Origin of the sequence: Aromatoleum toluclasticum ATCC 700605 (genome assembly GCF_000378245.1) — a bacterium.
In the GTDB taxonomy this organism is placed as follows: domain Bacteria; phylum Pseudomonadota; class Gammaproteobacteria; order Burkholderiales; family Rhodocyclaceae; genus Aromatoleum; species Aromatoleum toluclasticum.
In genome coordinates this window covers 1-47,409 of the sequence record NZ_KB899517.1, presented here as the reverse complement: position 1 = coordinate 47,409, position 47,409 = coordinate 1, and the positions used below count along the sequence as shown (strand labels likewise).

Here is a 47,409-nt window from a genome sequence, read left to right as displayed (position 1 = left end):
TCGTTGATGTTCTCGGGTTCCTTGTCGGGCTTGTGCTTGCAGACGAACTCCTTGACGTGGCGCAGGATCTCGCCCGCCTGCTCGAGATACTTCAGCGCGAGCCCCATGGACTCGGAAATCTCCCCAACGCCGTCGACGCGCTCGAGACGCAAGCGGCAGCCGTTCAGATAGTTGACCGCGGACACCAGCGGCTGCCCCATCTGGTGCGCCAGCGCCGCCGCCATTTCGGCCATGGAGTTGATCCGGCCCAGGCGCGTGAGCTCCGCGTGGCGCAGCCGTTCGAGCTCTTCGATGCGCTTGCGGTAGGTGATGTCGGTGAAGGCGGCGACGACGAAGCGCTCGTCCTTGCGCTCGATCAGCGACGAGCTGACACTCAGCCAGCGCAGCTTGCGCCCCTTCTCGTCGCGCATGCCGATTTCGATGTTGTCGATCGAATCCTTCTGGAAGTCGCGGATCTGCCAGGGCAGGCGATCCCTCGGGATCTCCGTGCCGTCGTGCAGATAGAAGCGCAGCGGCAGTTTGCGCCAATTTTCGGGCGACGCGCGCCGCAGGCCGGCCATTTCGGCGAACTGGCAATTGGCCTCGAGGATGCCGCCCTGCGTATCGGTGATCGAAATGCCGATCGGCAGCATGTGAAAGAGCTTCTGGTATTTCTCGCGGTTCTCGTTCGCGGCCTCCTCGGCGCGCTGGCGCGTCGCGACTTCCTCCTCTAGACTCGCGACGTGCCGGCTGAGCTCCACGGTCCGCTGTTGCACGACGAATTCGAGCTTCTCGACGTCGGCCTTCAATTCGTCCTCGATCCGCTTGTGCTCGGAGATGTCCTGCACCACCCAGATGCTGCCGAGCTTGGGGTTGGCTGGATCGAGCAAGGTGCCGGTGACGATGCACCAGATCAGCGTGCCGTCCTTGCGCACGAACGGCCGCTCGTCCTTGAAGGTGTGATGGGACTCGAAGAAGTGGCCGAATTTGCGGCCGATGGTCGAAAACGAGTTTTCGCTCGGGTAATGCACGCCGACCGACTGGTTGTCGAGTTCGCCGGGTTCGTACCCGAACAATTCCTCGTATCGCCGGTTACAGCGCCTGATCCTGCGGTTGAACAGGTGGCAGATCGCCACGGGCGTGTTGCGAAAGAGCGCTTCATAGCCGACCGAGGCATCCTCACCCTGCTCGTCGTCCGGTTCCACGTCGAACGCGTCATCCCGCATGAGCACTGCCTCCTTATTGAGGTAGCGCACCGCCTCTGAGCGTCGTAATGTTATTGGGGATGTCATGTATATGCCCCCTTCGTGGTTTGGTGGACCTGCACTTGCAACTACATGCCGACGCCAGATTCAAGCAGAATATGTGCCAGCGTCGGGTCGGCAGAATTTCGTTGTTTATAAGAATTCCCCGAACCTACAGACAGGCGAAATGCGGGGACATCTTGCTGCAGACGCTGCAAGGACCGAATCTCGCGGGGCACTGCCGATATTCGATGATTTGAGCGGATCGACCGCGAGGACTTTTTCATCAAATGATCGAATACCCAGGCGTTTCCTCGAACAAAGTTCGCTAGCCAGGCTCGTTATTAGTTATTATTTGACTAGAAACAATCGCCCAATCCGGCCGGTTCGCACGATGCGCGGCGGCGAGTTCCCGTGCCAGCAACCGCGGCGGCTGCGATCGAGGAAATCATGGCGAAAAGGCATCCCCAGGGACCCGAGCCCGACTCACCCGCGCACACTCATCAAGAGCTCCACGCGACTTCCAAGGGAATTCGGGTGCCGGCGTTCCATGACCTCGCCAAGCGCCTGCGTTTCGCACCCGACCAAGGCCGCATCTGGCTTGACGATCAGCGGATGATGCTGATGCATGTCAGCTCGCTTGGCTCCCTGCGGCAGGAGCTGATCGAGAGCCTCGACAAGGAAACGGCACGCGGGCTGATCACCCGCATCGGCTACCAGGCCGGCACGCGAGACGCGGCAATGGCGCGCAAGGTCCGCGCCGGCCTGAATACCTATGACGACTTCCTGGCCGGTCCGCAACTCGTGTCGCTGGAGGGCATGGTGCATTGCGAGCCGGTGGCGCTGGATATCGACGTCCAGCGTGGCCGCTACTTCGGCGAGTTCTATCTCGTCGACAGCTCCGAGGCGGAGGCCCACATCGCCAGCTACGGTATCGGCAACGAACCGGTGTGCTGGATGCTGATCGGCTATGCGTGCGGCTACACCAGCGCCTTCATGGGCCGCCCCATCCTGTGGCGGGAAACCGAATGCCGCGGGATGGGGCACGCGAAATGCCGCGTGGTGGGCAAGCCGGTGGAGGAATGGGAAGACGCCCAGGATGACCTGCGCTTCCTGCGGATCGGCGATTTCGTCAAATGGGCGCCACAAGCCGAGGAGCAATTACCCGCCACGAGCCGCATCGCCGCCGGGCTCACCAGCGCACCCGAGAACAGCTTCGGCGTGGTCGGCATCTCCGCCGGCTTCAACACGGTCTGCCACATGGTCAACAAGGTGGCGCCCACCAACGCTACCGTGCTGTTCCTGGGTGAGAGCGGCGTCGGCAAGGAAGTCTTCGCCAACAACCTGCATCGCCTGAGCAAACGCGCAGATGGCCCCTACGTCGCGGTGAACTGCGCGTCCATTCCGGAACACCTGATGGAGTCGGAACTGTTTGGCGTCGAGCGAGGCGGATTTACGGGTGCTACGACGTCTCGCGCCGGACGCTTCGAGCGAGCCGACCACGGCACGCTCTTTCTCGACGAGATCGCCACACTGAGCTTCACTGCGCAGGGCAAGCTGCTGCGCGCGCTGCAGCAGGGCGAGATCGAGCGCGTGGGCGATACGCGCACGCGCCAGGTGGACGTCAGGGTGGTAGCCGCCACGAACGTGAACCTGCGCGAAGCCGTCAAGGCCGGACAGTTCCGCGAGGATCTCTTTTTCCGCCTCAACGTCTTCCCGATCGAGGTGCCGCCGTTGCGCGAGCGCCGCGACGACATCCCGCTGATGATGAACTGGTTCCTCCAGCGCATGGGCCGCAGGCACGACAAACATATCACTGGCTTCCGCGAAAGCGCGGTCGATGCGATGTTCGCCTACGACTGGCCGGGCAACGTGAGAGAGCTGGAGAACATGATAGAACGTGCGGTCATCCTGGCCGAGGATGGCGGCGCGCTCGACTTATGTCATCTGTTCACCGGCGGCGAGGAAGTCGATACCACCGCTTTCATGTTGAAGCGCAGCGGCAGCATCGGACGTGTCGGCAAACTGGGGGGAACGGAATCGCTGTCGGCCGCGGCCCTCGGACACTCGGGACTGGCGGAAACGGAGGTGGCGATGTTGCGGGCTGCCGTCGCAGAGGCTAACGGCAACCTGTCGCAGGCCGCCCGGGTACTGGGCATCAGCCGCGCGAAACTGGTGTACAGGCTTCGCAAATACGACGTCATGCCTGAAGCACGTTGATGGATGCTCCCGGGCGCGGCGCCCTGGGGGGCTTGATCTGTCAGAAGCGCCTGCGATATGCCACGACGGAGAGCCGGACGGCGAGCGGTACTACTGTAATCGGCTGACTGGCATTCTCTGTGGTCTTGGACAACACCGCCGACAAACCAACGTCAATCGCGGCCTCCAGACCGCAGTGAGCTTGTCCGACGGCCGAAACGCCACAACAAAGGAATACGCAACAGGAGCACCCGGGAGAACTGGTCTAGGCCCGTCTGCATGCCCAGCAGGAAGCTGCTGCACGTGTCTCGACGGCGCCCGCGTCGAGACTACGTTGGAAGACGAAATTCGTGGGGCAGCTCACCGTCGCCTGCGAGGCGATCTCGGACTGCCGCATCACGCTACCCGGCACGCCGCCGATCGAGCAGTTCTCTCACACCGTGACCACGACCTTGCCCAGTTGCTGATTCCCCTCGAGGTAACGGTGGGCCGCGACGATGTCGTCGAGCGGAAACGTCCGGTCGACCGTCGGCTTGAGGGCGCCGGTTTGCAGCCCCTCGCGGATGAAGGACTCGGCGCGTGCGCGGCGGGCCGGGTCGTGGATGACCTCGAACACGAGGTAACCGCGCAGGCTCAGCCCCCGGCCGACCGCGAGACCGAACGGGAAAGGTGTCTGGTCGGCTTCGCCGCCGAGGTTGCCGTACAGCACGAGTGTGCCCCGGGGCGCCAGCGCGGACGCGAGGGCGACGACGCCGGGCCCGCCGACCGGGTCGAACGCCATGCGCGCCCCGCGTCCTTCAGTGAGTCGCATCACCTCGTCGGCAATGTCCTGATCGGCGCTCACGACGACGTGCGCCGCACCAGCCGCGAGCAGCGCCCCTCGCTTGGCCCGGGTACGCGTGACGGCGATCGGGACGGCGCCGATGCTGTTGGCGATCTGGATTGCGGCAAGCCCGACACTGCTCGAAGCGGCGGTGATCACGACGACCTCGGCCTTGCCGACACCGACCGCATCGATCAGAGCGCCGTAAGCCGTCAGATACGGCATCCAGACCGCGGCCGCCTCGACCGTAGTCAGGCCGGCCGGGCGTCTGACGACCGCCGCGGCGGGTACGATCGCCCGTTCGGCGTAAACGCCATAGGAGTTCATCGAGAACCCGGGGATGACGCACACGGCCTCGCCGACTTCGATGCCGCTAACCCCCGAGCCCAGGGCCTCCACAACGCCCGCGGCCTCGTAGCCCAGACGCGCCGGCAGCTTGGCCTTTTCGATGTAGTGCCCGGACCGAAAGCCGGCTTCCGCCCTGTTCAGGCCGATCGCCTCGATCCGGACCCGCAGCTCGCCGGCAGCCGGCTCGCCGACCTCGAGCTCTTCGATCCTGAGCACTTCGGGACCGCCGTACTCGTGAAACCTGACGACTCGTGTCATCGACCGACTCCTGCGCGATCTGACGTGCATGACGGAGTAGCGCTCACGCCCCCGCGGGCTGCCGCAAGTACCGTGGAGGCCATGCGGGAGAGCGCGTCGGCCGACACCGATTTCGTACCCTCCTTCGCCGGCAGGACCGTGACCGGGCGACATTGCAGCAGCACGACGTTTCGGGCGGCGGGCAGGTCGCTGTCGATGGCGAACTCGATGTCCTGCGGCCCCCCGTTGAGACGTTCCAGGCGTTTGCCCAACTGCGCCAGCGTCATCACTTCGTCATCGCTCAGACACAGCCTCGCGCGCCGTTCCGCGTCGACCGGGGTGGCGACCTGGCCGCCGACGTATTCGATGTGCTTGTCGCCGATCACGCGGTCGATCACGCACCCTTCGATCTTCGCGATGACGTAGCGGTCGGGCGTCACGTCGCCGCCGACCACGCCGAGGCCGAGCCCGTATGACGCTTCGATCTGGATGCGTGAGCGGTCGCCCGTGAGCGGGCTCACCGTAAACATGACGCCGGCGGCACGCGCATTCACCGTCTTCTGCACGACCACCGCCATATCCACGTCGAGCGGCTCGATACCGTTCTTCCACGCGTAGCTGAGCGCACGGGCGGTGAATGCGCTCGCCCAGCACAGGCGTAGGTGCAGCTCGACCTGGGCCATGCCGCGCAGGCCAACGAAGGTCTCGTATTCGCCGGCGAAGCTCGCGCCGGCGGAGTCCTCCGCGGTCGCGCTGGAGCGTACCGCGACCGACACGTCGGAGACGCCGACGGATGCGCACAGGCGGTCGTAGGCGGACGCGAGTGCCTCGTGTGCTCCAGGAGGCAGGGGCGTATCGAGAAACCAGGCGTGGATGGTTCGCGCCAGCTCGTCGAGCGCGTCGATGGAGGCGCGATCGACGAGGCCGAGGGCCGACTCCAGCCGATGCTTCAGGCCGGTCGACACGAGGTAATCCCGATACGTCCGGGTCAGCACGGTGAAGCCGGGCGACACCGGAATGCCGGCCCTCGTCATCATCGCCAAGCCGTAACCCTTGCCGCCTACGAGCTTGTGATCAGTCGCCAGCGGGTCGTCGAAATCGAATGTCAGCATGTTGTCTGTTCCTCGCGATCTAAAGGGGGACGACGGTGCCTTTGCGGCCGTCGATGCGTACGCGCATCCCGGTCTTCAGGCGTGTCGTGGCGAACCCGGTGCTGACCACCGCCGGCATGCCGTACTCGCGGCAGATGATGGCGGCGTGGCTCATCATCCCGCCGATGTCGGTCACGACCCCGGAAACGACCGAGAACGCGGACGCCCACGACGGGGCGGTGATCTGCGCGACGAGGATCTCTCCCGTCTGCAACTGGCTCAGCTCGTCTTCGTGCCGGATGACCCGCACCTTGCCTTCGACGACGCCTGGCGACACGGGAATGCCCTTGATCTGGCCGTTGTCGCCGCCGGCCGTCTGGTCGAGCCAATCGGCCACGCGTTCGGTGGTCACGCCGTAGTTCATGATCGCGAACGGGTCGGTCACCTCCGTGGGCGGAATGCCATACGCGGGCGCGGGCGCTGCGGCGCGCAGCGCGGCCATGATGCGGCGCCGGTCGGCGATTTCGGTGCGCCAGTGCTGCACGCCGCGGGCGGGCACGCCGATGCCCCAGGATTCGACCAGGTCGAACAGCGCCTGATCGAGCTCGAAACGGTTCAGGTAATAGAGGTCGCCGGCTTCCTGGAAGAAGCCCGCATCGACGAACACCTGGGCGAGATCGCGCACCTTCTCCCAGAACACCGCGTGCGACCAGTGCTCGACGTAGATGTTGTGCTCCTCGATGAACGGGAACACGGCCCGCGACAACCCCAGCGCCTCGTCGAAGCGCTGCGCCTCCTCGGGCGTCAGCAGCGCGCGGTACTCCGCGGCGATCTCGTCCTGCTCGGCCTGCAACCGGGCCACCGGCCGATCGATATCCTTGCCCGCCTGCAGCAGGCTCACGTAGCGGGCGATGCCCTGCAGCGGAATTTCCAGGTTGCCGTTCCAGGTTTGCTGGTCATGCAGGAAACCGTATTCGGCGAAGTAGTCGAACCAGGGGTCGCGCGTGGCCTCGAACGCGGCGATCCAGCGCTCGCCGTCGCTGCGGCGCCCGAGCGCTGCAAAGATTTCCTCAGGACTGTCCTTCGCGTCGAAGGCATCCGCGAGCCCCAGCTCCACCGCCAGCTTGGCGAGCCGGCGCAGCTCGTCGTCGGGCCGGAACGCGATACCCTCGACGCCCGCGACCATACGCGCGATGGTCTGATCCTCGATCTCGGGGAAGGCCTGCTTGCAGAAGCCGAAGAACACGAGATACGCGCCGTAGCCGAGGCCCAGCATCTCGAAGTGGTACTGCCAGACGAGGAAGAAGTCGTTGATCAGGCGGTGGTAGTTCTCCACCAGATCCCAGGAGGTCGAGCGGCCCTTGCCTTCCGTGACCACCTCGAGCGGCTCGAACTCCGGCAACGGCTCGAACTTCAGCGCCTTCATGCGCTTGACTGCTACCCGCATCTTCTCCTGCCAGCGGGCGTACAGGTCGTCCCAGTTCTTGTAGTAGAAACCTGCGCGCTCCTGGAACAGCGCCAGGCGCTTCTCGACCTCCGCGGAGTCGGTTACCGGCAGCGGGCAAATATAGACGTAGCCGTTGACGACGCGCACATCCAGCCCGAGCGCCGAAGGCAACGCGATGCCGCGCGTGCTGTTCACCCCGCAGCCGTAATACACCGCCTCGGCGCCGATGCTGTCGAACGGATGCACGGCGCGCGACCAGTGCATCGAATCCGCGAACCAGAATCGGGAGTCCTCCGCCGCGCGCCCTTCGGGCTGCGAGACGAGGAAATACGGATACATGCGCTGCCAGCCCTCGGCACCGGCAGGCGCTTTCGCTTCGTGGAAAAATTCAAACCGATCCCGTGCCTTAGTCATTGTCGTCTCCTCGAGCATCCACGGCCTCCATCAGGTCGACCAGAGCCCCCACGTCTGCGACCTGCAGGTCGGGGCGGTCCATGGGCTGAAGGCCAGAAACTTCTTCGGGCGAAGTGCCCCCGCTCATCACCAGCACACCCAGCGCGCCCATCTGGTGGGCGAGCCGCACTTCGATCGTCGCGACGTCGCCGACGACGACGATGCGGCCGCCCTCGCCGCCGAGCCGCTCGCGCAGCACCTCGCCGATCGCCGGCGACGGCTTGCCGCACACGACGGCCTCACGTCCGGTCGGCGATGCGATGGCCGCGGCGATCGCCGACGAAGCGCACACCGAGCGCTGCAACCCGCCGTAGAACCAGGGCGCATCGACCGTGACATAGAAGGCAGCGTCGTTGTCGGCGATGGCGAGGCATGCGGCGTTGAGCACCGCCGTCGTGTAGAGGTCGGCGGCGCCGACCACGACGACGTCGGCGAGCCCCTCGCCGGGCCGGGCGAGTTCCAGTTGCCGCTCGCGCAACGCGTCTTCCAGCCCGGGGCCGCCGACCGTCAGCACCCGCGCGCCGGGGTGGTGCGCCGCGATGTAGCCGGCGGCGGCCGTCGCGGCCGTCATCAGTTCGTGGTCGGCGACGTCGAGGCCGATTTCGCGCAGGTGCTTCGCGTAGTCGCGCGCCGGACGCTGCGAGGCGTTCGTACATACGACGAAGTCGCGCCCGTGCTGGCGCAGCCAACGCAGCAGCTCGACCGCCCCGCGCATCGGCTCGCCGCCCGTGCCGCCGGCCGTGGCCGTGCGCACGAGGCAGCCATCGACATCGAGCACCCAGCCGCGCGCCTCGACGACAGCCCTCAGCGCGTCGCGCGACGCTGGCCGGCTCATCATTGCCTGCGTCATGATGCCTCCCTTGCTGAACGGCCGCCGCGCAGGAAGAACGACGTATCCCCCCGGCTGAAACTCACCGACATCGGCCGCTGCGGATCGCTCAGGGCTTCGGCCAGCGCCTTCAGCGACGCGCCGTCTCCACCCGCCCTCCGGCGCTCGCGTTCGTCGACCATCGCGCCGACCTGCTCGGCAGGCATCAGCGCGCGCAGCAGCAGATCCTCGTCCGAAATGCCGCGGCCGAATCGCGCGCGCAGCTCGTCGAGCGACGGCGCCGCCGGATCCTGGTGACGGTTGCGCGCGCGCGGCGTATCGTGCGCGCGGTCGAGCAGATTGCCGTCGACCGGGCCCGGCATCGGACCCCAGTCGCCCATCAGCATGTCGACGACCTCGTCGCTGAGCTGGCGATACCGCTCGCCGCCAATCACGTTGAGCGCCGCCTGGGTAACGATGTACTGCGCGAACGGCGTCATCACGATCGGCCAGCCGAGGTCGCTGCGCACGCGCACCGACTCCTCGATGACCGCCGGCATCAGGTCCGCCTTCCCCATCTCGGCAAGCTGGCGCCGCGTCGTGGAGATCACGCCGCCGGGCAGCGTGTGGCGGTAATAGCCCTCGTCGTATTCCTGCAGCGTTCCCGAAGGCAGGCGGCGCAGCTTTGCCTCGCGGGTCAGGATCGCGGAGGCCTCTTCCATCGCGGCGAGATCGACGTCCACCCGATGGCCGCGTGCACGCAGGTTGGCCACCAGCTTCGGCGCCGATGCGTGCGACGAGCCGTTGGCGAGCGGCGGCAGCGCGCAGTGCAGCGTGCCGATGCCGAGGTCGGCGGCGCTCAGCAGGGTGATCGGCGCCAGCCCCGTGTTGCAGTGGGTGTGCAGCTCGTCGAGGCGCAGCCGCTTGAGCCGCTGGCGCATGTGCGGCACGAGGGTTTCCAGCCGCGACGGCGTGAGCAGCCCGGCCGGATCCTTGAGATAGACGGAGTCGATGGCTTCGCAGTCGTCGAGTTCGGCGACGCGATCGGCGAAATAATCGTCCGTGTGCACCGGGCTGATCGTGTAGCAGATGCCAGCGACGACGTCGTCGAAGCCCGCCCGCTTGGCCATGCGCGCGGTCTCGCGCGCCGACGCCATGTCGTGCATCGGGTCGATGATCCACATGCGGGTAACGCCGTGGCGCCGCAACAGGTCGAAGGCGAGCTGGAACAGGTTGGCCGGAGTGCGCGAAAAGCTGATGAAGCGCTTGCCGGTGGTCAGGAAGCCGAGGGTCGTATGCGGAGCGGCACGGCGCGCGGCATCGATGCGAGCCCACGGGTCCTCACGGTGAAACCGCACCGCCACCGCGACCTGCGTGCTCGACAGCAGCTCCAGCGCGTGATAGCCGACCCGACCCAGCGCCGGGCACACCCGCTCCATGGTGCGCGTCTTGACGCCGACCGCTCCCCAGAGACTCTGGTTGCCGTCGCGCAAGGACACGTCGACCAGTCGTATGTCGGTCATGCCTGCATCTCCTCCGCAAAACGATCCTCGAGCCAACGGGTGGTCACGGTGTCGTGAATGATCTCGGGGGTGTCGAGCAGCTCCCGCAGCAGGGACTGGTTCGTCGTGCAACCCTGCACCTGCAAGCCGGCAATCGCCGCCCGCGCCCGCGCGAGCGCCGCCTCCCGGTCCGGCCCGTGCGCGATGATCTTGGCCATCAGCGCGTCGTAGTACGGCGGAAAGAGATAGCCCTCGTACATGTGCGTATCCCAGCGCACGCCGCCGATTGGACTCGGCCGCCAGTGCGTGAGCCGGCCGGGCGAAGGCCGCAGTCCGTGCCCCGGGTCCTGCGCCGTAAGACGCAGTTCGACCGCGTGGCCGTCGACGCGCACGTCGTCCTGGCGCAAGCGCAACGGCTCGCCGAAGGCGACCAGCAGCTGCTCGCGCACGAGATCGACGCCGGTGATCGCCTCGGTCACCGGATGCTCCACCTGGACGCGCGGATTCACCTCGAGAAAGCAGATGTCGCCGCGCTCGACGTCGACCAGGAACTCGACCGTACCGAGGCTCACGTAGTCGAGCGCGTCGGCGATGCGCAATGCGTAGCCGTGCAGGCGCCGGCGCGCCTCGTCGGACAGCGCGACGCAGGGCGCCTCCTCGATGATCTTCTGGTAGCGGTACTGCAGCGAGCACTCGCGTTCGGCCAGGTGAATGCGGTTGCCATGGGCGTCGCCCAGGATCTGCACCTCGACGTGCTTGGCCGACTGGACGAAGCGCTCGATGAACACCGTGCCGTCGCCGAACGAGGCGGCGGCCTCAGATGACGCGAGCTCCCACGCGGCGACCAGACCGGTCTCGTCGTGGACCTGCTTCATGCCGCGCCCGCCACCGCCGAACGCGGCCTTCACCAGCACCGGGAAGCCGATCCTGCGCGCGAGCGCCAGCGCATCCGCGGCCGTCGTAGTGGGTCCGCCCGGCGACACCGGCACGCCCACCGCTTCGGCCAGCCGGCGCGCGCTGATCTTGTCGCCGAGCGCCTGGAGCTGTTCCGGGCGCGGACCGACGAAAACCAGCCCGTTCTCGGCGCACAGCCGGGCGAAATCCTCGCGCTCCGACAGGAAGCCGTAGCCCGGATGAATGGCCGTGCAACCGGTCGCGACCGCGGCATGCACGACCGCGGGGACATTGAGGTAGCTTTCCGCCGCCCGCGGGCCGCCCAGCGTCACGACCCGGCCGGCCCGCCGCGCGGGCAGACTGTCGCGGTCCGCAGCGGACACGCCCAGCACCGTTTCGAAGCCGAGGCGGTCGCACGCATCGATGATGCGCAGGGCGATCTCCCCGCGGTTGGCGACGAAGACACGTTGCGTCGCCATCAGGCATCACCCGCTACGATGCTGAACAAGGCTTGGCCGGACTCGACCAGCTGCCCGTCTTCGGCGTGGATCGCGACGACCACGCCGCTGCAGCCTGCTTCGACCGAATTCATCAGCTTCATGACTTCGACGATGCACAGCACGGTCCTGGCCTCGACCCGGTCGCCCACCCGCACGAACGGCGCCTCGCCCGGCTTCGGGCTCGCGTAGAACGTTCCCAGCAACGGGGTCCGCACGACCTCGGCGCCCTCGTGGGAAGCAGGCGCAGCGGCGGTCGGCTGGACCTTTGCAAGCTGAGCGGCCGGCGCGGACGGCAGCGCCACGGCAGGCTTGCCCAGAGCACGAACCGGAGCAGATTCGTCGTTCGTTGTCGCGGCCCCGCGGCTGATGACCAGGCGCATGTCCGCTTTTTCGTAGCGGAACTCGGTAAATTCCGCGTCCTTGAGCAAACCCACCATGGTCGCCAATTCTTCGAGATCGATATCCATCGCCTTCCCTCATGCGGCGCAATGCCGGCCGCCGCGCGGCCGTCCAATCACTGCGGTTTCAAATGTCTTGAGGGAAATATACGGGCCGGCAAAAGCAGGAAAAATCGGAAAAGCCTGATTTTCTGTAATCGGAAACCGAGCGAAGAACAGCGCTGTATCGGACGTTTCCTACCGGCCGGGGCGAACCTTGCTCGGCTGGATGTTTCCGGCCTGCGGATAAAAAACGGGGCGCCTGTGGCGCCCCGAAAATCCCGGCGGGGAGGAGACGTTGTACAGCCGGAATCTATTCGATCATCATCCGCATATGCGCTGATCCGTGCGATACGAGTCGCTGCGCGCCGCGGGCGACGATGCCCGTTCAGCGCTCGTAGAGGGTCACCACGCACGCTCCCCCCAGCCCCAGGTTGTGCTGGAGCGCGAGACGCGCGCCGTGTACCTGCCGAGGCCCCGCCTCCCCGCGCAACTGCGTGACTAGCTCGGTGCATTGCGCGAGCCCCGTCGCCCCCAACGGGTGCCCCTTGGACATGAGCCCGCCGGAAGGATTGACGACGTATTTCCCGCCGTAGGTGTTGTCGGCGTCATTGATCATGCGCTCGGCCTCCCCTTCCCCGCACAGGCCGAGCCCCTCGTAGGTAATGACCTCGTTGGACGTGAAGCAGTCGTGCAGTTCGACGACGTGGATGTCGTCGGGGCCGATGCCGGCCTGCTCGTAGACCTGGCGCGCGGCGTTGCGCGTCATGTCGGCGCCGGCCAGATCGATGGGGTTGTCCAGGCGCGCCATCCTGTCCGTCGTCATCGCCTGGGCGCGGATCTTCACGCCGCGGCCAAGTCCCCGCGCGCGGGCGAACGCTTCGCTGCAGACGACCGCCGCGGCTGCCCCGCACGACGGCGGGCAGGCCTCCAGGCGCGTCAGGTAGGGCGCGAAGATCACGGGCGACGCGAGCACCTCGGCCACGGTGATCGGCTTGTCGAAGATGGCCAGCGGATTGCGCAGCGCATGGTTGCGCGTCTTCACCGCGACCTTGGCGAAGATGTCCGGGTCGGCGCCGCTCCGGTCGATATAGGCCCGCGCCGCAGAACCGAAAAGCCGCAGCGCGTTCGGGGCTTCGGCCACGCCCGGCACCAGATCCTCGAGCACGCGCTCCAGTTCGAGCAGCGGTGCAGTCCGGTCGGTCCACTTGGGCGCGATCGCCCCGGGCTGCATTTCGTCGAAGCCGAAGGCCAGCGCGCAATCGACCACGCCGGCCATCACCGCCTGGCGCGCGAGCATCAACGCGGACGAGCCCGACGAGCAGTTGTTGTTGACGTTGACCACCGGGATGCCGGTCATGCCGACCTTGTAGAGGGCGTGCTGCCCGCACGCGCTGTCCCCGAACACGTAACTCGCATACGCCTGGCCGACGTCCGCGCAGTCGATGCCGGCATCGGCCAGCGCCGCGCGGATCGCTTTCGCGGCCATGACCTCGTAGGGCTCGTGAGCCCCCGGCTTGGCGAACTTGACCATTCCCACGCCGATCACCTGAATCTTGTCGTTTGCCACGTTCGTCACTCCCTTGCCCCCACTCGAGGATCGCGCCTATTGCAGCGCCCGGCGGCTGCGGTTCCATTCCACCTCACCGGCGACGAATTGCACGAGAACCTGCGCGAGCGCGACATAGGCCGCGCCTTCCGCCTTGCCGGCGAGGTTGTCGGCGAACTTCGGCACCCAGTTCGCCAGATGCCGCTCGAGGAAGTCGCCCGCCGCGGCAGCGTAGGTCCCGGCCGCGTCGTCGGGCGCGCCGGTTTCGAGAAAAGTCAGGTAGTGCAGGAACTGGAGCTCGGTGCCGAGGTGATCGGGCCATTCCCCGCTCGCCTTCAGGTCGTAGCCGAGCCCGAAGTGCTCGTAGAAGCGGATCAGCTCTTCCCACACCTGCTTGGTGTCGCGCTGCACATAGTCCTTCTCGTGCAGCGGCACCGCCGGACGGCCGCCGCAGTTGTCGAACAGACTGGTGTAGGCGAGCGCGACATCTTCGTCGCCGGCCTCGACGACGTCGCCGCCGCCCGCGTCACCCAGCATCGCGACAGCCGGAACGAGAAACGGCAGCCCGGCGGCTGCATCGCGCAGCGCCTCTGCGGCACCGCGCCGCACGAAATCGGACTGCGCCGCATCCGCCGGATAGTTGAAAACGCCGCTCAGGATCTTGTAAAACTGCGACCGCGCCGCGCTCGCGCGGCGGTCGTCACGGGGACACAACTCGATCGGGCTGTTCATGGCATCCACGCTCACTTGAGAATCTCGAAATCGACGAATTCGCCCGAGAACGACTTGCGCCCCGAGCGCTCGGAATTGCCGCCACTCCACACCGCGAAGGCGATCTTCGTGCTGCCGCCCGCCTCGAGCTTCACCAGCCCGTCGGCCTTGCCGAGCGAACGCCCGAGCACGAGGTTCCATTGCCCGTCGCGGTAATGCGCCGCTGCCTTGAGGTCGCTGCGGCCCGCGAGCCGCTGCACCGATGCGAAGCCCTCGGCAACGACCTCATACGGCGCGGGCGTGTTCGCCTTCCAGTACCAGGCGTTGGTCGGCTTGCCACGTGCGCCCATCGTCGCCGCCGGCGCGCCGCGCACGACCGGGAACATCACGGCCGCGCCATCGACGAAGGAGTCGAGGTCGACGATCCGATCATGCTTCGGCGCTGCCCACTGCAGCCGGATCGCCAGCATGCCGCCGTTGTGCAGCGCGGCCGCCCGCAGGCTCGTGACCGCGCCGTGATCCTGGCTCAGCGCAAGAAACGGCGACACCTCTTTCACCAACATCAGCGGCGTCGGCGCCATGCTCACACTTTCGCCCTCGGCTCCCGCCCACACCGGCGAGGCCGCATCGAGCAACGCGTCGTTGCTCGCGTCGATTCGTTTCGCTTTCATCTCTTGTCTCCCGGTGCGGTCAGGATTGCGTCAGCGGATCGTTGGTGAAGCCGCCGAAGCGGTCCGTCCACTTCTTGCTGATCAGGATGTCCATCAGCTCGGAACCCTGGCCGGCCTTCATCTTTGCCCGCTCGGTGCGCAGCACGTCGAGCACCCGCCTGACCTCCGGCCCGAACAGGCCCTCCAGCACGTCGAGCGGAATGCGGCTGCCGTCGGTGATCTCGCCATCGGAGCCGAACCCGCGTGCGCCCATCGGCGGCACGTAGAAGACGTTCGGGCCGGTGCCGTACTCGGCGTGCAGCGGCAGCGCGACCTTCCACTTGGCCACCAACTTGTGCACCTGGCTGTCGCGATCGTCGAGGTAGCCGAACGCACGCACACGGCCGGTGCATTGACGGTTGCAGGCGTTGGCGATGCCCTTGTCAATGCGCGGGAAGCAGAGGATGCATTTCTCGCTCTTCTGCGCCACGGGGTTGAAGTAGACCGCCTTGTACGGGCAGGCCTCGACGCAGTGGCGGTGGCCCTTGCAGCGGTCCTGGTCGATGAGGACGATGCCGTCCTTCTCGCGCTTGAAGATCGCCCCGGTCGGACAGGCCTCTAGACAGGCCGGCTTCGTGCAGTGGTTGCACATGCGGGCGAAGTAGAAGAAGTAGGGATTGGGCCATTGGCCCCCACCCTGGTCCTCATCCCAGTTGTAGCCCCACTCCGGCTCCTTGCCGGTCACGTTGCTGACCGGGTGCAGCCGCACGCTCTGGCCCTTGCCTTCGTAGTACACCTCGTTGTGGTTGAACTGGAAGTTGTCGCCGCTATCGATCACCGAGGGGATCTTTCCCGGCTGCGGCTCGCCGTCCCTGAATCCGCCGCCCTTCTTTTCGTAGTCGCGCGGGTAGCCCTTGCCGGGATAGGTCGTGACGTTCGCCCAACGCATGTGTTCGGTCCCCGGGCGCTTGGTCCAGAGATTCTTGCAGGCGACCGAACAGGTCTGGCAACCCAGACACTTGTTCAGGTCGATCACCGTGGCGAGTTGTCGGTCCGCCTTCCGCAGTTCTTTCTTGCTGCCGCCTGGCACGTAAGCCATGTTTGCCTCCAATGACGGTTCCGGGAACCACTACGCCTTTTCGATGCTCACGCGGACACCGCGGTCCGTGGCCGGCGCCGGGCTTCCATTGAGGTAGTAGTAGCGGAACTGCTCGTAGCCGCCCGCCAGATGCAGTGCCTTCGGGATGCCGAGCAGCAGGATGTCGTAGGGCTTCCAGTCCTTGTACTGGTACGCCTCCCAGAAATAGACGACGCACTGCTTGGGCTGGATGTTGGGCGCGGTGCGCACCATGATCTGGCACGAGGCGAAGTCGTTGAACACCTTCGCCATCTCGCCGTCCTTGATGCCGAGCGCCACCGCATCGTGGTCGTTCATGTGCATCACCGGCTGCCCGCGATGCAGCCGCGACAGGTGGGCGTTGGTCAGGTGCGCCGAATGGATACTCACGCGCGGGTGCCCGCCGGTGATCTGGAACGGATGGTCGCCGCCCATCATCGGGGGATCCTTGTGCGTCGGCAGCGCCTCGCCGGCCTCCAGGTACCAGTCGTGATCGAAATAGAACTGCGCCCGGCGCGTGTGCGTCGGATACACCTTCCGGTCATCGACGTGCCAGCGCAGCGGGAAGAAGGGCTTGTTCGGGTCGTATTCGTTGCCGCAGGCGTACTTCGCGACCGACTGGCCGAGGCTCGTGAACTTGACCTGACCTTCCTTACGCAACTTCTCGTACGTGTAGCCCTTCGGGAAGACGTCGGCGGCGACGTTGATCTGCACCATCTCCTTGACGCAGTCCTCGTTGGTCAGCAGGTGACCGTCCATGACGAACTTGCTGTACAGCTCGTCGTAGCGCCGCTTCTTGCCGTAGTGGTCGGTGAATTCCGTCAGCCCCCTCGCCTTCGCGCGCTCGCCCACCTTCTTCAGGATCAGCGCCATGCCTTCCCATTCCTCCTTGCACTCGCCCGGAGGGGCGACCGCGCGGTCGACGAAGGTGAAGAACGGGTTGCCGCTGCAGGGCGTGGTGATCTCGTGCTTCTCGTAATACCAGGCACAGGGCAGCACGATGTCCGCGTACATCGCCGACGACGACATCCGCACTTCCATCGCGAAGATCATCTTGAGCTTCGGGAACAGCACTTCCGGGTACAGCTTCGCGCCGCTGCGTTTGCGCCGGATCGGGTTGTGCGAAATCATCATATAGACCTGCGGCGTCTTGTCCGGCGCCGGCCGCAGGTGGTCCTTCGTCCACCAACCCTTGTCGATCGCTTCCTTCAGGTAGCCGCCGAAAGTCGTCTTCAGCGACGGGTCCGCCCATGCCTTGTTGTTGTAGAGCTGGTCGTAGCCGGCGTGGTTGTACAGCCACATCGCTGGCGGCACCGCGCCCATCGCAACGGTCACCGCCTTCGTGAACTCGATGTCGGCCATCTCGTCGGTGGAGGTCGGGTCTTCCTTCTTCAGTCGTTCGTGGAACGACTTCTGCATCTCGGCCATTTCGTTCATGCCGCCCTGCGCCGTCGGCTTGTTCATCACGGCGAGGAAGAACATGTTGTCCTCGGCATAGGCCCAGGAGTAGAAGCCGGTGCCCGGCTTGCCCCAATTGCCGCTCAGGGCCATCGCGAGGTACATGCTGCGTTCGAAGAGATCGCCGTGGTAGCTCTTCGCAGCGGTGAAGCCGATGTAGCTCAACGTGCGCTTTTTCGCGACCTTGCGTCCCAATTCGCGGATCAGCGAGACCGGCGCGCCGCTCTTCGCGCTGGCCTTCTCGGGGGTGAATTCCTTGTCGAGCTGATCCTTCATCAGCTGGAAGACCGGGCGCACCTCGACGGTCTTGCCGTCGTGCAGCTTCGCGCTGAAGGTCCCTTCGAGCGCCACCGGGCCGTCCTGCCGCAGCGTGCCGCGCGGCGCCTGGCGTAGCGCCCGGGTCTTCTCGTCGATGACGTAGAACTGCTTCGCGTGCCCGCCGTCGACGTCGGCGGCGCTGAGGAATTTGCCGGTGTCGCTGCGCACCAGCAGCGGCAGGTCGGTCTGTTCGCTGACGAACTGGCGGTCGATGAGTTTCTCGTCGATCATGACCTGGCACAGGCCGAGCCAGAATGCCGCATCGCGCCCCACCTTGACCGGCACGTGGATATCCGCGCCCGGGGTCGTCGGATTGAAGTCGGGCGCGACGACCACGACTTCAGCGCCCTTGTAGCGCGCCTCGGTCATGAAGTGGTAACCGGTCGGATAGGTGTACGACCAGTTGCTGCAGGTCATGAAGATGAGTTCGGAGTCGAGCAGGTTGTCCGCGCTATACCCCATGTGCATCTTGCCGAAGGTGTGGAACGCCCCCGTGTAGGTATCGCCGATGTCGACGTTGTTGTCCGGCGACACGCCGTCGAGCAGGTAGGTCATGCGGTAGCCGCCGGAGTTGGCGACCGAGCCCGCATGCACGTGCGGCGAATCGAGGATGAAGGCGTCCGACCCCTGGCTTTCCAGGCCGTCGATGATCGCGTCGGCGATGTCCGCAGTCGCCTCGTCCCAGCTCACGCGCTTCCACTTGCCCTCACCGCGTTCGCCGACGCGCTTGAGCGGATATTTGATCCGCTCGTCGCCGTAGAGGTTGTTGTTGAAGGCGGCGCCTTTCTGGCAGCCCAGCGGGTTGTAATCGACGTAGTCGGCGTTGCACGCGGCCGTCTGCGCCGCCTGCTCCTCGCGCCAGACGATGCCGTTGCGGACATAGACGTAGAACTTGCACGAACCCTGGGGCCAGCAGATGTTCAGGTGCGAGCCCCAGGTGACCTTGTCCCACTTCCATTCGTTGCGGTAGATGTCCTCCCACTTCGCGTAGGCCGGCACCTTGGTCCCCGCCAGCGCCTCGCCGACGAAGCCGGGCGCCAACGCCGTCGCGAACGACGGCAGCGACAGCGACAGGCCCAGCCCGCCGCTACCCTTGAGAAAGTTGCGCCGCCCCGCGTCGACCGTCGACGCGCCGTTCGCGGCCGCACCCGTTTTCACACGTTCATCCATTGCATCCGTCTCCTGACTGACGAAAGATCGGCCCGGGCCTCAGTGCCGCGTCCAGCCGCCGTCGACGCACAGCGTCTGGCCGGTCACGAACGCGGAATCGTCGGACGCGAGGAAGAGCAGCGGCCCGAGCAGGTCGTCCGGTACCTGCTTGCGGTGGATCGCCTGCGCATCGACGAGCATCTGCCAGGTCTCCCGGATCACCGGGGAGGCCTCGACGCTGTCGGTCTTCGTGAGCCCTGGCGCGATGCAATTCACCGTGATGCCGAACTCGCCGACCTCGCCGGCAAGCCCGCGCGTGAACCCCACCACGCCGCCCTTGCTCGCGACGTAGTGGCAGAAATTCGGCACGCCCATGAAGAAGGTCGTCGAGCTCATATTGACGATGCGCCCGCCACCCTGGCGCTTCATGTGCGGAATGACTTCCTTCGCACACAGGAAGACGCCGTCGAGATTGACGGCCATGACCTTGCGCCACTCCTCGAGGCTCATCTGCTCGATCGGCCGCGTCGGATAGATGCCGGCGTTATTGACGAGAACGTCAACGCGGCCGCAGGTGTCGAGTGCGTGCCTCACCAGACGCGCAACATCGGCGGGATCTGAGACGTCCGCGCGAACGCCGGTCGCGGTGCCTCGCGCCGCATCGACTTCGGCAAGCGTCCCGGACACGTCACCCACGTCCGCGACGACGACGCGCGCCCCCTCCGATGCCAGCCCGACACAGAACTTTCGACCAATGCCGGCGCCGCCGCCGGTCACGATCGCCACCTTTCCATCCAGACGTCCTGCCATGACACCTCCCGGTCCGTGATTTGCCGCGAACAGCGCATTCGCTGTCGGTACGAACCACTATAGGGATGAGGCCAGACGCAAAAAATCGGAAAAGGCGGATTCTTTGTAGTCGGAATTCCGACTTTCGGATCGGATAGCGCTGAAGGCCGGACTCGGAAATTTCCTATGCATCCGAAGGGCGTTCATATGCAGGCGACATTGCCGGACAAGCCGCCCGCAAATGCCGCCGCGGCGCATCTGCCGCGCGATCCAGTGCTCGGGGATGAGAAGTCCCGCGCCTCGCGAACGCCCGCGACGGCTCAGGCCGCCGCGCCGCCGTCCCGAAGCCGCCTTGCCGCCCGCTTCCGCTTCGCCGGGTGCGCCGCCTTGCGCGTGTCCGGCGGCCGCAAGGATGCAGCGGGGATTACCACCTCGAGCGTCGTGCCGGCCTTGGCCGCGGAGTCGATGCGCAACTCGGCGCCGAGAATGACCGCGCGCTCCCGTATGCCGCTCAGCCCGATCCCGCTGACCTGCACCGCTTCCGGATCGAACCCGGCACCGTCGTCGCGGATCTCGAGCCGCAGCCCCGCTCCGCATGCGGCGAACGAAATGTCGACCCGCCGCGCATGCGCATGACGCGCGACATTGGTCAGCGACTCCTGCACGATGCGGAAAATCGCCGTCGTCCTTGCGCCGTCGAGCCCGTCGCACAGATCGAGGCCGTCGAGCACGAGACGGCAGGCCGCGCCGGTCCGGTACGTGAATTCCTGTGCCAGCCACTCGATTGCCGCCGCCAGCCCCAGGTCGAGCACCTTCGGCCGCAGCGTGCTGGCGATGTCACGGACGCGGTGCAGGATGTCGTCGGTGAGGCTTTCCATGCGCTGCACCTTGGACCGAACGATCGGCGTCAGTCCGTCGCTCTCGCGCATCCACGAGAGGTCCAGCTTCAGCGCCGTCAGCAGCTGCCCGAGCTCGTCGTGAATTTCGTGCGCGATCGCCTGCTTCTCCTCTTCGCGCACGGTCGCCACACGCACGCAAAGATCGCGCAGGAACTCTTCCGACTGACGCAGCTTCTCGGCGTTGCGCCGGCTGTCGGTGACGTCGAGCATGATGCCGTCCCACAGCGTGCTGCACGTGTTCCCGCGACGCGGCGTCGCGTGCAGGATCACCCAGCGCTCGCCGCGCAGCCCGCCCGACAGGCGCCCCTCCCACGTCCAGTTCGCGAGCGTCTTGAGCGACAGGCGCATCGACTGGAAGAACGCTTCCCGGTCGTCGGGGTGGATGAGCTCGACGAACTCGCCCGGAGCGAGCGTGATGCGCTCGGGGGCGATACCGCACAGCGCGGTGGCGCCCTCGCTGACGTAATGAAACTCCACCGACCGGTCGAGCTTGCGCAGCGACAACTGGAAGACAAGGCCGGGGACGTTCGCGGCGACTGCGTTGAAACGCGCCTCGGTCTCGCCGAGCACGCTCTCCGTACCGCGGATCTCGGTGATGTCCTGCCCGGCGACCCACAGCGCCTCGACCTCACCGTCGACACGCAGCTCGGGAACGATGCGCAACCGGTAGCAGCGCACGCCGTTGCGAGTCGGCAGCGACAGCTCCTCGACGTGCTCGTGCCTTTCGTCGAGCGCTTTCTGCAACAACATGCGCCAGACGGCCGCCATATCCGGCGCGAGGCCGAGGCCGTCGAACCCGGCCTCGCGCAGCACCTCGGGGGCGACGCCGAAAGTCCGGCAGAAAGTCGGATTTGCGTAGGTGACGCGGAAATCGCATCCGAACAGCACGAAAAGGTCCTGCGAGCGCTTGATCCACCTGTCGAAGGCCTGGTCGTACTTGAAGCGCAGCGTATCGGCATCGACTGGGGCAGCGGTCTTGCCCACGGGCTCCATTTCTCAGAACGCTGCCGACATCGCCCCGTCCGTCGAATAGCGCAGCAGCTCGGCGTTGTTGTGGCAGTTGAGCTTTTGCATGATGCGGATCTTGTGCGTGCTGACCGTCTTCGGACTCAGCGCCAGCTCGTGCGCGATGCCGGTCACCGTCTTGCCCACGTGCAGCATCTGCAGCACCTGCGCCTCACGGCCGGTCAGCTGCTCCTGGACCGACTCCGTCGGCACGCGAACGTCGAAGATGATCTTTTCGGCGAGATCCGGATCGATGTATTTGAGCCCGCTCGCGACCTTGCGGATCGCCTCGGCCAGCGTGTCCGCGCCGCGGCCTTTCGTGATGTAGCCCGATGCGCCGATCTGCAGCGCCTTGGCCGCGAGCTGCGCCTCGCCGTGCATGCTCAGGACCAGGATCGATAGCTGCGGACGTTCGCTCTTGATACGCTTGATCAGTTCGATGCCCGACACGCCCGGCATCGAGATGTCGAGCAGCACGAGATTGATGTCGCGGCGCCGGATGGCGGTCAGCACCTCGCCGCCGCACGTCGCTTCGCCGGCGATGACGACCTCGCGCATGCCCGACAGCACCATTTTCAAACCCTCGCGGACGACGAAATGATCATCGGCGATCAGCAGTCTAATCACGGTCGATTCTCCTTCGGTGTGGTCTCATTATTGGCGGTCGCTTCTTCGGCTCCGCTCGTTGTGGCAATTTCTTAGCAATCCACGTGCCACACGTCTATCTCTTTGTTTCGTCGAGTTTCTGGCGCTTCAGGGATAGCCGGGCGGGATTCACCATGGATCGCCACAACCACCCATCACCCGCGACTGGCTCATTTGATCCACCCTCGTCAGGCGTGGCCGGCTAATCCGGTGCGTCCGCGCTCCGACTCTTCAGACGGTAGCGCAACTGTGCACGCGTCATTCCGAGCATGCGGGCCGCAGCACTGACATTGCCCCCCGCCCGTTCCAGAGCCGCGTCGATGAACGTCGACTCCAGTTCCTCGAGCCGCATCGCGCGCGATAACGCGTGATCGACGAATGTGCGGACGGCGTCATCCGCGCGCGACGACAACTTCCCGTGCCGATCCACGCTCGCCTCGGGCGACTCCGCAGTGGGTTGCAGAGGCGTGAGAAACAGGTTCGAGACGTCGATCCGTTCCCCGTTCTGCGCCAGCAGCACGCCGCGCTCGATCATGTTCTCGAGCTCGCGCACGTTGCCGGGCCAGGCATAGCTCATCAGCGCGTGCATGGCACGGTCGGTCAGTCCCGCAACGCGCTTGCCTTCGCGTGCCGAATACTTCTCGACGAAGCGCGCGGCCAGCAGTGGAATGTCCTGCGTACGCTCGCGCAACGGCGGAACCTGCACCGGAAGGATGTTGAGCCGGTAGAACAGATCCTTGCGGAACCGACCCTGCTCCACCGCTTCCTTCAGATCGATGTTGCTCGCAGCCACGATGCGCACATCGACCTTGCGCGCTTTCGTGTCGCCGAGACGCTCCACCTCGCCCTCCTGCAGCACGCGCAGCAGCTTGGTCTGCGCCGAAACGCTCAACTCGGAGACCTCGTCGAGGAACAGCGTTCCCCAGTGCGCCCGCTCGAAGCGCCCGGGGCGCGAGTCGTGCGCCCCGGTGTAGGCACCCTTCTCGACGCCGAAGAGCTCGGCCTCGATCAGTTGCTCGGGCAGGGCCCCGCAGTTCACCGCGACGAAGGAGCCGTTGGCGCGTCCGCTCGCCTTGTGCAGCGCCCGCGCGAACACCTCCTTGCCGACGCCCGTCTCACCCAGCAGCAGGACCGTGATCTGGCTGGCTGCCGCCCTCTGGATCAACGACCACGCGGTCATGAACGCCGGCGACGCACCGACGAGATCGCTCGTCTCGAGGCTTTCCTCGATCGAGTAGCGCAGCCCCTGCACCTGCTCCTGCAGCTGCAGGATCTGGTCGGCGATCGCATCCGGATGGAAGTACTTCAGCGACTCCTCGACTTCGGCGGGTGCCCAGTCCTTCAGCGGCTTGCCGAGTAGCCGCGAATGGTCCGCATGGACCTCGACTTCCCTGAACAGGACGAAGGTCCGCATGATGCCGCTGACGTAGCCGGTGGCGTAGCCCTGTTGCATCCAGCCCGTCGGTCCCGGCTCGACACCGAAGATCTGCCGGTGCGCTTCGCCCTCGAACGAGTTCGACCAGATGACTTCCGAGTAATACGTACCCTTCGCAATGTCGGCGTCGATGATTACAGGATCCACCTTGACGAAGCCTTCGAGCGTGTGCAGCATCGGCCCCTTGCGGACGATCTCGGGGTCCGGCACGTCGGGGTAGAGCTTGCGCACGAGCTCGGCGTCGCACATGCCTGCCGCATAGCCCATGCGCGTCAGCAGCCCACGTGCTCGCTCCACGCCGAGCGTATCGGCGAGCTCCTTGCGCAGACTGCCGAAGGCCTTCATGTGCAGGAGGATCATGCGTTCCTCGCCGAGCCAGATGTTGCCCTCGGTGAATTCGAAGCGCAGCCGCGACGCGAGATCCTCGATCCCTGATTGGGCCTCGTGTGGATCCACCGTCGTTCTTTTTGTTGTCTCCACCACCACCCCCCTGTCTTGCATTCGATCCATCTCGGCTCCCGTTGCAGATCTTATGTCAGTTGGCGGTGGCGATGGCGGTCGCGGGGCGGGCCTGCGGCGACGACGCGAAAATCATGCCGTGGCGTAATCGCGCTGCGTTCTCGCGTAGTGGACGAAGGCATCGAGCGCCCGCGGATCGGCCATGGCGTTGCGGTTGGCAGCTTGCTCGACGGGAATCCCGAGCAGGATCTTGCGGACCGGCACCTCCATTTTCTTTCCGGTCAGCGTCATCGGGATCGCCGGGACCGCGATGATGCGGTCGGGCACGTGGCGCGGCGTATATTCCCGGCGCAAACGCTCGCCGATGCGCCGCTCGACGCCGGTGTCGAGCTCGACACCGTCCGCAAGCTTCACGAACAGGGGCATGAAGAACCTGCCGCCAGGCAGGTCGAGATTGACGATCAGCGCACCGTCGATCTCCGGCAGCTGCGCGAGCGCACGATAGATTTCCGCGGTGCCGATGCGCACGCCCTGGCGGTTCAGCGTCGCATCCGAGCGCCCGAGCACGAAGCAGCCGCCGCGCGCGTTGACGCGGAAGAAGTCGCCATGCCGCCACACGCCGGGCAAGGTGTCGAAGTAGGATTCCCGATAGCGCGCGTCGCCGTCGTCGTTCCAGAAGCCGACCGGCATCGACGGCAACGGTGCGGTGATGACGAGCTCGCCGACCTCGTCGACGACGGATTCCCCCGCGTCGTTGTACGCCGCGGCTGCGACGCCGAGCGAGCGCGCCTGGATCTCCCCGGCGTACACCGGCAGCGTCGGCACCCCGCCGACGAAACCGGTGCAGCAATCGGTGCCGCCGCTGCCGGTCGCGACCCACAGATCCTTCTTGACGTTGTCGTAGAACCACGCGGTGCATTCGGGCGACACCGGCGAACCGGCCGGCATGATCGCACGCAGCGCCGACAGGTCGTATTTCGCGCCGGGCACGATGCCCGCCTTCGCCATGATGTCGACGTAGGTCGGACTGGCGCCGAAGAACGCCGCGCGCGAGTCCTGCGCCATCTTCCACAGCACATCGGGCTCGGGGTACGCGGGATTGCCGTCGTAGAGCACCGGACACGCACCGACGAGCAGCGAGCTGGCCACCACGTTCCACATCATCCAGCCTGTCGTGGTGAAGAAGAACGTCCGCTCGCCGGGGTGGATGTCCATATGGAAGTGCAGCAGCTTCATCATCTCGAGCAGGATGCCGCCGTGGCTATGGACGATCGCCTTGGGCAGCCCCGTCGTGCCCGACGAGAAGAGGATCCACAGCGGATGCCCGAAAGGCACCTGCGCGAACTCGAACCCGTCGGCCGGCACCGGCGGGTGGTCGAGCAGCACATTCCAGCGCACCGCGCGGGCATCGGCCGGCAGCGGCGCCTGTGGATCGAGGTTGGGCAGATAGACGATGTGGTTGACGCTGTCGAGCGCGCCGGCGATCTCGGCGAGTTCGCCGCGGCGGTCGAACGCCTTGCCGCCGTAGCGGTAACCGTCGACACAGAACAGCACCTTGGGCGAAAGCTGCGTGAGCCGGTCGAGCACGCCACGCGAGCCGAAATCGGGCGAGCAGCTCGCCCAGACGGCGCCGACGGCGGTCGTCGCGAGCAGTGCGACGATCGCCTGCGGGATGTTCGGCAGATAGGCCGCGACACGGTCACCGGGTCCGATGCCCCAGGCACGCAGGCGGGTCGCAAGCACGCGTACCTGACCGGCCAGGTCCTCCCAGCGCATCGCCGACAGCGGCACGGTCTCGCCGAGGAACATCAGCGCGTCGCTGCCGGGCCGCTCGCGGCGCAGCACATGCTGTGCGTAGTTGAGCCGCGCACCGGGAAACCACTCCGCACCGGGCATCGTGCGGCGGCCGAGGACGCGCGCGACGGGCGCCGACGACTCGAGCGCGAAATACTCCCACAGCGCGCCCCAGAAGCCTTCGAGATCGTCGACCGACCAGCGCCACAGCGCATCGTAATCCGCGAAATCGCGGCCGCGTGTCGCGCGCAGCCAGTTCATGAAAGCTGTGACATTCGCGTGTTCGAGCCACCCGGCATCGGGAGTCCACAGCAGATCGCCTTCTTTGACCATCATCGACCTCAGTTTCATCGTCAGGGTTGCCATTCGCGCTGGCGCGACGCCGCGCCGGTTCTAGAGCGCCGGATTCGGCACGAGCAGCGCGGACTCTTCCTCGCGCTGCGCGGCTGCCGCCGGTGCGAGCAGGAAGCACGCCAGCGCCGGCAACAGGATCAATGCGCCGAGCATGTTCCAGACGAACATGAAGGCGAGCAGGATGCCCATATCGGCCTGGAACTTGATCGGCGAGAACGTCCAGGTCGCCACCGCGAGGCCGAGCGTGATACCGGTCAGCACGACGACGCGGCCGGTGAAGAGCAGCGCCTTGTAGTACGCGGCCGACAGCGTCATGCCCTCGCGCAGCCGCGCGAGCGTCACGGTCAGCACGTACAGCGCGTAATCGACGCCGATGCCCACGCCGAGCGCGATCACCGGCAGCGTCGCGACCTTGACGCCGATGTTCAGATACACCATCAGCGCCTCGCACAATGCCGATGTCAGCATCAGCGGCAGCACCGCGCAGATCACCGCCCGCCATGAGCGGAACGTGATGAACGCGAGCACGACCACCGCGAGATAGACGAGCAGCACCATCTCGACGTTGGCGCGCTTGACGACGATGTTCGTCGCCGCCTCGATGCCGGCGTTCCCCGCCGCCGACAGGAAACGAACCTCGGCCTTGTTGTGCTGTGCGGCGAAGGTCTCGAAGGTCTGCACGACCGCGTCGAGCGTGTCGGCCTTGTGATCCTTGAGTGACACGTAGAGCGTCAGCAAGTCGCAGTTCTGGTTGAACAGTTCGCGCGGTGCCCGCATGATGATGGTGTTGAGCATGTCCTGCGAGCGCGGGATTTCGTACCACTTGAGGCTGCCTTCGTTCATGCCCACGGCGGCGCGCTTCGCCAGCGCCGCCAACGAATTCGTCGCCTCGACGCCGGGCAGCTGCTGCAGCCGCCATTCGAGCGCCGCGACCTCGAGCAGCGTGTCGTAATGGGCGCAGTGGAATTGCGGCGTCTTCACCATGATGACGTAGGTATCGCTGCTCGCCGCGTAGTTGGCGACCATGAAGGCGTTGTCGCGGTTGTAGCGCGAGTTCGGACGCAGCTCCGGCGCACCCGGATCGGTGTCGCCGATCTTGAGCTGCAGGCTCACGGCAAAGCCGGCCACCCCGAGGACCGCCGCAGCGACGATGGCGACTCCGGCCCAGCGGCGGCCGGTAAAGAGATCCAGGAAGGCCCAGAACCTGTGCTTTGCGTACCGCGTATCCCGTTCGTCAGACCTTTCGGCATTGAGGCTGCGCTGCGCGGCGGCGGCGCTCACCCCGGTGTACGACAGCAGGATCGGGATCAGCACTAGGTTCGTCAGAATCAGCGCGGCCATGCCGATGCTCGCGGTCACCGCGAGATCGCGGATGACCTGGATGTCGATGACCATCAACACGGCAAAACCGACGCCGTCGGCCATCAGCGCGGTGAACCCGGCGAGAAACAGGCGCCGGAACGTGAAACGCGCCGCGACCAGCCGGTGCGTGCCGCGCCCGATGTCCTGCATCACGCCGTTCATCTTCTGCGCGCCGTGGCTCATGCCGATGGCGAACACGAGGAAGGGCACGAGGACCGAATACGGGTCGAGTTCGAAGCCGAGCGTCGGCAGCAGTCCAAGCAGCCAGACGACGGCGACGCACGAGCATGCGACGACCAGCAGCGTGCTGCGGACGCAGCGCGTGTACCAGTACAGCACCGTCGTGCAGATCGCGACCGCGGCGGCGAAGAACAGCAGCACCTGCTGCAGGCCGTCGATCAGGTCGCCGACCACCTTGGCGAAGCCGGTGATGTGGATGCCGATCGCGTCCGACTCGTACTGCTGGCGCAGCCGTTCGAGACGCTGCGAGTAGTCGTGGTAGTCGATGCGCTGGCCGGTTTCGGCGTCGGTCTCCTGCAGCGGCACGAGGATGACGGTCGAGCGGAAGTTCGCCGCCACGAGCTGCCCGATCTCGCCCGAACGCTCTACGTTCACGCGCACCTGCTCGAGGCTCGCCGGCGAGCCGTCGTAGTCGTCCGGAATCACCGGACCGCCGTCGAGCCCCTCCTCGGTGACTCCGGTCCAGCGCGTCGCCGGCGTCCACAGCGACTTCATGTACGGGCGGTCAACGCCGGGGTAGAGAAAGAGCTCGTCGTTGATCTTGCGCAGTGTATCGAGATAGTCGGCATCGAAGACCGTGCCCGTCTTCGCCTCGACGGCGATGCGTAGCGTATTGCCGAGCCCCGCGAGCTGCCCCCGGTTCTCGAGGTAGTTGATGATGTACGGGTGCTTCGTCGGAATCATCTTCTCGAAACCGGCGTTGAGCCTGAGGCCAAGCGCCTGGTAGCCGAGCACGACGGTGACGATGACGCACAGCACGACGACCGCCACGCGGTTGTTGAACAGCACCCGTTCGGCGAGCGAACCCGACCTGCGATCGAAGTCCGCGAGGCTGCGGATGACGGGATGCTCCGCCAGGGGGGTCTCGATACTCATTTGTTTCGCTCCAGCAACGCGGTCGAAAGCGGCACGCGCGTGAGCCCGCGCGCACCGGGGAGTACGAGGCTGCCGTCGGCAGCCTGTACGACGCCGGCAAACGGCGAAGGCTGTGGCACATTCACTGGCGAAAAGCGCAGTCCTCCGTCGTCACTGCGCAGCACGCGGCCGGTCTCGTCGACCAGCACGAGAGACCCGTCGGCCAGACGGGCGCCCGCGCTCACCGTTACCGGCTGCGCGAGATCGATCTTGTGCCAGCTCGCGCCACCGTCGCCCGAGCGGTACGCGTTGCCGCGCAGCCCGAAGACGACCAGCGCGCCGTCGCCGGCACTCACTGCACCGAACAGGGTCCCGACGTAGGGCGTGCGGATCGCAGTGAAGCTCTTCGCACCGTCAGCCGAGTGGTAGAGCGCGCCCTGCTCACCCGCGATATAGAGGTCCCGCCCCGCAACGTGAATGCTGTACAAGTGCCTGCCCTTCGCGTCATCGAGCAGATGTCGCAGCGGGCGCCAGCTGTTTCCGCCGTCGCCGGTCGCGAAGATCGCCCCGTATGCGCCGACGACCAGTCCGTTGTTCTCGTCCGCGAACCAGACGTCTAGCAGTGGCTTGTCAGGCCCCTCGTCGAGCAGACGCGCGGCTTCGCGCAGGCGCCTGTTGGCGGACGCCTCGCCCTGCGCCGCCGCGGCTTTCGCAGCCTCCAGCTCGCGCTGTGCGGCCTCGCGCCCGTCGAACTGCCGGACCCAGGTTTCCCCCCCGTCGCGGCTCGCGAGCACGACGCCGCCATGGCCGACCGCCCAGCCCCTGCCCGGCGACACGAAGCAGACCTTCGTCAGCGTCACGCTGGTCGGAACCTTCGCCTGCCGCCACCGCTCGCCATCGTCGTCGGAGAGCAGAACGATCCCTTGCTCGCCCACCGCCACCAGACGGCGCCCGGCGCGCGCCGCCGCGAGCAGCACGTACTTCGCCGCGCGGCCGCTCGTCTCGGCGGGCCGGTCCAGCAAGTCCTGACTGGCGGTCGCAGCTGTGCCCCCACCTGCACCAGCGGGACAGACCGGGCCGAGCATGCAGATTGCTGCAAGGACAAGGCTTCTGTACGCGTATTTCATCATCGCCGCTCCGGGAAAATTCGGGGCCAGCGGACGAAGGACTTCCGTCCGCCCACCGGCGATGCGCCAATTGGGCGCATCGCTATCGCGCGGCGTCGGCCGCAATCGCGTCACCGGTGAAGTAGGCGTCCGGCTTGGGCGCAACCACGCGGAAATATTCGCCGTTGAGCAACTGCACGACGCTCAGCGAATTCGCCTGCAGGTTATAGACGGCGTCGGTCTTGCGGATCACCGACGGCAACGACGGCAAGGCGAAGGCGATGCCCTGGGCGGTGCGCCAGAGCTTGCCGTTGGCATCGAATCCGTCCGACATCAGGATCAGCCACGTATCCTCGTCGAGGTAATAGCGGCGCTTCGGAACCGCGTGCCGCTTGCCGGCCGCGACGTTGCCCTCGACGATCCAGACGCGGTGCAATTCCCAGCGCAGCTTGCCCGAATTCAAATGATGGCCGCTGAAGGCATCGTCGAGCGAGGCGCCGTAGAAGCGGTTGTTGTTGTACGGCACGTACATCTCTGCCTTGCCGACGAGCTTCCATTCGTGCCGGTCGATCGGCGGCGACAGCCCCTCGACCTCGTCGAAGTAGTTGGCACCCGAGGCGACGAAGTCCGGCGTGTCGCAGCACACCGTCGGTGCCCGGCGCACGCGCCGCTGGCCGACGAGGTACTGCCACACCGTGCGCGGACTCTTCGCGTCGGTGCTGTCGCGCAGCGCGAGCGCCTCGCCCGCCTTGAACGGCGGCGCCGTCTGCTGCAGACGGCCGAGGAAATACTCGCCCGACCATTTTTCGGCGCTGCCGTCTTTCGCCATGTGCGGGTACTGATTGAAGTAGTCCGCGCGCGAGGCGATCGTGCGCGACCCGTCGGCATTGACGACGACGTTGTTGAAGCCGTGTTCGGTCGATTCGGGCATCAGGCGCATCAGATGGTTCATCAGCGCTTCGCGCCCGTCTTTCGGAATCGGAAACGGCGTTCCGCCGAAACAGCCTTCGAGGCCGCCGTCATCCTTGATCCTGCACTGCGACGCGTTCCTGAACACCGCGTCGTAGACCGCCTGCGGCGCGGCCGCGGTGCGATGCGTCGGGTACACCTCGACGCGGAAGGTGTCCGGGTACTTCTTCAGCAGCGCCTGCGTACCCTCGCTGAGCTTGTCGAGGTGCTGCGCCATGTTCGCCGCGGTGATTTGCAGCGACGGCTTCTCGGCGGCGAAGAGATCGGTCGGGATGTCGCCGAGCTTCGCGCCGGCGACCGTCCCGACCCCCTTGCCGTCCCATACCGGGATCGACCCGTCCTTGTTTGCGGCTCGCTCGGCGCCGAGCGGCGTGAAAGTGGTCTTCAATTTCCCCGCCTCGTCGGCGGATACCGCGGCGCCGGCCAACTGACTGCCGGCGAGCAAGGCGGCCGCGGTGACGGCCATCCACATCGATCTGATCATGTTCTTCGCTCCTGCCGATTAGAAGGTCCGCTGAACGGACAACGCGACGAAATCGCGATCCTTGTGAAACTGGTCGAACGAGAGCCGCGCGCTCTCATCGACGATCGCCCCCGCTCTTCCGTAGAAATGCGTGTAGGTGAGGCTCGCCTGCCAGGCCTTCTGGTAGTCCGCCTTGACACCGATGCTGACGTCGCCGCCCCGCTCAGCCGAGAACCCCGTGCCGAGCACGGATGTGCGGCCGCTCAGGCCGTAGCCGACGCCGATCGGCACCTGCAGATCCACGCCCGGTACAACCTGGAAGTACTCGGGCTGGAAGATGAAGCGCAGCGCAGAGGCATCGCGCGTCGTGTTGGGATCGAGCTGGCCGGCATTCTTGTCGACGCTGAGGCGGCGGTTGAACGCCAGCTCGCCGAGGAACGAGGCACCTTCCCACAGCGCGGAGGCCGGCAGCACGCTGATCGCCGACACCTGTGCATGAAAGGTGTTGCCGACCGGATACAACGGATGGTCACGGCCGTCCGCACGCGGATCGAGCGCGACGACGACATTCCCGACCGCGGCGAGCGGCGCATCGCGCCGCATCGATACCTCCGCGGCGACGTTCGTTTCGCCCACGACCGTGCTGAGGCTCGCGCCGTATACTTTGATGTCCTGCGCATAGACCACGGCGTAGTCGCCCGACAGCGGGCGCACGTAGAACTGGGGAAACTTGTCGTGAAAGCGGGCCGCGTAGAAACCGTATTCGACGTCACCGTACTTGTAGCGGATCTGCAGACCGCCCTGTCCGGAATCGCGCGCGTCGAGATCCTCGGCGCGCGGCAAGGGTCCGAGTGGCGTGAACAGCCGCTGGCCACCGGCATCGACGAAATCGGCAAAACTGAAGTAGCTGCCGACGCCGGGCAGGCGCGCCTTGCGCCATTCATATTGGTAATAGGCGCCGAACGACAGCCGGGGCGACACCTGCAGCTGCGCGGAAATCTGGCCGACCGGCCGCAGGATCTCCTTGAACTGCGAGCTCGGCACGGACAGTAGCTTGACGATATCGGGCGAGGTCTGCGCGGCGGCGATGCCGTTGCCGCCAAAAAACAGGCTCTCGCCATACACCTGCGTGAAGCGCCCGGCTCGCAGGTTGAGCGTTGCACCGCCGGGCGTTAACCGGCCGTAAACGAAGGCATCGAGAAATTCCGCGTTGCGCCCGTGCAGGTGCCGCGTCGCGTCCGGAAACTTGTCGTGCCGCACCGAAACCGGGTTGAACGTGGCCGGCGAGTCGTTGTCGTTCGAGCGGTTATAGACTTCGTCGTACCACCCTGCACCGCTGACGCGAAACCCCAGCTTGCTCTTGTAAACGAGGTCGAATTCGGACAACAGATCGACGCGGTTCGAGATCAACCCCTTGTCGAAATTGCGGTCGCCATCGTCGACGTTCGGATTGAAGGCACTGCCCTCGACGCGCGCATCACGGTCCTTGACGCGCCAGGCCGCGCTGTATTTCAGCGTGTTATCCCACGACATTTTCACGTCGGGGTTTCCGGTGTTGAACTCGAACGCACCGACCGCTGGCGATGCCAACGCCAGTCCCAACATCGCCACCTGCCCCCACCGCCCCGCGCACCCCGGTGTCTGCTGCCGCGAAATACCGACTCCCGACTCATCCATGACGCCCCCCCTCTGCCAGATGTTCCAACTCCGCATGACGCACCCGCCCTCATGAACGAAGACGTGCCGATATCACGGTCACATCCCTGTCCTTCGTCCAATGGCAAAAAAGATACGTTTGCGGGACCGCCAGAAACATCGGACATGGTGGAATTTTTGTAGTCAGTTTCTGCCCCGCGGATCGGAGTTCGCCCAGACACGCGTAGGACATTTCCGATTCGCGGTGTCGAACTTCGGCGCGTGGGGTGCCACCGTAGGAGAGAAAACCAGGCGACGACAGCTCGCCCGGAAGCAGGCCACGGGCGGCCGGTGGTTACTCCGGCTGCCATGTCCGCATCAGAGTATCGGGCGATGTCTTCGGGCATCCCCGACGTTTGAGAAATGCGGCTCATAGCCCAAAGGTCGCAGGTTCAAATCCAGCCCCTGCAACCAAACAAAAACAAAGGCCTGCGCATTGCGCAGGCCTTTGTCTCTTGGGCTTTGGCGTAGATGCCGGAAGACTCTCCGACCGGCTGCGATACTCAAATCGCAGGTTGCGCCCTCGGCGTCGCGGCACACTTGCGGCACACCGTCTTGTGCATCTTACCCAGCACACGCAACGTCACATCGCTGCGCGGATAGACGCGGCACGCGAGTACCCGGCCTTGCGCCTCGTCGTCGGGGCTGACGTGATCGCGGCTCATCGCGCGCACTTCGAAAACGCCCGTGGTGATCTCCACCTTGCACACGCCGCAGCCTCCGCCGCAACACCCTGCGGGAATCCCCCGCCGGCCGAGGCGGACCATGCCGGCGAGGAGCGACTCGTCGGGCGCGCATTCGTAGCGTTCCGACGTGTCTTCGATGGTGACGGCGAATTTCACGACGCTCGCCGCGCCTCAGGCCACAGCCTTCAACAGCCCGCGTTCCTTCGCCATCGTCATCGCGGTGTCCTGGATCATGTCTTCCTGACCGCCGATCATCTTCTTGCGGCCCAGCTCGACCAGGATATCGCGCGCCGGCACGCCGAAGCGCTCCGCCGCCCGCTTCGAATGCAGCAGGAAGGTCGAATACACGCCCGCATAACCCAAGGTCAGCGATTCGCGATCGACGCGAACGACGTGGTCCATCATCGGCACGATGATGTCTTCGGCGACGTCCATGATCTTGAAGAGATCGACGCCGGTCACGATGCCCATGCGCTCGCACACCGCGGCGAAGACTTCGAGCGGGGTGTTGCCGGCGCCCGCGCCCAGGCCCGCGACGGAGCCGTCGATGCGCGAGGCGCCCGCCTCTATCGCCGCGATCGAGTTGGCGATACCCATGCCGAGGTTGTGATGGCCGTGGAAGCCGATTTCCGTCTCCGGCCTCAGTACTTCGCGCAAGGCGCCGACGCGCGCCTTCACGTCATCGGGCAGCATGTAGCCGGCCGAGTCGGTGACGTAGATGGTCTGCGCGCCGTAGGACTCCATCAGCTTGCCCTGCTGGGCGATGCCGGCGGCGTCGTTGAGATGCGACATCATCAGGAAGCCGGTCGTGTCCATGCCGAGTTTGCGCGCATAGGCGATGTGCTGCGGCGAGGTGTCGGCCTCGGTGCAGTGGGTCGCCACATGCACGCTGCGGGCACCGGCGTCGTACGCGGCCTGCAGTTCCTTCATCGTGCCGAGGCCCGGGATCAGCAGCACCGACACCTTGGCCTGCTTCATGCGCGAGGCCACGGCCGAGATGTATTCCTCGTTGGGGGCCATCGCGAAGCCGTGCTGCAGCGAGTTGCCGCCGAGGCCCGCGCCGTGCGTGACCTGCACGTAGGGAATGCCGGCGTCGTCGAGGGCGGTGGCGACCTTCACCATCTGCTCGACGCTGATCTGCTCGCGCTTCGCGTGCATGCCGTCGCGCAGGCACATGTCGTGCAGGATGACCTTGCGGCCCTTGAGGTTGGAAGAATTGGCTGCTTGACTCATCACACGGTCTCCACGGCTTTCAACTGGATCTTTCCGGCGAGGATCTCCTCGGCGAACATCTCGGCGGTGCGCGTCGCGGCCGCGGTCATGATGTCGAGGTTACCGGCATACTTGGGCAGGTAGTCGCCGAGACCGGCGACTTCGAGGAAGACGGACACCTTGTTGCCGTCGAAGATCGGTCCATTCACGAGCTTGTAGCCCGGCACGTACTTCTGCACCTCGACTATCATCTGCAGGATCGACTCGGTGATGCGCGCGTGATCCGGTTCGTCGTCGGTCAGGCAGTAGATCGTGTTGCGCATGATCATCGGCGGCTCGGCCGGGTTGATGATGCACAGCGCCTTGCCGCGACGTGCGCCGCCGACGACCTTGATCGCGTTCGACGTCGTATAGGTGAACTCGTCGAGGTTCGCGCGCGTGCCGGGGCCGACGGACTTCGACGCGAGGCTCGCGACGATCTCGGCGTACTCGACGCTCTGGATGCGCGACACGGCGTTCACGACCGGAATGGTCGCCTGGCCGGCGCACGAGATCATGTTCACGTTCATCTCGAGCTTGTCGGCGTGCTGGCGCAGGTTCACCGGCGGCACGCACAGCGGCCCGATCGCGGCCGGCGTCAGGTCGATCATCATCACGCCCAGCTCGTTCAGCTTGCGGCTGTTCTCCGCATGCACGTAGGCGCTGGTCGCATCGAACGCGATCTGGATGTCGTCATCCAGCACGTGCGGCAGCAGTCCGTCGACGCCTTCCGCGGTGGTCTTCAGCCCCATCTCGCGGGCCCGCGCGAGGCCTTCGGATTCCGGGTCGATACCGACCATCCACACCGGCTCGAGCACGGGGCTGCGCTTGATCTTGTAGATCAGGTCGGTGCCGATGTTGCCGGACCCGATCAGGGCGCACTTGATCTTCTTCATTGGCCTTGCTCCACGAGGGCGGCGACGCGCTGCCGTTCGGCACGCTCCGCCAGGGTTTCGCCGGCAACGTAGAACTCTTCGTTGCCGTGTTCGGTAATCAGGACGCGTACGGCTTCGGACTTCACGCCGAGCGCCTGGATGACGGCTTCGGTGACGGCGTTCGCGACCCGGCGCTTCTGCTCGGGCGTGCGTCCCTCCGCGAGATGCATTTCGATGATAGGCATGGTTCTCTCTGTATTTTTGGGATTGGGGGATCAGACGAAGCGCATCGACACGCTGCCGAGTTCCTGGAAACGCGCGACGATGCTGTCGCCCGGCTTCACGGGAATCGCCTCAGTGATGCCGCCGCTCATGACGAAGCTCCCGGCGGGCAGGTGCTCGCCCATGTCGGCGAGGATGTTCGCCAGCATCGCGATCGCCTCCGCCGGGTGGCCAAGCACGGCCGCCGAGGCGCCCATGGCGACCATCTCGCCGTTCTTTTCCATCACGACGCCGAGCGTGCGCAGATCCAGCTCCTCGACGTAACGCGCACGCCCGCCGCCGACGAAGCGCGCGGAGGAGCCGTTATCGGCGATCACGCTGGCGAGGTCGAACTTGAAGCCGGAATAGCGCGAATCGATGATTTCGACGGCCGGCAGCACGTAGTCGGTCGCGTCGAGCACGTCCTCGCGGGTGCAGCCGGGTCCGTGCAGGTCCTTCTTCATTACGAACGCAACTTCGCACTCTGCGCGCGGATGGACGAGGTCGGCCATGGAGATCGCCGAGCTCTCCGGTCGCGCCATGCGGTCGGTGAGGAAGCCGATCGACGGCACGTCCACGCCCATCTGCTGCATCTTCGCCTTCGACGTGAGTCCGGCCTTCCAGCCGACGAGCCGGTGGCCCTGCGCCAGGTAGCGGCGGCGCAGTTCGCTCTGCACCGCGTAGCCGTCGGCGATGGTCATGGCCGGGTATTCGTCGGTCAGCTTGGGGATCGCATAGGCGCGCGTCTGGGCACCTTCGACGCGCTCGCACAGGCGCACGATGTCCTCGCGCGACAGCGTCAGTTCATTGCTTGGGCTCATACCGCGCTCCTTCCGGAAAATTTCACCCGGCAGCTGCCGAGGCCGCCGACCGTGCACACGAGTTCGTCGCCATCCACGACCGGCACGAGGGCCGATTGCGAGCCGGAGAGGATCACCTCGCCGGCCTTGAACGGGATGCCCAGTTCACCGAGGGTGTTGGCGAGCCACGCCACCGCATTGGCGGGCGAGCCCTGCACCGCGGCGCCCACCCCCGTCGAGTGCAGCTCGCCGTTCTTCTCCAGCACCATGCCGGCGAGGGTGATGTCGAGCTTGCGCGGGTCCCCCTTGGTCTTGCCGAGCACATACACGCCGCACGACGCGTTGTCGGCCACCGTGTCCTGGATGCGGATCTTCCAGTCGGTGATGCGCGAATCGACGATCTCGAAGCAGGGCACGACGTAGTCGGTCGCGCGGATCACGTCCATCGCGGTCACGCCCGGGCCCTGCAGGTCGTGCTTGAGCACGAAAGCGAGCTCGGCTTCGGCCTTGGGCTGGATCAACGAGCCCAGGTCGATGACGTCGCCTTCCTGGTGCACCATGCCGGACGTCAGCTGGCCGAAGTCCGGCTGGAACACGCCGAGGAAATCCTGCACCGGCTTGCTCGTGACGCCGATCTTCTTGCCGACGATCTTCTCGCCGGCCTGCACGCGCCGCTCGATGTAGCGCAGCTGGATGCGATACGCGTCGTCGAGCGTGATGTCCGGCTCGCGCTCCAGCAGGGGCGCAACAGTGCGGCGCTCGCGCCAGGCGTCGAAGAGCTCGTCGCCGTATTGCCTGATCTTTTCTTCGTTCATGGTTGCCTCATTCATTTATCGAAGTTGTGAAGGAACCGTCGCGAGCAGCCCCGAGGTCGTGATGACTCAGTTGGCAAACTCGGGAGTCGTACGGAAGTACGGCGAGTACCGGAGTCGCGAGATCGGGGCGCGCAGCAGGTTCATTCACAACTTCACGCAGATGTTTCGGGTTTCGGTATAGAACTCGAGCGAGTGCACGCCACCCTCGCGGCCGATGCCGGACTGCTTGGAACCGCCGAAGGCGGTGCGCAGATCGCGCAGGAACCAGCTATTCACCCAGGTGATGCCGACTTCGACGCGCGCCGCGACGCGATGGGCGCGGGCAAGGTCGGTGGTCCAGATGGTGGTGGAGAGGCCGTATTCGGTGTCGTTGGCAAGTGCGACGACTTCGTTTTCGCTGTCGAAAGGCCGGATGTGGCAGCAGGGTCCGAAGATCTCCTCGCGCACGACCGCGGCGGTGTCGGGCAGGCCCGTCCAGATCGTCGGCTCGACCCACGCACCTTCGGCCAGCTCGCCCGGCATCTGCGGCACGCCGCCACCCGTGACGACAGTCGCGCCCTCTTCCACCGCCTTGCGGTAGTACGAGAGCACCTTCTGGCGGTGCTCCTGGCTGATCAGCGGGCCGTAGTTGGCGTCGTGGTCGTCCGGACGACCGAATTTCACCGCTTCGGCCTTCTCCTTCAGCGCCTGCACGAAGCGCTCGAAGATCGGGCGCTCGACATAGACGCGCTCGGTGCCAAGGCACACCTGGCCGGAATTCAGGAAGGCCGAGCGGAAGATGCCTTCGACCGCCGCATCGAAATCCGCGTCCGCGAACACGATGCCGGCGTTCTTGCCGCCGAGCTCGAAAGACACGTCGCGCATGCCTTCCGCTGCCACCTTCATGATCGCGGTACCGGTACGCGTCTCGCCGGTGAAGGTGATCGCGTCGACGTCGCGGTTCTGCGTCAGGAATTCGCCCGCGGAATCCGGCCCGAAACCATGCACGACGTTGTAAACACCCTTGGGCACGCCGACGGCATTCATCACTTCACCGAGCAGCGTAGCGGTGTGCGGCGATTCCTCGGACGGCTTGACGACGACCGTGTTGCCGCAGGCCAGCGCCGGCCCGACCTTCCAGGTCATCAGCATGAAAGGCGCGTTCCACGGGCAGATCACGCCGACCACGCCCTTGGGCACGCGGATGCCGTAGTTCAGCGCGCCGCGTCCGTCCGGCGTCGCCATCTGAAAGGACTCGTTCGGCACGTTCTTGACGACGTCCGCGAACACCTTGAAGTTCGCCGCTCCGCGCGGAATGAACGCGCTGGTCATGACGTGACGTGGTTGGCCCGTGTCGGCCATCTCGGCTTCGACGAAGTCCTCGAAACGGCGCGTGATCTCGTTGGCCACGCCGTACAGCAGCTCGACGCGCTGCTCGGTCGTAAGGCCGCCCCACTCGCCATGCAAGGCGGCGCGCGCGGCGCTCACCGCGGCGTCGACTTCGGCCCGTCCGGCTTCGGAGATCGACGCGATCACCCGGTTGTCGAGCGGCGAACGCTTGTCGAAGCGCTTGCCGCTCGCAGCGGCAACAAACTCGCCGCCGATGAAATTCTGAATCTGACGCATGGTCATCCTCGCTCCTTTTCCTTGTTATCCGTTCGCGTCGTGCTCGCTGCATTCCGCGCTTGAGGACCAGTCTATGAACGGCGAGATATACCGTCCAATACCTTTATTTCAGATATGCATTACCTTTTAGGTATCGCCAAACTCAGCCCTATGCCACGCGTTCAGCATAGATACGCCGACCGCCCGGCAGATGCAGGAACTCGCCTCGAAGACGAGATTACGAATCGGCTGACATTTCCGGCACGACGCAACCCCTGGTGGGCGGTACTCCGTGCCGACGCCTCCGCCACGCGTTGAAGGAGGCGCGGAGTACCGCCCGCCGGGGGCGACTCTCAAGCACGGCCCGGCTTTCTCCGATTACTAATCAGATCGCCTTGAACAACGGACTCCGGACCTGCTGGGCGTCCGCCGCCGAGATGAACTTCTCGGTATAGATGTCGCGCTCGAAGAGTCGGCCGCGCATCAAGGTGCCGATGCAGGCCTCGATCATCAGCGGTGGGCCGCACAGGTAGGCCTTGTGCGCGCGGAAGTCGTTGTCGAAGTGGTTCTTCGCCGCGTCGTGCACGAACCCCCTGAAACCCTGCCAGTCCGATCCTTCCGGTTCGTGCGACAGCGCCGGCACGTAGCGGAAGTTCTTGTGTCGCTCCGCCAGGGCGAGGAATTCGTCGTGGTAGTACAACTCCTCCCGCGTCCTCTGGCCGTAGACCAGCGTAATCGGGCGCTCGAAGCCTTCCGCCAGCAAATCGAGGATCATCGAACGCGGGCTCGACAACCCGGACCCCCCGGCCATGAAGATCACCGGCACGTCCGCCGACTTCTTCACAAAGAAGCGCCCGTAGGGGCCGGAAATCTTCGTTCGTTCCCCTACGCGCATCGTCTCGTGCACGTAGCGCGTGCCCTGCCCGCCCGGCACGATGCGGATGTTGAGCTCGATCTCACCCGATTCCGACGGCGCACTGGCGACCGAAAATGCGCGGGTGCCGATTCCGTCCGGCAGTTCCAGGTTGATGTACTGCCCCGCCTGGAAGCGCATCCCTTCCGCGTCGTCGAGCTTGATCCAGATCCCCTTGATCGTCGGCGTCAGCGTCTCGATGCGGCTCACCGTTCCCGCAAAATCGCGCACCGGCAGGTTCTCGGCGTCCGGGTCTTCCTCGATCTCGGCCTCGATCACGATGTCGCCCTGCGCTGTGGCGCAACACGCCAGCGTCTTCTGTTCGTCGCGCTCGAAATCCATCAGCGCGAAGCTCGACGCCTCGCCGTGATCGACCTCGCCGTCGACGACCTGAACCTTGCAGGTCGCGCACAAGCCATGACAGCACGCATGCGGCAGGTACACGCCCGCGCGCAACGCCGCATCGAGGATGGTCTGCCCTTCCTCGATGGGGATCGTCTGGCCGAGCGGTTCAATGGTCAGCTCGTAGCTCATCGCCCTGTCCTCACGCAGCTGCCAGCGAGGTCAGACCCGGTGTGCGGAAGCGGATCTGATCCTTGTGCCCGATGCCGTTGTCCGCGAGGCTGCGGTCGAAGTCCGGTGTCCAGGGCTGGTTCGACTTCAGCCACTCAACCTGCGTCCAGTCGATTGCAGCGCCATCCGGGTCCGGCTGCACGAGGGCCGCGAGCGGGCCCCCGACCAGCTCGCGGAAGCTCATCTGCGGCGCCGCGTAGAGCAGGAAGGGGGCGGCGAACAGCAGGTGATGATCCCAGCTCGCATACACCAGCTGCTTTCCGTTGAAAGTCTCGACGCGGTCGCGCGCGACGCCAACGTATTCCTTGATTGCTGCTACGGTCATGATTGTCTCCTTGAGATCGGGCTGCGGCGCCGGGGAGCACGCCGCGCATCCTCTTTTGTTTGGGGGTTCAGGTGTTCGACGTAGCGAGACCGCGCCACTGCTCGAAATTGCGCTGGTCGATCGAACCCACGTAGTCGCCGTTGTCCTGGCCGTCGCGCAGGCTCACCCAGTCCATCCAGGCGCCCACGTCGCCCTCGAATTCCCGGAACAGCGCCGGCATCGGCAGCCACGCCTGGACGTACTTCTCAGGCTCGTTCTCGAACACGTGCTGGCAGCCGTCGGAGCAGAAGTGATACTTCTCGCCCTTGTAGCTCGTCTCGCGATGGCAGGACATGGTCGGATCGTCCGGTTCGGTGAACACGACCGGCAGCTGGCAGGTCTGGCACAGCTTGGCGAGGCCGAAGTTCTTGAACTGTTTTCCCTCAGCCGCGAGCTTGCGGATGTGGTCCCAGCGCGGCCGGTAGTACTTGTCGAAGGTCGTGGGGTACTTGGCCGACAGCCAGTCCATGTCCTCGTCGGACGGAATCCACGAATGGAGCGAGGTGCCGAAGCTCCACTGGTACAGGCCCAGCATGAACTGGTGCGACATGTGGTCGATCGACTTCTCGGCGTCGTCCCAGCCCTTGGGCGGACGGATGCCGTAGCGCGCCAGATCCTTGAACAGCGCGCCGCCGTTCTCGACGCCGTAGATCTCCCACGCCTCGCGCCACGACATCACGCGCTTGGGCAGCATGTAGTCCATCATCGTGCTGACCAACCCCAGCACGCGGAAGCCGCGCCAGAACCACTTGTCGAGCCAGCCCTGGACGATGGGCAGGTTGTCCGGATCCTGCTCGAGCATGAACTTGATGCACTCGAGGCCCAGCGTCATGTGGCGCGCCTCGTCGGACTGCGCCGAGAAGCCGAAGGTCACGGTCGCCATGTCGCCGTTGTACGCGGCACCCGACATGAAGGGCACGAACAGCAGGTTCGTGAGCACGTACTCGAACGAGAAGCCGATCGCGATCATGAACTCGAACGGGCCGGCCGACATCGCGTCGTCGAAGAACGAGCGGGCGACGGTGTTGTACCACATGCGGTCACGCGCATCGGCGAAGGCGTGGAAGCCGTTGTAGTACTTGTTGTAGTTCGACAGCGCGTGGATCTGCGTCTGCGCGTGGCGGATCTCGTCGATCGCCTGCATCTGGCACGCGACCTGGGTGCCGACGCCCGGGAATTCCCGACCCACACGCGAGAAACCCTTGTGCGCCGCGTATTCGCCCGGGCTGATCGCCTGCAGGAAGACCTTCAACGCGGACAGGTAGCGGCCGTCGGTGATGTTCAGGTGGCCGTTGTTCTGCGCGTGCGCGTCGATGATCGCGTAGAACTTGCGCTCCTTCTCGGCCTGGTACTTCCAGTAGGCGTCCATCGTCAGACGGAACGGGTCTTCCCACTTGTCCCAGTCGTGCACCTTGATGCCTTCGTACTTCACGTACGGGAACACCTCGTCCTTCGTGCGGTAGCTCGGCTCCCAGCCGAGGTCGCGCGTCATCAGCCGGTATTTCTCCTTCAGGCCGAGCTTCTTCTTTGCAACTTTCATATCCATGACGGTCTCCTGTTTCGCCCGATTACTCGGCCCAGCTCAGCGTGAGGCTGTCGTCGTCTTCCGAGACGTTGCCGCCCAGCGTGATGAGGTTGATGTGCAGTTCCTGCAGGTCGAACGAACGTCCGATCTGCTCCTCGATGGTCTCCTTGCGGATCACGAGGCGATTCGGCGCATCGATCTTCACCATCGCGGGCTGGCGATTGACGACCGCATTGGGGTTGTCGATCTCGATCGCCTCGATGATCGGGCGGGTTTCCTCGTTCGCCTGCAGGGCGATGAATACGGTGGACATCGATGGGCCTCTCAGATCGTGATGCCGGTTTTCTGGATGCGGGCGCGGAAGCCCGCGAGCTCTTCGCCGACCGCTGCGTCGGCGTTGGCGCCGAGCGCGATCTCGGCCACCGGCAGCAGCGCGGACGCGGCGCGCGCGCTCCACGCGGCGATCCAGTCCTGCAGCACCGCGCGGTTGTCGTCGGACTCGGCCGCCGCGACCTTCAGCACCGCGTCGACCCACTTCTTCGTCTCGTCGAACCAGTCCGTCATGAACTGCGTGAGCATCGCGACCGCCGAGGCGCCCTGCGCCGACAGGAAGTCATCGACGATGCGGCCATACACCAGCGGATACAGCAGGCCGTCGAGCGCGACGTTCTGCGCGACGAAGGCTTCGAAGGGATCGCGCAGCACCAGCGTGTCCTCGACATAGCGGCGCAACGCTTGCCACACCGGGTCGTCCAGCCACGCGGCCTTGCCGGCGTCGAGCGCTTCGGTGTCACCGAGCAGCAGGCCGAGCCGCGACAGGTATTGCGCGATGCCGAGGTTGTCCATCGCGTGGTAGATGCAGGGCTGCGTGAACACGGCGCCGTAGCCGTAGCCGCAGATCAGCGTGTTGTTCTGGTTCGCGCCCCAGGCGGCGTGGCGCAGCGGCACCAGCACGTTCAGCGCGGTATCGCGCAGCGCCGGCGGCAGCATGTCCGCGAGTCCGCGCGATTCGACGAAGGCGAAGTTCGCCTCGGTCGTGTCCTGCTGGCGGGCGCGGGCCAGCGTGTAGGTGCTGTAGTAGAACTGGCGCGGATCCTTCAGCGCATACCAGTCCTTCATCACGATCTTGGTGATCTTCGTGTCGTACAGGTCCTGGTCCGGATCCCAGGTCGGCTTGTAGTGCAGGTTCTCGGCGGCCTGGATGTCGTAGCTGCCTTCCTGGTAGCGCGACGCAGGCTTGTCGCCGAAACGCCGCGCGAGGTGGTCGAAAGTGTTGCGCAGCGGCTGAATGCTCACCGTGCGAAGGTCGATCTGCATGGATGTCTCCGTGGCGCTCCCGTAGGAGGGAGCGCTGTTCTCGATTTATCGGAAGCGGGTGCGGGTCGCGTCGGCGAGGCGCCAGTCCCAGTCGGTCTTTTCGGTCGAATCGGGCTCCCCCTGCGGCGCCAGCATCTCGACCGCATTGCGCTCGCAGAACTCGGCGAAGGCCGCGCGCGTCAGGATCATCTCGACCGCGAGGTCCGGCTCGCCGACAGCGAAGTCGAACTCGACGAAACCGTTGGCACGCTCGCCGGTGACGCGCACGAATTTGCGGCGGGTGTCGAACGCGGCGGGTGTCGCAAGGGTGCTCATCGCCTGCCCCCTCAGCTCACGACCGTCAGGAAGGTCTCGTGGAGCTTGCGCTGCGGGTAGTCGAGACCCTGGCCGAAGTTGTCGAAGGTCCAGGTCAGCGGCTCGGTGTTGTCCGGATAGGGCTGGTAGCCGCCCATGAAGGTCTCGAAACGGTTGCCCGACGGATCCCACGCGTAGATCGTGCAGCCGCGCGTCACGCCGTGGCGGGTCGGGCCGATGTCGACGGGGACCTTGTTCATCGACATGATGTCGCCCGCGCGCAGCACCTGCTCCCAGCTCTCCATCAGGAAGGAGCAGTGATGCAGCTTGCCCTTCTCCGGATACTCGGCGAAGGCGATGTCATGCACCTTGTGCGAGCACGACAGCCAGATCGCGGCGTTGTTTTCGCCGTCCGGCGTCAGCACGCGCTCGACGAGGTAGAAGCCCAGCACCTCGGTGAAGATCTTCTGCACCTCGGCGACGTTCGGGCCGTACAGCAGCGTGTGGTCGAGCCGCACCGGGCCGATGCCATGCTCACGCTGGCGCGTCCAGGGCGCGGGATTCACGATCGGCAGACCGTTGCCGATCGCGGTCTTCTCGGCGTACAGCTCCATCAAGTGACCTGACGGCAGCTCGAAGCGCACGCGCTCGCCGGTTTCCAGCATCTCGCCGGCGGGGATACGTTCGGTCTTGATCCCGTAGGCCTGCAGATCCGCGTCCAGCTTGTCGAGCGTCGCCTTGTCGAGCACCTTGAACGCGAAGAAGTCGATACCGGCGCGGTCGGCTTCGCGGATCACGTAGCTGTTGTGATCGCGCTCGTCCCAGCACTTGAAATACACGCGGCCCTGCGTATCGCGACCCGTTTCGACCAGTCCCAGCACATCGCGGTAGAACTGCACCGCCTCCTCCAGGTTCAGCACGCGCACCTGGGCGTGGCCGGGGCGAAGAACGCCTGTCATTGCCATGTCTCTTGTCTCCATTGTTCTAGTGGAACGGTCTCGGCGACTCATCCGCCGTCCGGGTCCTTGGGTCGTCTTTACGCCGCTCGAACCGGAACTGACGGTTTCGTCACCGGGGGCGATCAATCAATCTGTCTTATGTCGCCCTCAGACCTACTAATGCAGCGGCCGTGCCATGTTCGACAAGTGATTGTTTTTGCGAGGCTCTTGGAAAAACGTTGAGAGGTGGGTGAAATTCCCCACTGACACTTTTGTCCATCGGGCGTTTTCGCCTTACAAAAGCGTCACGGTGCAGTGCACAACTCATCGGCCCATGGCGGACGTTAAAATGTGGTCTCGGGCTATTGGCCACGCCGGCCTGGGCCGCAAAGAGGGGATAGGAATGACCGATCACATGCCTGACGACCTGTCTGCTGCCGGCAGGGACATGAGGGCCTACACCGACGAGCTGCGCCCCCGGCACGGCGTGGCGCGCAACGTCGATGGCGAGTGGGTGCTGCTGAGGCACGAACTGGTCGTGCAGGCTGCGCTGAGCGATGATCGGTTTTCCAGCGCAGTGTCGAGCCATCTCCATGTCCCGAACGGCATGGACTCGGCCGAGCACACGGCATACCGGGAGGCCCTCGACCGCTTCCTCACCCCGGAGGCGCTCGCTCCCTTTCGTGAGAAATTCCGGCGGGTGGCAGCCGATTTGGTCGCGTCGCTGCCCCGAGGCGTTGCCGTCGATGCGGTGTCTCAGGTGGGCGTGCGGTTTGCCGTCCGGGCGCAAAGCGCGTGGCTGGGCTGGCCGGCCGATCTTGAAGATCGCCTCGTGGACTGGGTTGCCGAGAACCATGCCGCGACGCGCTCGGGCGACAGGTCCTGGACGCAGCGGGTGGCGGAGTCGTTCGACGACCTGATCCGGTCCGTGCTCGAACCGCGCCGCGGTGCTGCGCGCGACGACGACACTGACGATGTCACCGCCCAGCTCATGCGGACCGAAGTGAACGGCCGGCCCCTGACCGATGCCGAGATCGTTTCGGTTCTACGGAACTGGACGGGTGGGGACCTGGGCTCCATCGCACAGTGTGTCGGCGTGCTGGTTCATTACCTGGCGACGCACCCTGCTGTGCAGGATCGCCTGCGCTCCGGTGTGTCCGACGCCGAGATCGATGCCATCATCAACGAGATCCTGCGGATCGACGACCCGTTCTTGTCCAATCGCCGCGTGACAACGTGTCCAGTGAGGATCGGGGGCGTGGAAATCCCGCAAGGGGCACGCGTGAAGCTGAACTGGACGTCCGCGAACCGCGACGAGGCGGCCTTTGGCGACCCGGACGCCCTGGATCCGGAGCGCAACGCGGATCGAAACCTGGTGTACGGCATCGGAAAACACGCATGCCCCGGACGCTTGCTGGCGACGATGGAAATGCGCATCGCGCTACAAGAACTCCTCGCCGCAACGTCGTCGATCGTACTTGAGCCACAACAACCGGCCGAGCGGGCGGTGTCGCCGGTCGGCGGGTGGGCCAAGGTAGCGGTCGTGTTGGCTTAGCTCCGAGCCAGGGCAAGAAGTACCGCAACCAGCCTGGTTTCCCGCACATTCTCTTTGGGCAGTGGGGAAATATGGGACAGACCACGATTTTCACGTTGAAGGAACATCGGAACGAAAAATCGAGCCACGCCGGAGGACAGAAACCGTAAAACCGTGGTCTGTCCCCAATGCCGTTAAGTTAAGCGATGTCGTTGCCATCATGCAGCCTTGTAGGCGCGATGCCGTGTTGGCTTGACGGCTTGGCGTGGTCTGGGGAAATGGCGGTCAGGACGCACCCACTCCAGGGTGCTCGCGATCAACGTGAGGAGCGTCTCGACGCCACGAACACGAGCTCTTGCCTGCAGCATCAGACCCGGCAGGCTGGCGCGGATGGCCGACAAGGCATAGGTCAGATTCGGCGCGAAGTTCATACGCTTGTCCGCGGGCAATCGTTCGCGTGCAACGAAAGCGAAGGACGCCGCGAGATTGCCAAGCCAGACTTTGGCGTGAAAGTCCTGGCGGATCGCTTCGGGCAATTCGCCCGAGAAATGTTCGATCGCCAGCCTGCATTTCAGGAGCTTGAAGCACTCTTCGATGCGCCAACGCCGATGATAGAGCGCCGCAAACTCGGTTACCGGATACGCTGTGGCATCCAGCAGGGAGGTCGCCAGAATTTCCTGCTTGCCGTTCGGAAG

39 protein-coding genes are annotated in these 47,409 nt (G+C 65.5%); 2 read left to right on the top strand and 37 right to left on the bottom strand.

Going from position 1 to position 47,409, the window contains the following annotated elements; genetic code table 11:
* On the bottom strand, positions 1 to 1,205 hold a 1,205-nt coding region (locus tag F464_RS29690), incomplete at its 3' end, for a PAS domain-containing protein (protein ID WP_040395814.1).
* Between the two features lie 555 nt (positions 1,206 to 1,760).
* Here F464_RS29690 and F464_RS0126660 point away from each other — a divergent pair.
* Positions 1,761 to 3,443, top strand: a complete 1,683-nt coding sequence (locus tag F464_RS0126660) for a sigma-54-dependent Fis family transcriptional regulator (protein ID WP_018992929.1) — start codon at positions 1,761 to 1,763, stop codon at positions 3,441 to 3,443.
* A 412-nt stretch (positions 3,444 to 3,855) separates the two neighbouring features.
* Here the strand turns inward: F464_RS0126660 and F464_RS0126655 are convergent, their stop codons facing one another.
* The 35 genes from F464_RS0126655 to F464_RS0126485 all read right to left on the bottom strand — a co-directional run bounded on the left by F464_RS0126655 (position 3,856) and on the right by F464_RS0126485 (position 45,207).
* On the bottom strand, positions 3,856 to 4,851 hold the full coding sequence (locus F464_RS0126655) for a zinc-dependent alcohol dehydrogenase family protein (protein WP_018992928.1): 996 nt from the start codon (positions 4,849 to 4,851) through the stop codon (positions 3,856 to 3,858).
* Complete coding sequence (locus F464_RS29685; RefSeq protein ID WP_018992927.1) at positions 4,848 to 5,942, bottom strand: PEP/pyruvate-binding domain-containing protein; 1,095 nt, start codon at positions 5,940 to 5,942, stop codon at positions 4,848 to 4,850. Before F464_RS29685 ends, F464_RS0126655 begins: the two co-directional genes overlap by 4 nt.
* A gap of 19 nt (positions 5,943 to 5,961) precedes the next feature.
* A complete protein-coding gene (locus F464_RS0126645; RefSeq protein ID WP_018992926.1) occupies positions 5,962 to 7,782 on the bottom strand; it encodes a PEP-utilizing enzyme in 1,821 nt (606 codons plus the stop codon).
* Entirely contained in the window at positions 7,775 to 8,671 is an 897-nt protein-coding gene (locus F464_RS0126640) for an HAD-IIA family hydrolase (protein ID WP_018992925.1), read from the bottom strand. The genes F464_RS0126645 and F464_RS0126640 overlap by 8 nt, the downstream gene beginning before the upstream one ends.
* A complete protein-coding gene (locus F464_RS29680; RefSeq protein WP_018992924.1) occupies positions 8,668 to 10,152 on the bottom strand; it encodes a pyruvate/oxaloacetate carboxyltransferase in 1,485 nt (494 codons plus the stop codon). Before F464_RS29680 ends, F464_RS0126640 begins: the two co-directional genes overlap by 4 nt.
* Positions 10,149 to 11,504 (bottom strand): acetyl-CoA carboxylase biotin carboxylase subunit, encoded by a 1,356-nt coding sequence (locus F464_RS0126630; RefSeq protein WP_018992923.1) that lies wholly within the window; start codon positions 11,502 to 11,504, stop codon positions 10,149 to 10,151. Before F464_RS0126630 ends, F464_RS29680 begins: the two co-directional genes overlap by 4 nt.
* A complete protein-coding gene (gene accB, locus F464_RS0126625; protein WP_018992922.1) occupies positions 11,504 to 11,992 on the bottom strand; it encodes an acetyl-CoA carboxylase biotin carboxyl carrier protein in 489 nt (162 codons plus the stop codon). Before accB ends, F464_RS0126630 begins: the two co-directional genes overlap by 1 nt.
* Before the next feature lie 358 nt (positions 11,993 to 12,350).
* The gene (locus tag F464_RS0126620; RefSeq protein WP_232429043.1) at positions 12,351 to 13,532 is read right to left on the bottom strand and encodes a lipid-transfer protein; all 1,182 of its coding nucleotides are present in this window, start codon (positions 13,530 to 13,532) and stop codon (positions 12,351 to 12,353) included.
* A gap of 36 nt (positions 13,533 to 13,568) precedes the next feature.
* Positions 13,569 to 14,258 carry an ethylbenzene dehydrogenase subunit delta gene (ebdD, locus tag F464_RS0126615; RefSeq protein ID WP_018992920.1) on the bottom strand — a complete coding sequence of 230 codons (690 nt, stop codon included), beginning with the start codon at positions 14,256 to 14,258 and terminating at the stop codon, positions 13,569 to 13,571.
* Complete coding sequence (gene ebdC, locus F464_RS0126610) at positions 14,255 to 14,893, bottom strand: ethylbenzene dehydrogenase subunit gamma (RefSeq protein WP_018992919.1); 639 nt, start codon at positions 14,891 to 14,893, stop codon at positions 14,255 to 14,257. Before ebdC ends, ebdD begins: the two co-directional genes overlap by 4 nt.
* A gap of 19 nt (positions 14,894 to 14,912) precedes the next feature.
* Positions 14,913 to 15,971, bottom strand: coding sequence for an ethylbenzene dehydrogenase subunit beta (gene ebdB, locus F464_RS0126605; protein WP_018992918.1), 1,059 nt, complete (start codon positions 15,969 to 15,971; stop codon positions 14,913 to 14,915).
* A gap of 30 nt (positions 15,972 to 16,001) precedes the next feature.
* On the bottom strand, positions 16,002 to 18,935 hold the full coding sequence (ebdA, locus tag F464_RS0126600) for an ethylbenzene dehydrogenase subunit alpha (protein ID WP_018992917.1): 2,934 nt from the start codon (positions 18,933 to 18,935) through the stop codon (positions 16,002 to 16,004).
* A 39-nt stretch (positions 18,936 to 18,974) separates the two neighbouring features.
* Positions 18,975 to 19,724, bottom strand: a complete 750-nt coding sequence (locus F464_RS0126595; RefSeq protein ID WP_018992916.1) for an SDR family NAD(P)-dependent oxidoreductase — start codon at positions 19,722 to 19,724, stop codon at positions 18,975 to 18,977.
* A 299-nt stretch (positions 19,725 to 20,023) separates the two neighbouring features.
* Complete coding sequence (locus F464_RS29675; protein WP_018992915.1) at positions 20,024 to 21,595, bottom strand: PAS domain-containing sensor histidine kinase; 1,572 nt, start codon at positions 21,593 to 21,595, stop codon at positions 20,024 to 20,026.
* A gap of 3 nt (positions 21,596 to 21,598) precedes the next feature.
* Positions 21,599 to 22,234, bottom strand: a complete 636-nt coding sequence (locus tag F464_RS0126585; RefSeq protein ID WP_018992914.1) for a response regulator — start codon at positions 22,232 to 22,234, stop codon at positions 21,599 to 21,601.
* A gap of 220 nt (positions 22,235 to 22,454) precedes the next feature.
* A complete protein-coding gene (locus tag F464_RS0126580) occupies positions 22,455 to 24,197 on the bottom strand; it encodes a sigma-54-dependent Fis family transcriptional regulator (protein ID WP_232429041.1) in 1,743 nt (580 codons plus the stop codon).
* An 81-nt stretch (positions 24,198 to 24,278) separates the two neighbouring features.
* The gene (locus tag F464_RS0126575) at positions 24,279 to 26,276 is read right to left on the bottom strand and encodes an acetoacetate--CoA ligase (protein ID WP_018992912.1); all 1,998 of its coding nucleotides are present in this window, start codon (positions 26,274 to 26,276) and stop codon (positions 24,279 to 24,281) included.
* Between the two features lie 57 nt (positions 26,277 to 26,333).
* Positions 26,334 to 28,772, bottom strand: coding sequence for an efflux RND transporter permease subunit (locus F464_RS0126570; protein ID WP_018992911.1), 2,439 nt, complete (start codon positions 28,770 to 28,772; stop codon positions 26,334 to 26,336).
* Positions 28,769 to 29,836: a WD40/YVTN/BNR-like repeat-containing protein gene (locus F464_RS0126565; RefSeq protein ID WP_084600612.1), complete on the bottom strand. Its 1,068-nt coding sequence runs from the start codon at positions 29,834 to 29,836 to the stop codon at positions 28,769 to 28,771. The genes F464_RS0126570 and F464_RS0126565 overlap by 4 nt, the downstream gene beginning before the upstream one ends.
* 124 nt (positions 29,837 to 29,960) lie before the next feature.
* Positions 29,961 to 31,310: a DUF1329 domain-containing protein gene (locus F464_RS0126560; RefSeq protein ID WP_018992909.1), complete on the bottom strand. Its 1,350-nt coding sequence runs from the start codon at positions 31,308 to 31,310 to the stop codon at positions 29,961 to 29,963.
* Between the two features lie 18 nt (positions 31,311 to 31,328).
* Positions 31,329 to 32,894 (bottom strand): DUF1302 domain-containing protein, encoded by a 1,566-nt coding sequence (locus F464_RS0126555; protein ID WP_018992908.1) that lies wholly within the window; start codon positions 32,892 to 32,894, stop codon positions 31,329 to 31,331.
* A 593-nt stretch (positions 32,895 to 33,487) separates the two neighbouring features.
* Entirely contained in the window at positions 33,488 to 33,826 is a 339-nt protein-coding gene (locus F464_RS0126550; RefSeq protein ID WP_018992907.1) for a 2Fe-2S iron-sulfur cluster-binding protein, read from the bottom strand.
* Between the two features lie 15 nt (positions 33,827 to 33,841).
* The gene (gene dmpG / locus F464_RS0126545; protein ID WP_018992906.1) at positions 33,842 to 34,903 is read right to left on the bottom strand and encodes a 4-hydroxy-2-oxovalerate aldolase; all 1,062 of its coding nucleotides are present in this window, start codon (positions 34,901 to 34,903) and stop codon (positions 33,842 to 33,844) included.
* A complete protein-coding gene (locus F464_RS0126540) occupies positions 34,903 to 35,817 on the bottom strand; it encodes an acetaldehyde dehydrogenase (acetylating) (protein WP_018992905.1) in 915 nt (304 codons plus the stop codon). Before F464_RS0126540 ends, dmpG begins: the two co-directional genes overlap by 1 nt.
* Positions 35,814 to 36,041, bottom strand: a complete 228-nt coding sequence (locus F464_RS0126535) for a tautomerase family protein (RefSeq protein WP_018992904.1) — start codon at positions 36,039 to 36,041, stop codon at positions 35,814 to 35,816. The genes F464_RS0126540 and F464_RS0126535 overlap by 4 nt, the downstream gene beginning before the upstream one ends.
* A gap of 30 nt (positions 36,042 to 36,071) precedes the next feature.
* Positions 36,072 to 36,878: a 2-oxo-3-hexenedioate decarboxylase gene (gene dmpH / locus F464_RS0126530; RefSeq protein ID WP_018992903.1), complete on the bottom strand. Its 807-nt coding sequence runs from the start codon at positions 36,876 to 36,878 to the stop codon at positions 36,072 to 36,074.
* A complete protein-coding gene (dmpE, locus tag F464_RS0126525) occupies positions 36,875 to 37,672 on the bottom strand; it encodes a 2-oxopent-4-enoate hydratase (protein WP_018992902.1) in 798 nt (265 codons plus the stop codon). The genes dmpH and dmpE overlap by 4 nt, the downstream gene beginning before the upstream one ends.
* 144 nt (positions 37,673 to 37,816) lie before the next feature.
* Entirely contained in the window at positions 37,817 to 39,277 is a 1,461-nt protein-coding gene (locus F464_RS0126520) for a 2-hydroxymuconic semialdehyde dehydrogenase (protein ID WP_026296353.1), read from the bottom strand.
* Positions 39,278 to 39,641: 364 nt separating this feature from the next.
* Positions 39,642 to 40,703, bottom strand: coding sequence for an NADH:ubiquinone reductase (Na(+)-transporting) subunit F (locus tag F464_RS0126515; protein WP_018992900.1), 1,062 nt, complete (start codon positions 40,701 to 40,703; stop codon positions 39,642 to 39,644).
* Between the two features lie 10 nt (positions 40,704 to 40,713).
* Entirely contained in the window at positions 40,714 to 41,067 is a 354-nt protein-coding gene (locus tag F464_RS0126510; RefSeq protein WP_018992899.1) for a phenol hydroxylase subunit P4, read from the bottom strand.
* Between the two features lie 67 nt (positions 41,068 to 41,134).
* Positions 41,135 to 42,652 carry an aromatic/alkene/methane monooxygenase hydroxylase/oxygenase subunit alpha gene (locus F464_RS0126505; RefSeq protein WP_018992898.1) on the bottom strand — a complete coding sequence of 506 codons (1,518 nt, stop codon included), beginning with the start codon at positions 42,650 to 42,652 and terminating at the stop codon, positions 41,135 to 41,137.
* A 22-nt stretch (positions 42,653 to 42,674) separates the two neighbouring features.
* On the bottom strand, positions 42,675 to 42,944 hold the full coding sequence (locus F464_RS0126500; protein ID WP_018992897.1) for an MmoB/DmpM family protein: 270 nt from the start codon (positions 42,942 to 42,944) through the stop codon (positions 42,675 to 42,677).
* Positions 42,945 to 42,955: 11 nt separating this feature from the next.
* Positions 42,956 to 43,948 (bottom strand): aromatic/alkene monooxygenase hydroxylase subunit beta, encoded by a 993-nt coding sequence (locus F464_RS0126495; RefSeq protein WP_018992896.1) that lies wholly within the window; start codon positions 43,946 to 43,948, stop codon positions 42,956 to 42,958.
* 45 nt (positions 43,949 to 43,993) lie between these two features.
* A complete protein-coding gene (locus F464_RS0126490; protein ID WP_018992895.1) occupies positions 43,994 to 44,263 on the bottom strand; it encodes a phenol hydroxylase subunit in 270 nt (89 codons plus the stop codon).
* A gap of 11 nt (positions 44,264 to 44,274) precedes the next feature.
* Positions 44,275 to 45,207: a catechol 2,3-dioxygenase gene (locus F464_RS0126485; protein WP_018992894.1), complete on the bottom strand. Its 933-nt coding sequence runs from the start codon at positions 45,205 to 45,207 to the stop codon at positions 44,275 to 44,277.
* A gap of 376 nt (positions 45,208 to 45,583) precedes the next feature.
* Here F464_RS0126485 and F464_RS0126480 point away from each other — a divergent pair, with 376 nt between their 5' ends.
* Complete coding sequence (locus F464_RS0126480; protein ID WP_040395815.1) at positions 45,584 to 46,735, top strand: cytochrome P450; 1,152 nt, start codon at positions 45,584 to 45,586, stop codon at positions 46,733 to 46,735.
* Positions 46,736 to 46,932: 197 nt separating this feature from the next.
* Here the strand turns inward: F464_RS0126480 and F464_RS0126475 are convergent.
* On the bottom strand, positions 46,933 to 47,409 hold a 477-nt coding region (locus F464_RS0126475), incomplete at its 5' end, for a transposase (protein ID WP_018992892.1).

Coding starts and splice junctions, on each gene's coding strand:
- F464_RS0126565 (WP_084600612.1), bottom strand. CDS start 29,836: ATGCTCGGCCCGGTCTGTCCCGCTGGTGCAGGTGGGGGCACAGCTGCG.
- F464_RS0126595 (WP_018992916.1), bottom strand. CDS start 19,724: ATGGCAGGACGTCTGGATGGAAAGGTGGCGATCGTGACCGGCGGCGGC.
- F464_RS0126580 (WP_232429041.1), bottom strand. CDS start 24,197: ATGGATCGAATGCAAGACAGGGGGGTGGTGGTGGAGACAACAAAAAGA.
- F464_RS0126480 (WP_040395815.1), top strand. CDS start 45,584: ATGACCGATCACATGCCTGACGACCTGTCTGCTGCCGGCAGGGACATG.
- F464_RS0126490 (WP_018992895.1), bottom strand. CDS start 44,263: ATGAGCACCCTTGCGACACCCGCCGCGTTCGACACCCGCCGCAAATTC.
- F464_RS29680 (WP_018992924.1), bottom strand. CDS start 10,152: ATGACCGACATACGACTGGTCGACGTGTCCTTGCGCGACGGCAACCAG.
- F464_RS0126560 (WP_018992909.1), bottom strand. CDS start 31,310: ATGATCAGATCGATGTGGATGGCCGTCACCGCGGCCGCCTTGCTCGCC.
- dmpH (WP_018992903.1), bottom strand. CDS start 36,878: ATGAGCCCAAGCAATGAACTGACGCTGTCGCGCGAGGACATCGTGCGC.
- ebdC (WP_018992919.1), bottom strand. CDS start 14,893: ATGAAAGCGAAACGAATCGACGCGAGCAACGACGCGTTGCTCGATGCG.
- F464_RS0126640 (WP_018992925.1), bottom strand. CDS start 8,671: ATGACGCAGGCAATGATGAGCCGGCCAGCGTCGCGCGACGCGCTGAGG.
- F464_RS0126485 (WP_018992894.1), bottom strand. CDS start 45,207: ATGGCAATGACAGGCGTTCTTCGCCCCGGCCACGCCCAGGTGCGCGTG.
- accB (WP_018992922.1), bottom strand. CDS start 11,992: ATGGATATCGATCTCGAAGAATTGGCGACCATGGTGGGTTTGCTCAAG.
- ebdB (WP_018992918.1), bottom strand. CDS start 15,971: ATGGCTTACGTGCCAGGCGGCAGCAAGAAAGAACTGCGGAAGGCGGAC.
- F464_RS29675 (WP_018992915.1), bottom strand. CDS start 21,595: ATGGAGCCCGTGGGCAAGACCGCTGCCCCAGTCGATGCCGATACGCTG.
- F464_RS0126555 (WP_018992908.1), bottom strand. CDS start 32,894: ATGTTGGGACTGGCGTTGGCATCGCCAGCGGTCGGTGCGTTCGAGTTC.
- F464_RS0126570 (WP_018992911.1), bottom strand. CDS start 28,772: ATGAGTATCGAGACCCCCCTGGCGGAGCATCCCGTCATCCGCAGCCTC.
- F464_RS0126505 (WP_018992898.1), bottom strand. CDS start 42,652: ATGGATATGAAAGTTGCAAAGAAGAAGCTCGGCCTGAAGGAGAAATAC.
- dmpE (WP_018992902.1), bottom strand. CDS start 37,672: ATGAACGAAGAAAAGATCAGGCAATACGGCGACGAGCTCTTCGACGCC.
- F464_RS0126655 (WP_018992928.1), bottom strand. CDS start 4,851: ATGACACGAGTCGTCAGGTTTCACGAGTACGGCGGTCCCGAAGTGCTC.
- F464_RS0126495 (WP_018992896.1), bottom strand. CDS start 43,948: ATGCAGATCGACCTTCGCACGGTGAGCATTCAGCCGCTGCGCAACACT.
- F464_RS0126520 (WP_026296353.1), bottom strand. CDS start 39,277: ATGCGTCAGATTCAGAATTTCATCGGCGGCGAGTTTGTTGCCGCTGCG.
- F464_RS0126510 (WP_018992899.1), bottom strand. CDS start 41,067: ATGACCGTAGCAGCAATCAAGGAATACGTTGGCGTCGCGCGCGACCGC.
- dmpG (WP_018992906.1), bottom strand. CDS start 34,903: ATGAGTCAAGCAGCCAATTCTTCCAACCTCAAGGGCCGCAAGGTCATC.
- F464_RS29685 (WP_018992927.1), bottom strand. CDS start 5,942: ATGCTGACATTCGATTTCGACGACCCGCTGGCGACTGATCACAAGCTC.
- F464_RS0126630 (WP_018992923.1), bottom strand. CDS start 11,504: ATGGCGACGCAACGTGTCTTCGTCGCCAACCGCGGGGAGATCGCCCTG.
- ebdA (WP_018992917.1), bottom strand. CDS start 18,935: ATGGATGAACGTGTGAAAACGGGTGCGGCCGCGAACGGCGCGTCGACG.
- F464_RS0126535 (WP_018992904.1), bottom strand. CDS start 36,041: ATGCCTATCATCGAAATGCATCTCGCGGAGGGACGCACGCCCGAGCAG.
- F464_RS0126645 (WP_018992926.1), bottom strand. CDS start 7,782: ATGACTAAGGCACGGGATCGGTTTGAATTTTTCCACGAAGCGAAAGCG.
- F464_RS0126515 (WP_018992900.1), bottom strand. CDS start 40,703: ATGAGCTACGAGCTGACCATTGAACCGCTCGGCCAGACGATCCCCATC.
- F464_RS0126575 (WP_018992912.1), bottom strand. CDS start 26,276: ATGATGGTCAAAGAAGGCGATCTGCTGTGGACTCCCGATGCCGGGTGG.
- F464_RS0126500 (WP_018992897.1), bottom strand. CDS start 42,944: ATGTCCACCGTATTCATCGCCCTGCAGGCGAACGAGGAAACCCGCCCG.
- F464_RS0126540 (WP_018992905.1), bottom strand. CDS start 35,817: ATGAAGAAGATCAAGTGCGCCCTGATCGGGTCCGGCAACATCGGCACC.